This window comes from Allobosea sp. P5_A5, from assembly GCF_056400625.1.
In genome coordinates this window covers 1-56,298 of sequence record NZ_JBFUKY010000013.1, presented here as the reverse complement: position 1 = coordinate 56,298, position 56,298 = coordinate 1, and the positions used below count along the sequence as shown (strand labels likewise).

Sequence of the window (56,298 nt, the reverse complement as noted above, 5' to 3'; positions counted from 1 at the left end):
CAGGAGGCTGGGCGCATCGGCTACCCCGTCCTGATCAAGGCTGTCGCCGGCGGTGGCGGCAAGGGCATGAAGAAGGTCGAGAAGCCCGAGGAGTTCGTGGATGCGCTCACCAGCGCCCAGCGCGAGGCCTCGAGCGCATTTGGCGATGCCCGCGTGCTGGTCGAGAAATACGTGCTCAGCCCCCGCCATGTCGAAATCCAGGTCTTCGGCGACAGCCACGGCAACGTCGTCCATCTCTACGAGCGCGACTGTTCGCTGCAGCGTCGCCACCAAAAGGTGATCGAAGAGGCGCCGGCGCCCGGCATGACGGACGAGGTGCGCGCCGCCATGGGCAAGGCCGCGACGGAAGCGGCGAGGGCGGTGGGCTATGTCGGTGCCGGCACGGTCGAATTCATCGCGGACGGACGCGAAGGACTGCGGGCCGACCGCTTCTACTTCATGGAGATGAACACGCGGCTGCAGGTCGAGCATCCGGTGACGGAAGCGATCACGGGGCTCGATCTCGTGGAGCTGCAGTTGCGGGTGGCGGCCGGCGAGCCGCTGGGCTTCTCGCAGGCGGATGTGCAAGCCAAGGGCCACGCCGTCGAGGCGCGGCTTTATGCGGAAGACCCCGAGAAGGGCTTCCTGCCCTCCACCGGCAAGCTCTGGGCGCTGCAGTTTCCCGCGGGCGAGGGCATCCGGATCGATACCGGCGTCGAGGCCGGCGATACCGTGACGCCGTTCTACGATCCGATGATCGCCAAGGTCATCGCCCATGGCGCGACGCGCGACGAAGCGCTGGACCGGCTCGGCGCAGCGCTGGGGGCGACAGTGGTGGCCGGGCCTCGCACCAACCTCGCCTTCCTGAAGAAGCTGACCGAGGCCGAAGGCTTTCGGACGGGGCCGTTCGACACCGGGTTCATCGAGCGCAACATGAGCGCGCTCGGAGCCGAGCCGCAGCCGCTCGATGCAGCATCGGTCGCTGCCGCAGCCTTGCAGTTGGAAGAGGAACGACAGGCCGCTGGAATGATCGCTGCCGCCGAGCGGGCCGGTGGCGAGGCACGCTCGCCCTGGCTGGAGCCGGATGCCTTTTCGCTGATGCCGCGCCTGCCTCTGGGCCTGCCTCTGCTTGTCGATGGCGAGCGGGTCGAGGCCGGCATCGAGTGGCATGGCGAGAGTGCTCGCGTCACCGTGCGGGGCCACGAGATCGGCGAGGGCGAGCACGAGGTCGCGCTGGCGGAAGGCGAGGCCGGGACCTGGTATGCGTTGCATCGCAACCGTCAGACGACAGTTTCGCTGTTCGATCCGTTCTCCGTCGATCTCGACGCCGCGGCCGGCTCCGGCGGCGTGGTCAAGGCCCCGATGCACGGCAAGCTCGTCGCGCTTTTCGTGAAAGACGGCGATGCGGTGGTGAAGGGGCAGAGGCTCGCCATTGTCGAGGCGATGAAGATGGAGCATGTGCTGACGGCGCCGCGCGACGGGACTGTGAGCGAGGTCGCGGGCGAGCCGGGAGCGCAGGTGGCCGAGGGGGCGAAGGTGGTGGTGATCGGGGATTAAGCTCGTCGCTGGAGTCGGTTGCGGGCCATCGCTCAGAATCCGATTCAAGCTGCATCGGCCCACTCATGCTTGGTCGTGCCCGCGCACGTCATTGCGAGGAGCGTAGCGACGAAGCAATCCAGGGGGACGGGGTGAACGGTGCGAGCCAGTCCCCTGGATTGCTTCGCTTCGCTCGCAATGACGATGCGTAGCGAACTCGGGTCAGCTCCGCCCGATCATCGGGAACTGCTCAGCCTCATAGATCTGGCCGGAGACCGGGGCGCTGTCATCGGAGAGCCAGAATGCCGTATGGGCGGCGATCTCCTCCGGCTGCATGATCCGGCCGGTCGGGGCGTTGCGCTTCGGGACATCCTTCTCCCAGCCGGGCGGCTTGCCTTCCTTCTGCTGGGTGGCGTCCTCGTTGGCGGTCCAGGTCCAGCCGACATTGAGCTGGTTCGCGCGGATGCGCTCGGGGCCGACGGCATCGGCGATGTTGCGCGTCATCGTCATCAACGCGCCCTTCGACATCGAATAGATCGTCAGGGTCGATAGCCCGCACCAGGCGTTGATCGAGCCGACGGTGACGATGGCGCCGCCCGAGCCTTGCGCCCGAAAGGCGCGGATCGCGGCCTCGGCGCAGAGCAGCGGGGCACGCGTGTTGATGGCGAAGACGTGGTCGAAGAAGGCAGCGGTCGTTTCGCCGAGCACGCCGCGCGGGTAGATGCCGGCATTGTTGACGAGACCGTCGATGCGGCCGAAGGCGGCAATGGTGGCGTCGGCCAGTTCCTGCGCCGTTGCGGGTTCGGCGAGGTCGGCGGTGAAGCCCGCCGTGGAGCTGCCGAGCCGTGCGACCGCGGCCTCCACGTCTGCCTCTTCGCGGCCATGAACCAGCACACGCGCGCCTTCCGCCACGAGGCGTTCCGCCATCGCATAGCCGATGCCACTGGACGAGCCGGTGACGAGGATGGCCTTGCCTGCAAGTCCGCGCATGATCGGTGTCCGTCGTTGGCGTCAGGAAGCGAAGGCCATCGCCGTCGCACAAAGGATGGTATCGGCGATCGCGCGGGCGGCGAAGCCGTTTCAGGCTCGCAACCTTGCGGCCGAGCCCGGCAATCGTGACGCGGCCTGCGCTAAACTGAAAAGGCCGGCACGAGGCCGGCCTTTTGCAGTGGTGTCGGGATGAAACCGTCAGGCGGAGCGTGGCGCGTCGCGGAAATCGGCCTCGGTGATCTCGCTTGGCCGCCCCTTGAAGACGAAGGATAGGACGAGCGCCACGACGACGTTCGCCACCAGGGCGATAATGCCGTTATAGGCGCCGTAGCCCCCGACCACGGAGGTCGGCACCCAGGCCGTCGCGCCCCAGGAAAGCCAGGTCCCCATGCCGAAGCCGACCACCCAGCCGATCAGGAGCGCCTCACCGCTGAAGAAGGTCGTGTAGAGCCCGAAGACGATCGCCGGGAAGATCTGGATCATCCAGACGCCGCCCAGCAGCTGCAGGTCGAGCGCGAACTTCGTCGGCATGAACACGATCACCACGAGCGCGCCCACCTTGACGATCAGCGACATCAGCTTGGCGAGCGTCGCCTCGCGCTTGGGGGACATGTTCGGTTCGACGAAGGGGCGCCAGACATTGCGGGTGAAAGTGTTCGCCGCGCCGATCGACATCACCGCCGCCGGCACCAGCGCGCCGATGGCGATGGCCGCGAAGCAGAAGCCCGTGAACCAGTCCGGGAACATCTTCAGGAAGAGCTGCGGCACAGCGTCCTGCGGATTGGCGACCTTGATGCCTGCCGCATGGGCCATGAAGCCCATCAGCGCGATCAGGGCCAGCACCAGCGAATAGGCCGGCAGGGTCATCGCGTTGCGGCGCAGCGCTCGCGGACCGGACGCCGAAAGCACGCCGGTCATCGAATGCGGGTACATGAACAGCGCCATCGCCGAGCCGATCGCCAGCGTGATGAAGGGCGCCATCTGCGCGGCCGAGAGCGTCAGGCCCTGATTGGGCTTGCCCTCATAGACCTTGGCGGCCGCATCGAACACGGCGCCGTAGCCGCCGAGCTTGGCCGGGATGATCACCACCGCCGCGATGACGAAGATGTAGATCATGATGTCCTTGACGAAGGCGATCATGGCCGGTGCCCGCAGGCCGCTCTTGTAGGTGTAGAGCGCGAGGATAACGAAGGCGATCGTCAGCGGCAGATGCGACCAGAGGCCCTCGCCCTGGAAGCCGAGCGCCTGGATGACCTTCTCCATGCCCACGAGCTGGAGCGCGATATAGGGCATGGTGGCGAGGATGCCGGTGAAGGCGACCGCCAGTTCCAGACCCTTGTTGCCGTAGCGTCCGTAGATGAAGTCCGAACCGGTGATGTAGTTCTTCCGGTGCGCCACGTTCCAGAGCCGCGGCATCGTCAGGAAGATGAAGGGGTAGATCAGGATCGTGTACGGCACAGCGAAGAAGCCATAGGCGCCGATGGCGTAGACCACGGCCGGCACCGCGATCACGGTGTAGGCGGTGTAGAGGTCGCCGCCGAGCAGGAACCAGGTGATCCAGGCGCCGAAGCGCCGGCCGCCGAGGCCCCATTCATGCAGTTCGTCCAGGTTTCCGGACTTCCAGTTCGCGGCGAAGAAGCCGATCACCGTGACGAGCACGAAGAACAGCACGAAGACGATAGTCGCCGTCCAGTTGAGATGGTCGATCACAGGTCGCTTCCCTCTGCCTTGGCGGCGAGCCAGATGAACAGCGAGGAAACGGGGATCATCACCATCAGGAACCAGTAGAAGAGGGGGATCCCGGCGAGGCGCGGTTCCACCGAGTTATAAAGCGGGACCCAGACCGCGAGGAGGCATGGGATCAACAGCAGAATGTATTTCATGGGACGGCTCGCCGGAGGAAAACAGCCGGACATTCTGCCTCTCGCAAGCCGCGTTCAACTTCGATTGTCGTCGTTGCCGGGTTCCAGGCTCATCCTTTCGGCTAATATTTTGCGCGCGCGGTTTCCTCAGGGTTGAACCACGGTCGCTGCGGCACGCTGGCGGAGAGGTTTTGGACGCTCATTGCGCTCGCCGTTGTGGAGAATCGCCGCCGGCTCTGGCCCGCCACCGTGAGCGGCGCTAGTTTCCGGCGATGCCCCTTCACATGCTCAAGCTTTGCGTCGGCGCCGAATCGATCGGCGATCTCGAAGGCTGGATCGACGAGCGTATGGCGCTTCGCCGGGCGCGGGGCGAACCGATCGAGCAGTTCCACACCACCCGCATGGTGCCGAAGCGCGTCGAGGAGATTGTGGGAGGCGGGTCGCTCTATTGGGTGATCAAGGGTCAGATCGCCGCCCGGCAACGGCTGACCGACATCCGCCCCTTCAAGGACACCGACGGCATCGGCCGCTGCCATCTGGTGCTCGAGCCGGTCGTGGTGCCGGTGACGCCAAGACCGTTCCGGCCCTTCCAGGGCTGGCGTTACCTGCTGGAGGCGGACGCGCCGCGCGACCTGTCCGAAGGGGGCACCGATCTCGGCGAAATGCCCGAGGCGTTGCGCCGTGAACTGGCGGTGCTTGGACTGCTCTGACTCAGGCCGTGACCGCCAGCCTCACACCGCGATATTGTCGATAAGCCGCGTGCTGCCGATGCGGGCCGCGAGGAGCAGCCGCATCGGGCCATCCGCCGCCGAGGTGACAGTCGCCAGCGTTTCGGCATGGCGGGCTTCCAGATATTCGAGCTCGAAGCCGGCGGCGATGATCGCGCTTTGTGCTTCGGTCGTCGCCGCGAACAGGTCATCGCGGTTGCGAATGCGCGCCGCAAGCTCCTGCAAGGTCCGATGGAGCATCGGCGCCAGGGCGCGGTGCTCGGCTGAGAGGTAGCGGTTGCGCGAGGACATCGCGAGGCCGTCCGTCTCGCGCAATGTTTCTAGCGGCACAATGCGGATGCCGAGATCGAGGTCCCCCGCCATGCGGGTGACGACCTTGAGCTGCTGATAGTCCTTTTCGCCGAAGATCGCGTAGTCGGCGCCGGACTGGGTGACCAGTTTACAGCAGACCGTGGCGACCCCTTCGAAATGCGTCGGGCGAAAGCGATCCTCGAGCCCGACGGCGGCCGGCCCCAGCAACAGCACGCGCGTGGCGAAGCCGGCAGGGTACATCTCCGCGACGGACGGAAAGAACACCGCATCAGTGCCGGCCGCCGTCAGCTTGGCGCAGTCATCCTCGAAAGTGCGCGGATATTTCTGGAAATCCTCATGCGGCGCGAACTGCGTTGGATTGACGAAGATCGAGACAATGACGCGCCGGGCATGGCGCTGCCCCTCCTTCACCAGGGCGATATGGCCCTCGTGAAGAGCACCCATGGTCGGAACCAGCGCGACTTTTTCGCCTGCGGCATGCCAGTCCGCCACGGCGGCTCGCATGGCCGCGACGGTCTCGAAGATCGTGATGTCCGGCATGCGCGCCCTCGCTGTCTAGCGGACGGGTAGCAAATGTACGGGCGATGGCCAATATCTCCGTCATGATGCGATTCAGACAGGTCCAGTCAGGGTGATGGGCGACAAAGCGGGGCGTGTGCCCCAAAAGCCCGCCGCAACCGCCCCGGATGCGCGCTCTCGGCCGGGCGAACTCGACCGCTTCCTGAATGCCGCGCAGAGGCTGGCGCCGCTTGCGACCGGGCAGGCCGGCCGGCTCGTCTTCGCGCTCGACGCGACCATGAGCCGACAGCCGAGCTGGGACCTCGCCTGCTCCTTGCAGGGCCGGATGTTCGAGGTCGCCGCCGAGAGCGGCGGCCTCGCGGTGCAGCTCGTCTATTTCCGCGGGATCGGCGAATGCCGCGCGTCCGGTTGGGTGGGGGAGCCCGAACGGCTGACATCGCTGATGGGGCGCATCGCCTGCGAAGGCGGGCAGACGCAGATCGCTCGCGTGCTGCGCCATGTCCGCGACGAGGCCAAGGCCGTACCGGTGCGCGCTTTCGTGTTCGTCGGCGATGCGATGGAAGAGGGGGTAGATGCCGTTGCCGCGCTGGCGGGCGAACTCGGCCTGCGCGGCATTCGCGGCTTCCTGTTCCAGGAAGGGCATGATCCGGCGGCGAGCGCGGCCTTCGCGACGATCGCGCGGCTGACGGGCGGCGCCCATGCCCGGTTCGACGTCACGGCGCCGGATTCGCTGCTGGAGTTGCTGCGCGGCGCGGCGGCCTATGCCGCTGGCGGGCGCAACGCCATGCTGAAGCTCGCGGAGGGCAGCGGTGCTGTCAAAGCGCTGATCGCCTCCATGGAGGGAGGGCGCTGATGGGCCTGCTCTACGGCGTTGCCGTCCTGATCCTGATCTGGTGGGTGCTGAAGTTCTTCGCCGGAACCAATCCGAGAGTGCTCGCGAAGGTGGCCAAGACGGGTGGCGGCGTGGCGGCGCTCGGGGTTGCGGCCCTGCTCATGCTCCGCGGCCGCCTCGACATGGCCGTCTTTCTCGGCGGCGTCGGCGCCTGGCTTCTGGGCTGGAGCGCGACGGGGCCGGGCGGCCTGCGCTTTCCGTGGGCCGATCGCGCCAAGTCCGCTCCGGGCGCGACCTCCAAAGTCGAGTCGATCCTGCTCGCGATGGAACTCGACCATGACAGCGGCGCCATGCGCGGCAAGGTGAAAAACGGCGGTTTTGCCGGCCGGGATCTGGATAGCCTCAGCGCAACGGAGCTGCCTGCCCTGATGCGGGAATGCCTGTCGCAGGACCCCGACGGCGCGCGCCTGCTAGAGGCATATCTCGACCGCCGATCGCCCGGCTGGCGTGAAGACGGACAAGGTCACCGTGACGCGGGGCAAGGCGGCGCGGCGCGCCCGGGCTCGATGGCGCAGCAGGAGGCTTACGAGATCCTGGGGCTTCAGCCGGGGGCGGGCCAGGAGGCGGTCCGCGAGGCTCACCGGGCCCTGATGAAGCGCATCCACCCGGATGCGGGGGGCACGAGCGGCCTTGCCGCTCGCGTCAACGAGGCCAAGGATATCCTGCTGAAGGGGCGATAGCGTGGGGTTTCCGGAGTGCGTCTGCGACATGGCGTAAACTCCTCTCCCTGTCCGTGCTCGGGTCAGCTCTTGGTGGCGAAGCAGGAGAAGCCGCCTCGTTTCAGCTTGGCGCAGGCGCTCTGCGCGTCCTTCGAGTCATCGAAGCCGGCGAAGCGGGCGCGGAACAGGGTGGAGCCACCCTTGGCGACCTTCTCGGTGAAGCCGGCGACGCCGCTGAGGGAAGCCGTTGCCTTGGCGCGGGCCAGGATTTCCTTGGCCTTCGCCTCGTCGTCGGTTGCGCCGAGCTGGATCACCCACTTCCCGGAGGCGACGATCGCGGCCTGATGCGAGACGGCCTGAGCCGGCTCGGGCGTGGCGGTCTTCACTGAGGCGGCGTCGTTCTTGCGAACGATGCTGGACGTGGTTTCAGGCTTCTCGGGAGCCGGCTTGGCCTCCGCCACCTGGACCGGCTGCGGCGCGGGCTCGGCCACCTTGGCGATCGAGGAGGTGGTGTCGACATTCGCCGGCGGGCGCAGGATCTTGGCATCGGCCGGCTGGGCGCCGATCGACCAGCGCATCGCGGAAGGGGTAGTCGTTGCGGTCACCGGGCGCATGCCGGACAGCTGGAGCGGCTGGCCGACAGCCGCGACGGGGCGCGGCGGCGCCATCGGGGTCTGAGTCGGCATCGGTGCGTAGGAGCGGGCGGCGGCCGGGATCGGCTGCGACACCGGTTCGGGCCGCGGGACGGGGATCGGGGCGGGCTCGGCGGCGGCGACACGAGGGCGCTCGATCGGCTTGACCCGCTCCTCGGGCGCTTCACGCTCGGAGGCCTCGGCCACCATCGCACGGCCGGATGTCGCGGCGCGGGGCAGGCTGGCGAGGACGAGATCCGTCATGATCTTGTCGCGCGAGGCGCCGGAACGCCCCCCGAGCACGACGGAGACGATGTGGCGGCCTTCGGACTTCGCCGAGGTCATCAGGTTGAAGCCGGAGGCGCGGGTGTAGCCGGTCTTGATGCCATCGACGCCCGCGACCTTGCCGAGCAGGCGGTTATGGCCGCGGATCGTGCGGCTGCCGTATTGGAAAGCCCGGATCGAGAACAGCGGGTAATATTTCGGGAAGCGCTCCTGGATCGCGCGGGCCAGCACCGTGAGATCGCGCGCCGTGGTGATGTTCGGCGGCGAGGCCGGCAGGCCGTTGGCGTTGGAGAAGCGGGTCGCGCTCATGCCGAGCGAGCGGGCTTTGCGCGTCATCTGTTCGGCGAAGGCGTCCTCCGAGCCGGCGATGTTTTCCGCGACGACAACCGAAGCGTCGTTGGCCGAGAGCGTGACCATGCTCTTGATGGCATCGCTGACGGCGATGGTCGAGCCGGGACGCAGGCCGATCTTGGTCGGTGGCTGCGAGGCGGCATAGGAGGAAACCTTGAGCTCCGAATCCATATCGAAGCGGCCGCGCTCCATCTGCTCGAAGAGCATGTAGAGCGTCATCACTTTGGTGAGCGACGCCGGGATGCGGGGCGCGTCCTCGTTGACGGCATGGAGCGTGCGCCCCGTGCGGGCATCGACGACCATCGCCGCGTAAGGAGGCGTGTAGCCGCCGCCGCCGGCATGGTGCCGGCGCTTGCGCGCCTCGGCGGGGGAGGTCGCTATCGTTGCCGCGATGGCGACTAGACCAATCAACCCAACGGCGACCCGCAGACGCGGCCTCCGCGACACAACGCAACCCAACACCATGATACGCCCCGAACTCACGCTCTCACGTCCGACCTTCCGCCGTGGTGGCGTGGCGGGAAGGACACAGTTGAGGAGGTTAGGGCGGTGCGGTTACGGAGCCGTTAAAACTTGAACCGTTGCGGTCGGAACGATCTGCGTTTGGTGCAATGCGGCACATACTTGACTTTTATGTTGCGCTGCACAATATCGCGACTGTCCCCCAGTGGTGAACGTGATCCGGCTTGGGGCAACAGGGTTCGGCGAAATGGCCGCGGCCCGGTTCAACGACGACCCGAACGTTCCAAGGAGACGATCATGATCCAGCAGTTCGAGACCATCCAGAAGGCCTCCAAAGACAATGTCGACGCCGCTCTGAAGGCTTTCGGCGTCACCTCCAAGGGTGTGCAGACGATGGCCGTCGAGGCTTCCGACTATGCTAAGAAGTCCTTCGAGGCGTCCACCGCGACCATCGAGAAGCTTGCCGGCGTGAAGACCTTCGACAAGGTCCTCGAGATCCAGGCCGACTACGTCAAGACCGCTTTCGAGGGCGCCATCGCCCAGATGACCAAGATGGGCGAGCTCTATCAGAGCCTGGCCAAGGATGCCTACAAGCCGTTCGAGGGCATCGTCGCCAAGGCCGTCCCGGCCGCGTCGAAGGTCTGATTTGGGCCGGCGGCCGAGGCCGCAGGCTCGAGAGTTCAGTTGCGTATCGAAGCCCCGGCCCCAAGGCCGGGGCTTTTCTCGTTATGGTCGTTGCCACTATGCCCTTCGGCTCAGATCTCACCGCCGCCCTGCAGTGCGATCGGAAGGCGGTTGCGCTGTTCGAACCGCCCGTGCCTTCCATCCTGTGGTCCAGATGAGGCGCGGCCGGCATCGCTGCGAGCGCTGGTGGCGTTCAGGCGGTCGCATCGTTTCGCCTCCTATCGATCCGCCCTTTTCGGTCGCGGACATGGCCGCTGCCCTCTTTGAACCGATTGAAAATGGTGCCGGATAGGCGCATCTCTAGGGATGCGCGCCGCCGTCAGGCGCATGAAGGTTCGTTTCCATGCTCGACAAGTCCGTTCCGCCTCGCACGCTCAGGCTCAACGCCGCCGACAATGTCGTCGTCGCGGTCGATCCGGTCGATCTCGGCGTCACGGCCGCCGGCGTCGAGGCGCTGAAGCGCATCCCTCGCGGGCACAAGATGGCGATCCTGCCGATCGCCAAGGACCAGCCGATCCGCAAGTTCGGCCAGATCATCGGCTTCGCCACCCTCGACATCCTGCCCGGCGATTGGGTCCACGAACACAATACCGGCTTCCACGCGTTCGAGCGCGATTATGCCTATGCCGCCGAGGCCAAGCCGGAATTTGTGCTTCCCGTCGAGCAGCAGGCGACGTTCGAGGGCTTCCGCCGTGCGAACGGCAAGGCCGGCACACGCAACTATGTCGGCATCCTGACCTCGGTGAACTGCTCGGCATCGGCCGCGCGATTCATGGCCGAGGAGGTCAAGCGTTCAGGCCTGCTTGCCGATTATCCCAATGTCGATGGGGTCATCGCGCTGACGCACGGCACGGGCTGTGGCATCGACTACAATGGCGAGAGCTTCGAGGTTCTGAAGCGCACGACCTGGGGTTACGCCTGCAACCCGAACATGGCTGCCGTGCTGGTCGTCGGGCTCGGATGCGAAGGTTTCCAGATCAGCCGGATGAAGGAAGCCTATGGCGTTACGGAAACCGACGTCTTCCGCACGCTGACCATCCAGGAGACGGGCGGCACGCGCAAGGCCGTCGCCGCCGGGATCGAGGCGCTGAAGGTGATGCTGCCGATCGCCAACCGCGCGGTGCGCGAGACGGTGCCGGCTTCTGAACTGATGCTGGCGCTGCAATGCGGCGGCTCTGACGGTTATTCCGGCATCACCGCCAATCCCGCGCTGGGCGCGGCCGTCGACATTCTCGTCGAGCAGGGCGGCACCGCGATCCTTTCCGAAACGCCCGAGATTTACGGCGCCGAGCATCTGCTGACGCGCCGGGCTGCAACACGGGAGGTCGGCGAAAAGCTCGTCGGCATCATCAAGTGGTGGGAGGATTATACCGCCCGCGCCCGGATGGACATGAACAACAATCCGTCGCCCGGCAACAAGGCTGGCGGGTTGACGACCATTCTCGAGAAATCGCTCGGCGCGGCCGCCAAGGGCGGCACCAAGACGCTTGCGGCGGTCTACCACTATGCCGAGCCGGTGAAGTCGAAGGGCTTCGTCTATATGGACACCCCCGGCTACGACCCGGTCGCGGCGACCGGGCAGGTAGCGGGTGGCGCCAACATCCTGGCCTTCACCACCGGCCGCGGCTCCGCCTATGGCTGCAAGCCGACACCGTCGGTGAAGCTCGCGACCAACACGCCGATCTATGAGCGCATGATCGACGACATGGACATCAATTGCGGCGACGTGCTCGACGGCGTGTCGCTGGAGCAGAAGGGCCGCGAGATTTTCGACAAGCTGCTGAAAGTCGCCTCGGGCGAACGCAGCAAGTCCGAGCAGCTTGGCTATGGCGACGCGGAATACGTGCCCTGGCAGATCGGCGCGACGATGTGAGGTCGGCTCGAGCGGTTTCGCCCGATCGGATGCCTGACGTTGCTTTGGCGGTCCGGCCGAGCGGTCAGAGTGAGAAGCCGTCGAGTCTTTCGCCGAGCAGGCCGATCTTGTCTGCGGTGACATTGGCGATGGCGATACGGAGATGGCCTTCCTGCCCAGGCCCGAAATAAGGGCCCGGCAAAGCCAGAACGCCACAGCGCCGGGCCAGAGCGCGCGACACGTCGGCAGCGTCCGTTCCCGCGAAAGGATGGGCGACATAGGCGAAATAGGCGCCCGCCGAGAGCACGCGCCAGCCCTCCAGCGGCGCCATCGTCTGCCGGAACAGAACGGCGCGCGCATTGATCTCCGCGCGGTTGTGCTCGCGCCAGCCGCGAATACCCTCCACCCCCCATGCGATCGCGGCTTGCCCGGCGCGCACCGGGCTGATCTGCACGCAGTCCAGGACTTTGCCGATCTGCGCCAGAACGGCCTCGCCGGCCGTAATCGCACCGAGCCGCCAGCCCGGCACGGCATAGGCTTTGGAGAAGCTGTAAAGCCCGATCACGGAATCCTGCCAGCCGCTTGTCGAAAAGACTTGATGGGGCGTGGCAACGCCCGGCGGCAAGAAATCGCGATAAGTTTCATCCAGCACCAGCCAGAGGCCGCGCCGAGCGCAGAGTTCGGCGAAGGCTGCGATCGTCGCAGGCGGATAGACGGCGCCGGTGGGATTGTTCGGCGTCACCAGGACGATCGCGCGTGTCCGCGCGTCGATCAGCGCCTCTGCCGTGGCGACATCGGGAACGAAGCCGCTCGCCGGTGCACAGGGCAACGGGCGCGCCTCGATGCCGAGCATCGTCAACGTCATCTCGTGGTTGAAATACCAGGGGGTGGGCAGCAGCACATTGTCACCGGCACGGGCCAGCGCCATCATCGTCACGACATAAGCTTGGTTGCAGCCGGAGGTGATGGCCACCTCGGCGGAGCTGAAGGCAGCCCCATAAACCCGGCCGATTTCTTCGGCATAGGTCTCGCGAAGGGTCTGGTCGCCGACGATCGCGCCGTAGCGCGTGCTCGCGGCGTCCGCGGCGGCATCCGCCAGTTTCCGCAGAAGTTCGTCGGGGGGCGGCGTGCCGGGCACGGCCTGCGAGAGATCGATCAGAGCCCCACGACTGCCGTCATACGCTCTCGCCCAGCTTTGCGCCTCCGGGATCGGCGGCGTGCCGGTATCGAGCAGGTCAGGGTTCAGGCGGGGAGGCGAGGCGCTCTGCATGGCGCTCTGGTTTGCGGCGGGGCCGGCCTGGCGTCAATCGCGTTGCACGTCGGCTGCTCCAGCTTCCTTGGAAGCCTTCGCGCTTGGAAGCCTTGGCGCCGGCCCCCATATCTCGAAAGCTTCCAGTCAAACGCTTGGACGGGCCGATGCAGGACGAGACAGAGGATGCCATCGCCGAGCTGCACGCGCTGCTCGGCAGGGCGGAGCGGATCGTCAGCTTCACCGGAGCTGGCATTTCGACCGAATCGGGCGTGCCCGACTTCCGCACTCCTGGGTCGCCCTGGATGGTCAATAAGCCGGTCCCGTTCGACGCTTTCGTGAGAAGTCGCGAGGCGCGGGTCGAAGCGTGGCGCCGTAAGTTCACGATGGACGATCATTACCGGGACGCTCGGCCCAATGTCGGGCATCGGGCGCTGGCGAGACTGGTCGCGGAAGGCCGTTCGCCCGCGATCGTGACGCAGAACATCGACGGATTGCATCAGGCATCGGGTGTCCCGGATGACAAGATCATCGAGCTGCACGGCAACGGCACCTATGCGACGTGCCTCCAATGTGGCTGGCGGCACGAACTGGCGGCGATCAGGCCGGACTTCGAAGCCAGCGGGGAGCCGCCATCCTGCGTGATGTGCACGGGCCCGGTGAAATCGGCGACGATTTCGTTTGGGCAGGCGATGCCTCAGCAAGCCATGATGCAGGCTCAGGCGTTGGCGCTGGAGTGCGATCTCTTCCTCGTCGTCGGCTCCTCGCTCGTGGTGTTTCCGGCGGCGACCTTGCCGGTGATCGCGCGGCGGCAGGGGGCCAAGCTCGTGATCCTGAACCGCGAGCCGACCGAACTCGACGCGATCGCCGATCTCGTCATTCGGGCCGAGATCGGACCGGCCTTGGCCCCACTGCTGAATTGAGTTCCAGATAGAGTAGCCGGCGTTGCAAAAGCGCCACGCTGCCACGAATTGCCTGTCCGAATGACGTCGGGGCGGGGTTTGGCCCTGCGATGATGTGGACGGGGAGGTCGGGGCTGTATCACCCGATCGTGCTGATGATATCGTTGGGTGACGAATCAGCATGTCTGCGTTGGGGGTGAGGGGCGCATGTCCGACGAGTTCGGTGAGAGCGGGCGGCCACCGATGGGTCCCATCCAGTCACTCAATCGCGTGCTGCGTCTCGTCGCACCCGGAGATTTTGCGTCCGAGGTGGTGGTCGAGGTCACCGGATACGTCAAATGGTTCGACGTCTCGAAAGGCTACGGCTTTGTCGTGCCGGAGACCGGCGGGGCCGATGTATTGGTCCATGTCACGACCCTGAAGCGCGATGGATTCAACGCGATAGCCGAAGGCGCTCGCATCGTGCTCGAAGCTGTCGAGAAGCCGCGCGGCCGGCAGGCGGTGCGGGTTCTCTCGATCGATACGTCGGTCGGGCGGCATCCGGCGGAAATGCCGATGGCACGGACCAATGTCGCGGTCACGCCGACAAGCGGCCTCGAGCGAATGGTCGTGAAGTGGTTCAACCGCCTTCGCGGCTTCGGCTTCGTGTCCAAGGGCGAAGGCGCGCCGGACATCTTCGTGCATATGGAGACGATGCGCCGTTACGGGCTCGTCGAGCTGGTGCCGGGGCAAACGGTTCTGGTTCGCTACGGACCTGGCCCCAAGGGGCTGATGGCGGCCGAGATCCATATCGAGCAGGGCGGGGCGACGGTCGCCCACTAGCAGGCTCAGGGTTGTTTCAGCACGCCGGCCGGCGTTCAGCATCGGCCGGCATTTTTGCGCCCTCTGCACCGTTTTGTCGCAGCCGCCGCGCTGGGCTTTTTACTCTTCGTCAATCCGGCTGCGTCTGAACTGACGTGTCTTGCCGGAGCTCGAAGTCCCATCGTCGTCCTTGTCAGCGATCATGATCAGCATCGCCGGTCGTTGCAGCGCACGCTGTCGGTCTGGGGGACGTGCCAAGCCTTCGAGCCGGCCGAGACAGATGCGATCGGCGCGGCCGCCGGTTCTCTTCTGATCGCCGATCTCGATCTTTCGAACCGCAAGACGATCGTCGCGGCCCATCTGGCACTCGCGCCGCACCGTCGCTCTGGCCGTCCTTGCCTGTTCCTGCTGAGGGATATGTCCCCCCGGGCGCAGGTCCAGGCCAATGCGCTTGGCGCACAGCTTATCATGCCCTTCGACACGCCGCAGCCGCTGCTGCTCGAAAAGGTCGGCGCCCTGTTGGGCCGACTGACGATCGGCGAGCCTGGTGCTACCCTCCAGCGCCGCTTCATCGCTGCCTCGGCGGCCACAGCCGAGCTTCTCGAAGCGGCAAGTGCCGGTGCGCCGCTGCCTCGGAGCGCCATCAACCGCAGTGTCGAAGCGATCAACCGCGCCGCCGATGGCGGTGACCTCGCGGCTTGGCTGGACATGGTCTGGCAACACGACGACGCCACCTACCAGCATTGCCTGCTGGTGTCCGGGCTGGCGGCGGCCTTCGCGCGGCATCTCGGGTTCCGCGCGGCCGACCGCGAGCAATTGACGGGCGCGGCGGTCCTGCACGATGTCGGCAAGGCGTTGATACCGCTCGACATCCTGCGCAAGGAAGGGCCTCTCGCCGCCGAAGAGCAGGCGGTGATGCGTCGGCACCCCGAGATCGGCCATGGCATGCTGGCAAGGCAGGGCGGCTTCTCAGCACTGACGTTGGAAGCCGTGCTGTCGCACCATGAGTATCTAGATGGCTCGGGCTATCCGGCAGGCCTCGGTGCGGACCATCTGCCGGATGTGGTCCGGATGATCACGATCTGCGACATCTACGCGGCGCTGATCGAGCGCCGGCCTTACAAGCCGGCGCTGCCGCCGGAGCAGGCTTTCGGGATGCTTGCCGACATGGGCGGCAAGCTGGACGCCGACCTGCTGCGGGCCTTCCGCGAGCTCGTGCTCGGAACCGAGTCGGCACGGCCCAATTCGGGCCGCCGTTCCGGCAAGGCGGCCTAGATCGCGAAGGACGTCCCGCAGCCGCAGGAACTCGAGGCGTTCGGATTGGTGATGCGGAAGGACTGACCGATCAGATCATCGACGAAGTCGATGATGCAGCCTTCCAGCAGATCGAGGGAGGTTTCGTCGATCAGGACCGTCGCGCCATCGCGCTCGATGACGAGATCGTCCGGTGTTTTCTCGCGATCAATGTCGAAGATATATTGAAAGCCGGAGCAACCGCCTCCGGCGACGCTGACACGCAGCATCGAGCCGGACGGCTCGCTCGCCATGACGGACACGATGCGTTTCGCCGCGTTGTCGGTCACTGCGATGCCGCGCGGATTGATCGCGAGATCGGTCGACATTCTCTGCTCCTCGCTCGGATGCTCCTTGCACCCGGGTCAAGCTCGAAGGTAATGCCGCGTCAGCGCCGCCACAAGCAGGGGGGCATGACGGGGCTGCCATGTCGCATTCTCAGAGCCAGCCTCTATCCGATGGCCCCTTACCGCCGCCCGGCCTCGAGCCCGGAGAACGCTGGCGCGCGCCCTATGCGTGCCGCTCCAGCCAAAGCCGCGGGCGACTGATCGGTGAGCCGGCCTCCGCCACGCGCGGTGAGTTTCAGCGCGACCGGGACCGCATCATCCACTCCACTGCTTTCAGGCGCCTGAAGCACAAGACGCAGGTTTTCGTCTCGCATGAGGGGGATCACTACCGCACGCGGCTGACGCACACGATCGAGGTGGCGCAGATCGCGCGGGCGCTGGCCCGCGCGCTCGGCCTCGACGAGGATCTGGCGGAGGCGCTGGCCCTGGCTCACGATCTCGGCCACACGCCCTTCGGCCACACCGGCGAGGACGCGCTGGACGAATGCATGGCCGGGTTCGGCGGCTTCGATCACAACGCCCAGACGCTTCGGATCGTGACGCGGCTGGAGCGACGCTATGCCGATTTCGATGGGCTGAATCTGAGCTGGGAAACACTGGAAGGCCTCGTCAAGCATAATGGCCCGCTGCTGGACGACCAGGGCAGACCGACGGCGCGCTATGCAAAGGCCGGCATTGCGGCTGCGATCGTCGAGTATCAGCAACGACAGGATCTCTGGCTCGACAGCTACGCCTCGGCCGAGGCGCAGGTCGCGGCGCTGGCCGACGATATCGCCTACAATGCCCATGACATTGACGACGGGCTGCGGGCTGGTCTGTTCGGCCATGGCGAACTGCGCGCGGTTCCGTTTCTGCGCGACCTGCTGGATGAGATCGAGCGGCTTCATCCCGCGCTTGAGAAGCCACGTCTGACCAACGAGCTGGTCCGCCGGGTGATCACGCGCTTCGTCGAGGACGTCATCGGCGAGGCCCAAGCCCGGCTGGCGGCGCTGGCGCCTGCCGACGCTGATGCGATCCGGCGGGCGGGCGGGCCGGTGGTTGCCTTTTCGCCGGCGATCGATGCGGCCGATCGCGACATCAAGGGCTTTCTTTATCCCAACATGTACAGACACCCGCAGATCGTGCCGATCCGCGAACGTGCGTCGCAGGTGGTGCGCGACCTCTTCGGGCGCTTCGCTGCCGATCCGTCCACGATGCCGGCCGAATGGGCGGCGGGCTGCGACGGGCTCGACGAACCCCGCCGGATGCGGCGGATTGCCGACTATATCGCCGGCATGACCGACTGGTACGCGCTCGACGAGCACCGGCGCTTGTTTGACGCCACTCCCGCGCTGCGATAGGGCCGGGCGCCTCCCAAAAGCGATCCAAACCATGAATCTGTTCGAAACCTATTCCGCCCGCATCCATGCAGCGCTCGCTGCGCTGGCCCGGCGAGGCTCGCTTCCCGCGGGCTTGAATGTGGCGCGCGTGGTGGTCGAGCCGACCAAGGACGCCGCCCATGGCGACCTCGCGACCAATGCCGCGATGGTGCTCGCCAAAGAGGCTGGCACCAATCCGCGCGCGTTGGCGGGCCTGCTGATCGAGGAACTTCTAAGGGATCCGGAGATCGTCAAGGCGGAGATCGCAGGACCCGGCTTCATCAATCTGACACTGCAGCCGACGGTGTTCACGGCCATCCTGAAGTCGGCGATCGAGGCCGGCACGGAGTACGGGCGCGGCAGCGCCAAACCGCAGCCCAGGATCAATGTCGAATACGTTTCCGCCAACCCGACGGGGCCGATGCATGTCGGGCATGGACGCGGCGCCGTTTTCGGCGATGCGCTGGCCCGGCTGCTCGCCTTCGCGGGCCATGACGTCACTCGCGAATATTACATTAACGACGCCGGTGCGCAGGTCGATGTCCTCGCCCGGTCGGCTTTCCTGCGCTATCGCGAGGCGCTGGGCGAGGATATCGGGTCGATCCCCGAAGGGCTCTATCCGGGCGACTATCTGAAGTCGGTGGGCGAGGCGCTGGCAGCGGCGCATGGCCCGGCGCTGAAAGACAAGGCGGAGGCCGAGTGGCTGCCGCTTGTGCGCCAAGTGGCCATCGACGGCATGATGGCGATGATCCGCGACGATCTCGCCGCGCTGGGTGTCGTCCACGACGTGTTTTTCTCGGAGCGCTCGCTGCAGGCCGTCGACGGTAACAAGGACGCGGTCGGTGAGACGATCGCGGATCTGCGCGCGCGCGACCTCGTCTATGAGGGCCGGTTGGCGCCGCCCAAGGGGCAGAAGGACGAGGACTGGGAAGACCGCGAGCAGACTTTGTTTCGCGCGACTCAGTTCGGGGACGATGTCGACCGGCCGCTGCTGAAGTCGGACGGCAGCTACACCTATTTCGCCAACGACATCGCCTATCACCGCTCGAAATTCACACGCGGCTATGCCGAGATGATCGACGTCTGGGGCGCGGACCATGGCGGCTACGTCAAGCGGATGCAGGCGGCCGTGGAGGCCGTCACCGGCGGGCAAGGCTCCCTCGATGTGAAGCTGTGCCAGCTCGTCCGGCTGCTGCGCAACGGCGAGCCGGTGAAGATGTCGAAGCGCTCCGGCGATTTCGTCACGCTGCGCGAAGTGATCGACGAGGTCGGCCGCGACGCGGTGCGCTTCATGATGATTTTCCGCAAGAACGACGCGACGTTGGACTTCGACCTTGCCAAGGTGGTCGAGCAGTCGAAGGACAATCCGGTGTTCTACGTGCAGTATGCGCATGCGCGCTGCGCTTCGATCTTCCGGCAGGCCCGCGAGACGTTTCCCGATCTCGACGTGTCGCCCGAAGCGCTGGCGCAGGCGGATTTGTCGATCCTCACCGACGAGGCGGAGGTCGGTATCGTGAAGCTGATCGCGTCCTATCCGAGGGCTATCGAAGGTGCAGCGGCCGCGCATGAGCCGCATCGGCTCGCCTTTTTCGTGCATGAGCTGGCCGCGGCATTCCACTCGCTTTGGAACAAGGGCAAAGACTCGCCGCAATTACGGTTCGTTAATCAAACTGATCGAAAGTCAACTTTGGCGAGGTTGGCGTTCGTGCATGCAGTGCGCAGCGTTCTCGCTTCCGGTCTGGCTGTCGCCGGAGTTGCGGCGCCGGAAGAGATGCGCTGACGGGCGGTTCCCGCTGGCGCGCACAAGGTCGGGTTGACCGCGCGGGTTTCGCTTTTCTCATCAGGAGAGGCGGCCGGTGCTGGAGTGGATCGTGCCATGAGTGAGCCAGCAAGAAACCGTTTCGCGCTCGACCTTGAGGATCTGGAGCGTCAGCTCCGCTCCGCGGGTCAGGCGCCACGCCCCGGCCAGCAGAGCGATCCGCTCGCTGAGCTGACGCGCATCGTTGGGCAGGACGATCCCTTGAAAGACATTTTTTCAGAACGGCGGGCCGCCCCGCAGCCGGCTCGTCAGGAGCCGAACTTCTCCGTGGTTCCACAGCAGGCGGCGCCGATGCCTGCCTCTGCGGCCATGCCGCCGGCGGAAATGCGCGGCGCCCTCGATGAATTCGAGGCGCTGCTGCGCCGCAACGAGCCCCAGCGGCAGCCCGCGGTTCAGCAGCAGACTTATGATCAGGCGGCTTACGAGCAGGCCGGTCGCCACGACGATCACGCGCAGGTGCAGGATGAGGCCTACGATTATCCCGAGCCGCAGCCGGCCGCCTACGCAAGCCCCCAGCAGCCGTCGGGCTACCAGCCCCAAGATTTGGACCAGGGTCAGGATCTGGACCAGGGTCAGGGCTTCTACCGCTCGCCGCAGCAGCAGCAAGAGTCGGAGCATGACGACTACCAGCATGCCGGCCAGGCCGCTTATGCCGACGATGAACTGCCGGAACTCGAGCCGCGTCGCTCCCGCAAGGGGCTTTGGGCTGCTGCGGCGCTCATTGCGGTCGGTGTCATCGGCGTCGGTGGCTGGATGACGATGCGCGGCGGGTCCGCGACCCGGGATGGCGCTCCGCCTGTCATTGCTGCGGACAAGAGCCCTGTGAAGGTCGAGCCGGTCAATCCGGGCGGCACCGAAATTCCGAATCAGAACAAGCAGATCTACGAGCGCAACGTCGAGCAGCCGCAGGGCCAGACCAAGCTCGTTACCAATGAGGAGCAGCCGGTCGACGTGCAGCAGGCGGCGCGTTCGCTGCCGCCGCGCGTGGTGATGCCGGGACCGGGGACGGGCGGCAGCGCTCTCGCCGCGGCGCCGGCTACGCCCGAGCGCAGCATCGTCCAGCCGGAGCCCGCATTGACCCCGATGCCGCCGGTGCCTGGTCTGGGTGAGCCGCGCAAGGTTCGCACGGTCGCGATCCGACCGGACGGCACCCCAGCACTCGCATCGGGCGCAGGCCAGCCGCTTGCGACAGGCTCGACTGGCCAGCGCAACCTCCCAACGCTGCCCAATACCGCTGCCACGGCTCCTGCGCCGAGGCCTGAGCGGGCGACCACGCCGGCAGCCGCCACCACGCCGGCCGCGCCCGCTTCGACCGCCCCCTTGCGCCTCGCCAGTGCGCCGCCGGCACAGGCTCCGGCCAGCGCGACGCCTGCGACTGCCGCCGTCCGTACCGGGACGGGCGACTTCGTCGTCCAACTCGCGGCGCCGGGCAGCGAATCAGAAGCGCGCGCCACCTTTGCCGCGCTGCAGCGCAAGTATGGCAGCGTGCTGAACGGCGCCTCGCCGATCGTACGCAAGACTGACCTCGCCGGCGGCAAGACCGTCTATCGCCTGCGCATCGGCCCGTATTCGCGCGACGATGCGACCTCGATGTGCACGCAGCTCCAGGCCGCCGGCGGGCAGTGCTTCATCGCCAAGAACTGACCGGTTTCGCCGGAATTGAAAAAGGCGGCGCTCCGGAGCCGCCTTTTTCTTTGGTTGCTTGCGATCGGTGGGGCGGGGCCTGCGACCACGAATAAGCCACCTCTTGCCGCGTCGACCGCGCCCATGCGACGGTTCGGCAACAGCGCTGCCACAACCAGAGCGCGCGCCATTCGGAGGAAGCCATGGATCGCCGCACATTCGTCAAGGTCACCGGGGCAGGGGCTGCCGGCAGCGCGGCTATTGCCGCCCCCGCCATCGCGCAGACGCAACCCAAGGTGACATGGCGCCTGACCTCGAGCTATCCCAAGAGCCTCGACACGCTCTACGGCATCTCGACCCATGTCGCGAAGCGCGTCGCCGAGGCGACGGACAACCAGTTCCAGATCCAGGTCTTTGCGCCCGGCGAAATCGTGCCTGCCCTGCAGGCGCTCGACGCGGTGCAGAACGGCACGGTCGAATGCAGCCATACGCTGGCGAGCTTCTACATTGGCAAGGATACCGCCTTCGCCTTCGAGACCTCGCTGCCCTTCGGCTTCAACACGCGTCAGCAGAATGCCTGGCTCTATCAGGGCGGCGGGCTGGAGCTGTGCCGGGCCTTCATGAAGACCTACAACTGCTACACCATCCCGTCGGGCAACACCGGCGCGCAGATGGGCGGCTGGTTCCGCAAGGAAATCAAGACGCTCGAGGATCTGAAGGGCCTGAAATTCCGCATCGCGGGCCTTGGCGGGCGCATCATGGCGCGGCTCGGCGTCGTGCCGCAGACGATCGGCGGCGGCGACATCTATCCCGCGCTGGAGCGCGGTACGCTCGATGCCGTCGAGTTCTCCGGCCCCTATGATGACGAGAAGCTCGGCTTCGTGCGGGTGGCGAAATATTATTACTACCCCGGCTTCTGGGAGGGGAACGCCAACGTCAGCTTCATCGTCAACATGGACAAGTGGAACGCGCTTCCCCCGACCTACAAGGCGATCGTCGAGATGGCCTGTGCCGAGGCCAATGCGATCTGCGTCGCGAAATACGACCATAACAATCCGGACGGCCTGCTGCGGCTGGTCGGCGCCGGAGCGGAGCTGCGGCCCTTCCCGCAGGAGGTGATGGCCTCAGCCTTCAAGGAAGCCTTCGCGATGTATGCCGAACTCGCCGCGAGCAATCCGAACTTCAAGCGCTTCTACGATTCCTTCCTGCCGTACTGGAAAAAGGAGCAGGTCTGGTTCCGCATCGCAGAGCTGCCCTTCGACGCCTTCAACGCGCAGAACTATTCGCAGGTGAAGTGAGCCTCCGTCATTGCGAGCGAAGCGAAGCAATCCAGAGGTCTGGGTCGAGCCCTTGCCCTGCCTCTCCTGGATTGCTTCGTCGCTTCGCTCCTCGCAATGACGGTGTCGCTTGACCGCGTCCGCATCCGTTTCTAACCCGGTGGAATGACCTCGCGCGCCTTCATCGCCGGCTGCCTCGGCACGAGCCTCACCGACGACGAGCGCGCGTTTTTTCGCGATGCTCGGCCCTGGGGCTTCATCCTGTTCCGGCGCAATACGCAGACGCCTGAGCAGGTCGCTGCGCTCACCGCCGAGATGCGCGAGACTGTCGGGTGGCACGCGCCGATCCTGATCGACCAGGAGGGCGGTCGCGTGCAGCGCATGGGGCCGCCGCACTGGCCGAAATATCCGCCGGCGCGCGCTTTTCTCGGCATCAACGATCCCGTTCAGCGGCGCGAACTCGTCAGGTTGTCGGCGCGGCTGATGGCGCATGACCTCAGAAACGTCGGGATCGATGTCGATTGCCTGCCTGTGCTCGACGTACCAGTGGCCGGCAGCCACGACATCGTCGGTGATCGGGCCTACGCCTATGAACCGGATGAGGTGGCGCGGCTCGGCCGGGCAGCCGCCGAGGGCCTGATCGCGGGGGGCGTTCTGCCGGTGATCAAGCACATGCCCGGTCACGGGCGGGCACGGGCCGATAGTCACCACGATCTGCCGGTTGTCGATGCCACGCTGGAGGAGCTGCGCGCGCAGGATTTCCGGCCGTTCCGGCATCTTGCCGACATGCCGCTCGCCATGACGGCACATGTTGTCTTCAGCGCGCTGGACCCTAAGAATCCGGCCACGGTGTCGAAGAGGATCGTGCGCGACATCATGCGCTCCGAGATCGGCTTCGACGGGTTGATCATGACCGACGACATCTCGATGAAGGCGCTGTCTGGCTCGTTCGAGGCGAAGGCGCGCGCCGCCATCCGGGCCGGCGTCGATGTCGTGCTGCATTGCCACGGCATCATGGAGGAGATGGTCGCCGTCGCCGGTGCGGTGCCGGAGATGTCCCGCGCGCGCGGGCGCCGTGCCACAGCCGCGCTCGGGCGGATCCGCCATGAGCCGGAACCGGTTGATCTCGGCGAGGCGCGAGACATCATATCCCGCGCGCTTGCATCGGTGGCCTGAACCGCCGAACCTGCCGACGAGGCAAGGACGAAAGCCGGCATGAAGCGCGAGCTGCCATTCGAGGAGGATCGCGCTCGCCACGAGGGCGAGCCGGCGTTGTTCGTCGATGTCGATGGCTATGAAGGCCCGCTCGACCTGCTGCTCGATCTGGCCCGACGGCAGAAGGTCGACCTGCAGCGCATTTCGATCCTGGCGCTTGCCGAACAATACCTCGTCTTTGTCGAGGAGGCGCGGGCTCTCAGGCTCGAACTCGCAGCCGACTATCTGGTGATGGCGGCCTGGCTCGCCTATCTGAAATCACGCCTGCTCCTGCCCGAGCCGCCGAAGCCCGACGAGCCGAGCGCGGCCGATCTCGCGACCGCGCTGGCGCTCCGGTTGCAGCGGCTTGGAGCGATCCGGGCGGCGGCGAACAAGCTCTCGGCCCGCGAGCGCCTGGGGCAGGACGTGTTCGCACGCGGTGCGCCGGAGGACATCGTCGCCGGGGCGCGCCCGGTCTGGCAAGCCGAGCTCTACGATCTGCTGGCGGCTTATGCCCAGCAGCGGACGAAGCGGGCCCAGGCCCATATTTCAGTCGGGCACCGCGTGGTGTGGTCGCTGGTCGAGGCGCGCGAGGCGTTGCAACGGCTTGTCGGGGAAGCCGGGGAGTGGACCGAAATCGATCCCTATCTGGTACGGTATATGGACCGTCACGGCCTTTCGACAGACGAGATGGCACCGACGGTTCGCGCCTCGGCGCTGTCGGCCATGCTGGAGATGGTGCGGGAGGGCGTTCTCGATCTTAGGCAGGAGCGCGAATTCGCACCGCTCCAGATCCGGCGACGCTCAGCGCGGCCGCCGCATCTTCCCTTTTCTTCCAGCGGGGCGGCATGAGCGGTCCTGCGGCCGAGCCGCTGGCGCCGCCCGACCAAACGGATGAAGAGATCTTCGGGCGCGCGTCGCGCATTGTCGAAGCCCTGCTTTTCGCGTCGGCCACGCCGATCTCAGCCGATCAGCTGATGCGCTCGGTGCCAGGCGGCATCGCGATCGAATCGGTGCTGCACCATCTCGTCGCGCTTTACGAGCCCCGCGGCGTCAACCTGCGGCAGGTCGCGGGCGGGTGGGCCTTCCGCACTGCGCCCGACCTCGGCTATCTGCTCGCTGCGGATGCCGAGCCGCCGCGCAAATTGTCGCGGGCCGCGCTCGAGGTGCTCTCCATCATCGCCTATCACCAGCCGGTGACGCGCGCGGAAATCGAGGACATTCGTGGCGTCGCAACCGCCAAGGGCACGCTCGACAGCCTGCTGGAGGCCGGATGGGTGCGCCTGCGTGGCCGGCGGCGCTCGCCCGGCCGGCCGGTGACCTATGGCACGACGCCGGGCTTCCTCGACCATTTCGATCTCGATCGTATCGAGGACCTACCGGGGCTCGAGGAGCTCAAGGGCGCCGGGCTGGTCGAAGGCCGCCTGACCCGCGATCTCGGCATGCCGGTCCCAGACGACGATCCGCATCTGCGAGACGACGAGGACCCGCTCGGCGACCTGTTCTCGCCACTCGATGACGGGGAGGGCGGTTCGCCGCAGGAGCCTTGATCGTCCCGGAGGCGAAACGCTGCCCTTTTCAGGTCCAGGTATCTTCGCGCCGCCGACAGGGCCGGAAAGCATGTCTGGCAGGGACGCGGTCTGTGTCCCGATTATGCCCGCGGAAGCCCTTGTGTTTCCCGCGGCGCATCAATAGGTTCCGCCGCCGAACGATCGACCGAGGGCGGTGATCGGATTGCCAGCAGCCCTCGTGAGCGCAATTTCGGAGGAGTCCCCCATGGGTGGCGTTAGCATTTGGCACTGGATCGTCGTCGGCGTCATCGTGATGCTGCTGTTTGGTCGCGGCAAGGTTTCCGAGCTCATGGGCGACGTCGCCAAGGGCATCAAATCCTTCAAGAAGGGCATGGCCGAGGATGACGAGCCGACGCCGACCGCCGGCACGGTCGATCCCAAGGTGATCGACAACGTCAAGGCCAGCAATGCGACGGCCGAGGCCCAGGCCAAGGCCGAGCACAAGGCTTGACGCCGACGCGGCCATTGCAGGCCGCGATTTTGGGTGATGCGCAACTGCTGACCGTCCGGCCAAGAAAGGCCGGAGGGCCAGCGCGCCGATAGGAAAAACCGTCGATGTTCGACATCGCCTGGAGCGAAATGGTCCTGATCGGCGGCGTCGCGCTCGTCGTGATCGGCCCCAAGGACCTGCCGAAAGTGCTGCGGACCGTCGGTCAGACGATCGGCAAGGTGCGCCGCATGGCGACCGAGTTTCAGGGCCAGTTCAACGAAGCGATGCGCGAGGCCGAACTCGCCGATCTGAAGAAACAGGTCGAGGATGTCGGAGGGTCGGTCTCCAACCATTTCAACAGCGATTACAAGCCGATCGAGCAGCCCAAGGAGTTCGCTGCGCCGAGCACCGCCGAGACGGCGACGCCGGACGAGGCGGCGCTGAAGCAGGCCGAAGCGAAGCTAGCCGATCTGCCGATGCCGGAGCTGCCGCCGCTGGATATCGCGGCGGACACACCGACGCCGGAGGCCGAGGCCGTGCCGGCCGCCAGGCCAAAGCGCGTGCGCAAGCCCAGGACCGGCGAGGCCACCCTGGAGGCCGTCGCCGAATCCGCGGCGCCGCCATCGACCAGCGACACCCTCGCGAAACCTGCCCGCCAGCGCCGGGTCAAGGTTATCGCCGATGCGCCCGAGGAGGCGGATACGCCGTTTCCGGAGATGACCGCCGTGGCTCAGCCTGTCGCCGATACGCCGGCGCAGCCCGCTGCCCGGAAGCGCAAGCCGAAACCCGCTGACGCCAAAAGGCCGCAGGGCTCGGACGAGGAGAACTCGGCATGAGCGTCGCCAATCCCCGCGACGGCGAGGACGATATCGAGGCCTCCCGCGCACCTTTGCTGGAGCATCTGATCGAGCTGCGCTCGCGGCTGATCAAGTCGCTGATCGCATTCCTGATCATGTTCTTCATCTGCTTCGCGTTCTCGACGCAGATCTACAACATCCTGGTGTGGCCCTATGTCCGGGCCGCGGGCAGCGCGGCCAACGCGCAACTGATCTACACCGGGCCGCTGGAACTGCTCTTCACGCACATCAAGGTCGCGGCCTTCGGCGCCGGCTTTTTTGCTTTTCCAGTGATCGCGACGCAGATCTACAGATTCGTGGCGCCCGGCCTTTACAAGAACGAGAAATCGGCTTTCGCGCCCTATCTCGTTGCGACGCCGGTGTTTTTCACGGCCGGCGCGATGCTGGTGTTCTTCTTCGCCATGCCGGTGCTGATGAAGTTCTCGCTCGGCATGCAGCAGGCCGCGACCGAGACGCAGGCCGGCATCGCCTTGCTGCCGCGCGTCAGCGAATATCTCTCGCTGATCATGACGTTGATCTTCGCCTTCGGCGTGGCCTTCCAGCTACCCGTCATCCTGACGCTGCTTGGACAGGCCGGCATCATCGACGCGGCCTTTCTGAAGGATAAGCGCCGCTACGCCATCGTCTTCGTTTTCGTCATCGCGGCGGTTCTGACGCCGCCGGACGTGATCTCGCAGCTGATGCTCGCGGTGCCGATGCTGCTGCTCTACGAGCTGTCGATCTTCTCGGTGCGCCGCGTGCAGAAGAAGCGGGTGAAGGACGAGACGACGACGGAGTAAGCGCTTCGCTGCGCTTTCCCGTCATTGCGAGCGCAGCGAAGCAATCCAGGGAGACTGGGTGAGCGCTCGGCCACAGGCCCTGGATTGCTTCGCTACGCTCGCAATGACGAAGTCGCGCAACGCGTGAACCCTGTTCCCTCCCGCGCGCTCCCGGTCTAGAGCATCTGCGCTGCATTCCGCAGCGCTGCATGGCCTGAGACGATGTACGACATTCGCTGGATTCGCGAGAACGCCGAGGCGTTCGACAAAGGGCTCGAACGTCGGGGGCTTGAGCCGCTGTCGTCGTCGCTGCTCTCGCTCGATGACGAGCGGCGCGGGGCCATCGCGAAGGCCCAGGCCACACAGGAACGCCGCAACGCCCTCTCCAAGGAGATCGGCAAGGCGATGGGCGCCAAGGATGTCGCGCTCGCCGAAAAGCTCAAGGCCGAGGTCGCGGCGCTGAAGGAGGCGCAGCCGGCGCTGGAAGCCGCCGAGAAGTCCGCCAAGGACAAGCTCGACGAAACGCTGGCGGCGATCCCGAACGTCCCCTTCGACGACGTGCCGGATGGGGCCGACGAGCACGACAATGTCGTGCTGCATGCCCATGGGGTGAAGCCGGAGGAGCGCGGGCTGCTCAGGGGCGTCAACGACCCCAAGCAGCATTTCGAGCTGGGCGAAGCACTCGGCCAGATGGATTTCGAGACGGCGGCCAAGCTCTCCGGCTCGCGCTTTGTCGTGCTGCAAAGCCAAATCGCGCGGCTTTCCCGGGCGATCGGGCAGTTCATGCTCGATACGCACACCGAGGATCACGGCTATACCGAGGTCAATCCGCCGCTGCTGGTGCGCGACGATGCGATGTTCGGGACGGCGCAGTTGCCGAAGTTTCGCGATGATCAATTCCGGGCCGGCGAGGAGCATTGGCTGATCCCGACCGCCGAGGTCCCGCTGACGAATTTAGCAAGGGAATCGATCCTCTCCGAGGAAGAACTCCCGCGCCGCTATACCGCCCTGACGCCTTGCTTCCGGTCGGAAGCCGGCTCCGCCGGCCGCGACACGCGCGGCATGTTGCGGCAGCATCAGTTCGAGAAGGTCGAGCTGGTTTCGATCACGACGCCAGAGAAGTCCCGCGAGGAGCATGAGCGCATGCTCGCCTGCGCCGAGGCGGTGCTGAAGAAGCTCGACCTGCATTATCGCGTGATGACCCTCTGCACCGGCGATATGGGCTTCGCCTCGCAGAAGACCTGGGACATCGAGGCCTGGCTGCCCGGTCAGAAGACCTATCGCGAGATTTCGTCCTGCTCCGTCTGCGGCGATTTCCAGGCTCGGCGCATGAACGCGCGCTACAAGACGAAGGAGGGCAAGGGACCGTTCTTCGTGCACACCCTCAACGGCTCGGGCACGGCGGTCGGCCGGGCTCTGATCGCGGTGATGGAGAATTACCAGAACGCCGACGGCTCGATCACGGTGCCGGACGTGCTGGTGCCCTATATGCGTGGCGTGACGCGGATCGAGAAGGCGGCCTGAGATGCGTATCCTCGTCACCAACGATGACGGCATCCACGCCGAAGGGTTGGCGGTGCTGGAGCGCATCGCGCGCCAGCTCTCCGACGATGTCTGGGTTTTCGCGCCGGAGACCGACCAGTCCGGCGTCGCGCATTCACTGTCGCTGTCGAACCCGCTCCGGCTGCGGCGGATCGCCGAGAAGCGCTATGCCGTCGCCGGCACGCCGACCGATTGCGTGATCATGGCGGTGCGTTCGGTGATGGCCGACGCGAAGCCCGATCTCGTGCTGTCGGGTGTCAACAGCGGTTCGAACGTCGCGGAGGACGTGACCTATTCCGGCACCATCGCGGCCGCGATGGAAGGGACCCTGCTCGGTATCCCCTCGGTCGCGATCAGCCAGGCCTATGCGCCGGGCGACCGATCCAACATTCGGTGGGACTGCGCCGAGCAGCATGCGCCAGGCATCCTGCGCAAGCTCCTCGCGGAGGGTATCCCCGAGGATATCCTGTTCAACCTGAACTTTCCCAACGTCTCGCCCGAAGCGGTGCAGGGCGTCGCGGTGACGGTGCAAGGCCGGCGTGACCAGCAGCTCGTCAAGCTGGAACCCCGGCAGGACGGGCGCGGCAACCCGTATTACTGGATCGCCTTCCAGCGCAGCCGCAAGGAGCCTGGCAACGGCACCGATCTGCGCGCCCTGTCGGAGAACCGGATCTCGATCACGCCGCTCGAACTCGACCTGACGCATGAGCCGACGCTGACGCGATTCGCGCGCGTTTTCGGGTGATGCGAGTTTCAGCAGCCTCAGCCCTCATCCTGAGGAGCGCCACAGGCGCGTTTCGAAGGATGTTCCAGTGCCCTCTGGAGCATCCTTCGAGACGCCGCTTCGCGGCTCCTCAGGATGAGGACTGAGGAAGCGGCTGGATATGACCGAGGACCTGCCGGCGAGCGAGGGCGAACGCACTGTCGCCTTCCTGCTGTCGCTGCGAGCGCGCGGCGTTCGCGATCTGCCATTGCTGCGCGCGATGGAACGGGTGCCGCGCGACCGATTCGCGCCGTCGCGCTTTGCCGATCTGGCGCGGCAGGATGTTTCGGTGCCGCTGCCCTGCGGCCAGACGATGACCGCGCCTTTCACCGTCGCCAACCTGCTGGTCGCGCTCGATATGCAGCAGGGCGCGCGCGTGCTCGAGGTCGGGACCGGCTCGGGATATGTTTCGGCGCTGCTGGCAGCGCTGGGCGGGGAGGTGGTTTCGCTGGAGCGCTATCGCTCGCTGGCGCTGGCGGCGCATGAACGGGTGTCTGGCAGCGGCCTTGGCGGTGCGATCGACCTGCGCCATGCCGATGGTTTCCAGCCGGACCGAGCGCTTGGCCGTTTCGACCGCATTCTCGTCAACGGCGTCACAAATTCGCTGCCGGATGCGTTGCTGGCGCGACTCGCCGTGGGCGGGCGGCTGGTCGGCGCCTTGCGCGTCGAGGGCGCGGCGCGACAGGTGATGGTGACCCGGCCCGATGACGATTCCTTCGACCACGCCATGGGCCCGCCGGTCCGCCTGCCGCCGCTGATCCCGGGCCGCGCGCAGGCGCTTTGAGGTGTTCCGGGCGTGGCCGGGCAGGCCGGGTGGCCGATCGAAAATATCCGAAAAAGTGAATCGCTCTTCCCGGTCGGAAACCCTTTCGTAACCTCAACGAGGCTTTAATCACGGTCATCGAGTTGCGTCGTTCGCGAGTACTCTGCCCATGCTCAACCAAGCCGGATCGGTCGATCTCCGTATCCTCAGCCGTCTTTCCACGGTGTGCCTGCTTGCAATCGGCGTCAGCGCCTGCTCGTCGGATGCTGTGCGCTTTACCGATACCCCTTTTGATAACCCCTATCGCTCGGCGCAGGTCTCCCAGCCTGTCCGCGACCCGGTGACGACGGGCTCCATCGGCTCCGCGCCGATCCAGGGTGTGCCGTCCTCGCCCGTCGTGCGGTCGCAGTCCTTGCCTCCGCCGCAAGCCGTGGCCAGCGCCCCGATCTCGGCGCCGATCGCCGCGCCAATGTCCGCGCCGCAGCCTTCCGGCGGCAGCGCCGCCGGCTGGAGCGCGCAGGGTGGCACGCCGGTCGTGATCGCCCAGGGCGAGACGGCCGACATGATCGCCTCGCGTTACGGCGTGCCCCGCGCCGCGCTGCTTTCGGCCAACGGCCTGTCCAGCGGCAATGTCACGCCCGGCACCCGCCTGATCATCCCGGTCTATAACGCAAGCGGTTCCAGTGCTGCGGCGTCGGCCCCGGCCGAGCCGCGCCGTATCGCCAACGCGCCGGCAGCGGCCGAGCCTCGCGGATTCGTACGCGGTCCGGCTCCGGCAGAGCGGCCGGCGATCGCCGACCGCGCCGCCCAGATGCGCGCCGCGAAGGAAGCCAAGGCCGCTGCCGAGGCGAGGGTCGCTGCCGAAGCTGTGCCGAAGAAGGAAGCGCTCAGCGACGCCCAGGCGATGAAGGAGTCGCGGGCCCGCTTCGCAGCCGAAGGCAAGGCCAAGGCCGAAGCGAAAAAGGCTGCTGCCGCCGCTACGCCGGAGGCCAAGCCGGCCAAGGTTGCCTCGCTGCCCGTGGAAAAGCCTGCCCGGCCTGTCGCTGTGGCCCCGGTCGTTGAGCCGAAGCCGGTTGCGACCGCGCCGAAGGTCGAGGCCGCGGCTCCGGCTGCCGAGCCGAAGACCACCGCCAGCCTGCCCAAGCAGGAGGAGGCGGCTGCATCGAGCGGCGATAAGGCCGATTTCCGCTGGCCGGTGCGTGGCCGCGTCATTACCGGATTCGCCGGCAAGGGCGGCAATGAGGGCCTGAACATCGCGGTGCCGGACGGCACGCCGGTGAAGGCCGCCGAGGCCGGAACCGTTGCCTATGCCGGCAGCGAATTGAAGGGCTACGGCAACCTCGTGCTGATCCGGCACCCGAACGGTTACGTCTCGGCTTACGCCCATAACGGCGACCTCAAGGTCAAGCGCGGCGATACCGTCAAGCGCGGACAGGTCGTCGCCAGCTCCGGCCAGACCGGCAACGTGTCTTCGCCGCAGCTGCACTTCGAACTGCGCAAGGGCTCGACCCCGGTCGATCCGACGCCGTACCTCAACAACTGAGGCCGGCGGAGCCACCAGAGAATCAGAGCTTCGATCGGTATCGCGAGACCCTCCCGATCGAATCGAAACGGGGCGAGCCAAGGATGGCTCGCCCCGTTTTGCTTTTGCGTCCAGCCGTCATTGCGAGAAGCGAAGCGACGAAGCAATCCAGGGGACGTGGCGCCTTGCCGCTCCTGGGTTGCTTCGCTTCGCCGCAACGGCGGGAGTCTTACCCCTCAAGCCGCTTGCCCAGGCGGCCCGCCAGGTCCTGAATGTACTGCCAGGCTGTGCGACCCGAGCGGGAGCCGCGGGTCGTCGCCCATTCCAGCGCGTCGCGGCGCAGCTGCTCACGGTCGACAGCCAGCCCGAAATGGGCGGCGTAGCCGTCGATCATCGCCAGATAATCGTCCTGGCTGCATTTGTGGAAGCCGAGCCAGAGGCCGAAGCGGTCGGAGAGCGAGACCTTCTCCTCGATCGCCTCGCCGGGATTGATCGAGGTGGCGCGCTCGTTGTCCATCATGTCGCGCGGCAGCAGATGGCGCCGATTCGAGGTGGCGTAGAACACGACGTTTTCCGGGCGCCCCTCGACGCCGCCGTCGAGCGCCGCCTTCAGCGACTTGTAGGAGGTGTCGTCGCCGTCGAAGGACAGATCGTCGCAGAAGACGATGGCGCGGTGCGGATCGCTGCGAAGCTGCCCCATCAGCGCCGGCAGGCTCTCGATGTCCTCGCGATGGATTTCGATCAGCTTGAGAGGCCGTTCACCAGCGGCGAGATGCTGGTTGGTGTCGGCGTGGACGGCCTTGACCAACGAGGATTTACCCATGCCGCGCGCGCCCCAGAGCAGGACGTTGTTGGCTGGCAAGCCTCTCGCGAAGCGCTCCGTGTTTTCGGCGAGCGTGTCGCGCACGCGGTCGACGCCGCGCAGCAGCGACAGCTCAACGCGGTTGACCTTCGGCACCGGGACGAGTTCGGCCGCAGCGGCATGCCAGACGAAGGCGTCTGCGGCATCGAGGTCGAGCGGCTTGCGCGACGGTGGTGCCAGACGCTCCAGCGCGGAAGCGATGCGGAGCAGGGCGGCGAGCGTCGGGTCGGTCTCGATCGCGAGGGTCTGAGTCATGACAGCCGTCCGGGTTCATGCAAAGCCGTACCGTAACGTCCGGTACGGCTACAACGCAGATAATCTGCGTGGGGTGCGGGTTGCAAGAGGATTGCGCGGATGGGGACGAGGCCATAGGTGAGAGGCCGTGCCCGTTCCGGGCATGTCCGATTGATTTCACGGCGTTGCTGGCTATAGTCCGCGCGATTTTGCGGCCGAAGCCGGCTTGTGCTCCGCGCTTCACCGATTTGACGACATCGTGGCCGGTGGTTTCTACCGCCGCACCCTTAAGGAGCCTTTTGTGATCACTCCCGCTTTTGCTCAGGTTCCCGGTTTCGGTGGCGGCACCGACATGCTGGTCCAGCTGGTGCCGTTCCTGCTGATCTTCGTCATCATGTGGTTCCTGATCATCCGTCCGCAGCAGCGTCGGGCCAAGTCGCATCAGGAGCTGATCAAGAACGTGCGTCGCGGCGACACGATCGTGACCTCCGGCGGTCTGATCGCGAAGGTTTCGAAGGTCATCGACGATGCCGAGATCGAGGCCGAGATCGCCGACAATGTGCGCGTGCGCATCGTTCGCGGGATGATCCAGGACGTCCGCTCCAAGACCGAGCCGGTCAAGAGCTGAGCCGACCGCCAGAGACGACTGCCGGCTCCCTGACGAGCCGGCCTCCCAACAAGGCTAAATCCGCAGATGCTTCGTCTTCAGGCCCGCAAGGTCATCCTCGTCCTGCTCGTGCTGATCTTCGGCTGCGGCCTTGCCTTGCCGAATCTGTTCTCGCCGGAAACGCGCAAGTCGATCGAGGAGAACGCTCCGTCCTGGATCCCGCGCTTCCTGCTGCCGGTTCATGCGGTGGTGCTGGGTCTCGACCTGCAGGGCGGCTCGCACGTCCTGCTTGAGATCGACCGCGCCGACCTCGTCCGCGGCCAAGTGACCCAGCTGCGCGACGACACACGTCGCATCCTGCGCGAAGAGCGCGTCAGCATTCCCGGCGGCATCCAGATCACGACGCGGGGCGTGCAGGTTCGCATTCCAGATGCGACCGAGCGGGCCCGCGTGCTGCCGAAGCTGCGCGAGCTGACACAGCCGGTCGGGACGCTCGGTGCCTTCGGCCCCTCGGGCAACCAGACGATCGCGATCACCGAGCAGCCCGATGGCCTCGTGCAGCTTGCAGTGACGGAAGCCGGTTCGAACGAGCGCATCCGCCGCGCCGTCGAGCAGGCGATGGAGGTTCTGCGCCGCCGCGTCGACGCGCTCGGCACCACCGAGCCGAATATCCAGCGCCAGGGCCTCGACCGCATTCTCGTCCAGGTGCCGGGCCTGCAGGATTCGCAGCGCCTGAAGGAAATCCTGGGCGATACCGCCAAGCTTGAGTTCCGCCTCGTCGGCGACGCGAACAGCACCGATGTCGACATGCTGCCCTCGCAGGATGCCGGCGGCCAGCCCGTGCCGGTGCTGCGCCAGCCTGTGGTGGACGGCGCCGACCTCGTCGATGCGCAGCCCTCCTTCGATTCGCGCAGCGGCCAGCCGATCGTGAATTTCCGCTTCAATATTCGCGGCGCCCAGCGCTTCGGCCAGATCACGACAGAAAACCTCGGCCGCCCGCTCGCCATCGTGCTCGACAACAAGGTGATCTCGTCGCCGGTCATCCAGTCGCCGATCACCGGCGGCTCGGGCCAGATCTCGGGCAATTTCACCGTTCAGCAGGTCAACAACCTGTCGATCCTCCTGCGCGCCGGCGCACTGCCGGCCAAGATGACCATCGTCGAGGAGCGTACCGTCGGTCCGGGCCTCGGCGCCGACTCGATCCATGCGGGCAAGCTCGCCACCCTGATCGCGACCGTGCTGGTGGTGATCTATATGCTGGCGACCTATGGCGTGTTCGGGATGATCGCCAGCATCGCGCTGCTGGTTCATGTCTGTCTGATCTTCGGGCTGATGTCGCTGCTGGGCGCCACGATGACGCTGCCCGGCATCGCCGGTATCGTGCTGACGATCGGCACGGCGGTGGACTCCAACGTGCTGATCTACGAGCGCATGCGCGAGGAAGAGCACGCCGGCCGCAGCCTCGTCTCGGCGCTTGAGGCGGGCTTCCAGCGCGCCTTCGCGACCATCATCGACTCGAACGTCACCATGCTGATCGCGGCGGTGGCGCTGTTCTCGCTTGGCTCCGGCCCGGTGCGCGGCTTCGCGGTTGTCTTCATCCTCGGCATCCTGACCACCGTCATCACGGCGGTGACGCTGACGCGGATGCTGATCGCGCTCTGGTATCGCTGGGCCAAGCCCAAGCACCTGCCGTTCTGACGCTGGCGCTCGAGAGGAAAACACATCATGCGCCTGCTTCGTATCGTTCCCGACAATACCCGCTTCAAATTCGTCTGGTTCCGCCGCTTCAGCTATCCGCTCTCGGCTGCCTATTCGATCCTCGTCCTTGTGCTTTTCCTGACCGTCGGCCTGAATTTCGGCATCGATTTCAAGGGCGGCACGCTGATCGAGATGCAGGCCAAGACCGGTGCGGTCGACATCGCCAAGGTGCGCCAGACCGCCAACGGTCTCGGCTTCGGCGAGAGCGAGGTCCAGGAATTCGGTGGAGGCAACGAGCTTTCGATGCGCTTCGCGCTGCAGCCGGGCGGTGAAACTGCGCAGCAGACGGTCGTGCAGAAGGCGCGCGATGCGTTTTCGGCGGATTACGACTTCCGCCGCGTCGAGACGGTGGGACCGCGCGTCTCGGGTGAGCTGGTTCAGGCGGGCGCGCTCGGCGTCGTGCTCGCGATCATGGGCGTGCTGATCTATCTCTGGTTCCGGTTCGAGATGCCGCTGGCGATCGGCGCGATCCTCGGCACGCTGCACGATATCGTTCTGACCATCGGCTTCTTCCTGATCACACGGCTCGAGTTCAACCTGACCTCGATTGCGGCGATTTTGACCATCGTCGGCTATTCGCTCAACGAGACCGTCGTGGTGTTCGACCGGACGCGCGAATTGCTGCGGCGCTACAAGACAATGCCGATCCCGGAATTGCTCGACCTCTCCGTGAACTCGACGCTGTCGCGGACTGCGATGACGGCGACCACGACCTTCTTGTCGCTGCTGGCGCTCGTGATCTTCGGCGGGACGGCGATCGAGGGCTTCGCGCTCGTCATGCTGTTCGGCGTCGTCGTCTGTACCTATTCGGCGATGTTCGTCTCGACGCCCGTGCTGCTCTATATGGATGTTCGCAGCCAGGGGCACCGCGAGGAGGCTCGCGAACGCTCGCTTTCCAGCGCCAAGCCCAAGACCAGTTGAGGCGCCGCCGGCATGGCGCGCTTCGAAGGGTTCGTACCCGGCCGCTGGCCTCTCGACGGGATCGGCGGGGGCGGCTTTCGCTTCGCGGAAATGAGCCATTGCGGCTCGATCCTCGTCACGCCTGGCGGCATCCGGATCTGGCCGGTGATGCAGTTCTCCGAGATCACGCTGGAGAGCCTCCAGCCGGTTCTGGATGAGGCCGGTACGATCGATTTCCTGATCATCGGCACGGGGGCGGACATCGCCTTCATCCCGCCGCGGTTGCGGGAGCCGCTCAAGGAGGCCGGCATCACGGTCGAGGGCATGGCGACGGGTGCGGCGGCACGGACCTACAATGTTCTTGTGGCCGAGGATCGCCGTGTCGCGGCGGCGCTCATCGCCGTCGCTTGAGGCCGATGGCCTTGCCGCGACGTTTTGCCTGCCATCCATCCCGGCTGTAGCGGCCGGGGAGGCGTTGTCCTAGACTGGGACCATGAAAGCGAGGCCGATATGACGGGCCCTGGCGAGACCACACCCCGGATCCAGGCGGACCAGCGCCAGCAGACGGCGCCTGCGCGGTTGCCCGATGCCTACGCGCACTGCGCGGCGCTTGTGCGCGAGCACGACCACGACCGGTACATCGCCTGTCTCTATGCGCCCGAGGCGCGACGCCACGGTCTGTTCGCGCTCTACGCCTTCAGCCTCGAAATCGCGCGGGTGAGAGCCCTCGTCAGCGAGCCGTTACCGGGCGAGGTGCGACTGCAATGGTGGCGCGACCTGCTGGAAGGGCAGCCGGCGGGCGAAGCGCAGGGCCACCCTGTCGCGGCGGCGCTGCTCGACACGGTGAAGCGCTATCGCCTTCCGATCGCGCCGCTCACGAGCCTGATCGATGCCCGCACGTTCGATCTATACGATGATCCGATGCCCTCGCTGCGCGATCTCGAAGGCTATGCCGGTGAGACGGCCGGAGCCTTGATCCGGCTCGCCTGCATCGTGCTGGCCGGCGGACGCGACCCCGGCGGCGCGACCGCCTGCGGGCATGCCGGCGTCGCCTATGCGCTGGCCGGGCTGATGCGGGCCTTTCCCTGGCATGCGGCGGAAGGCCAGGTTTATCTCCCCGCCGACATCCTCTCGCGCAACGGGGTAACGCGCGACGACATCGTGCGCGGGCGGGGAGGGCCGGGTGTCCTCTATACGCTGAAGGAGCTGCGCGAGATCGCGCGCAGCCATCTCAAGCGGCTGGTGAGCCTCACCGATACCGTCCCGCCGGCTGTGCGGCCGGCCTTTCTGCCGGTGGCCTTGGTCGAGCCCTATCTCCGGCAGATGGAGCGGGCGGGATACGATCCGTACCGGACGATCATCGCCTTGCCGGCCTGGCGGCGGCAGTGGGTAATCTGGCGGGCGGCAAGGCGGGGGTAGCGCCGGCCGAGGCCGTCATTGCGAGCGAAGCGAAGCAATCCAGGGAGACCGGGCGGGACGCTCCACCCAGTCCTCCTGGATTGCTTCGCTTCGCTCGCGATGACGGAAAAGCCGCTTACTCCGCCGCCTCCGCCTTTACGCCTCCGGCCCACGCCTCCATCACCAACTTCGCCCGCGCGGTCAGGGCCTGCTTGCGCGCGGCGCTCTTCGCCGGGCCTTTCAAGCGTTTCCCGTCCGGTCCTGTCTTGGCGACGCCCTCGATCGGCGGGAACAGGCCGAAATTGATGTTCATCGGCTGGAAGGAGCGGGGGCCCTCGTCGATCGTCTCGATATGGCCGCCGGTGATATGATTGACCAGCGCGCCGAGCGCCGTCGTCTCGGGGGGCAGAGGCTGCTCCCGGCCAAGCCGTTCTGCTGCCGCCATACGTCCCGCCAGAAGCCCGATGGCAGCGCTTTCGACATAGCCCTCGCAGCCGGTGATCTGGCCGGCGAAGCGCAGCCGTGGATCGGCTTTGAGCCTGAGGCGTTCGTCGAGCAATTTCGGCGAGTTCAGATAGGTGTTGCGGTGAATGCCGCCGAGCCTTGCGAATTCGGCATTCTGCAGACCGGGGATCATCCGGAAGATGGCGGCCTGCTCGCCGTATTTAAGCTTGGTCTGAAAACCGCTCATGTTGAACAGCGTGCCCAGCGCATTGTCCTGCCGCAGCTGCACCACGGCATAGGCCTTTACGGTCGGGTTATGCTTGTTGGTCAGGCCCACCGGCTTCATCGGGCCCCAGCGCAGGGTCTCGCGGCCGCGCTCGGCCATGACCTCGATCGGCAGGCAACCGTCGAAATAGGGCGTGCCCTCCCATTCCTTGAACTCGGTCTTCTCGGCGGCGAGTAGCGCGTCGATGAAGCCCTCGTACTGTTCCTTGTCGAGCGGGCAGTTGATGTAGTCCGCACCGGTGCCGCCCGGCCCCGCCTTGTCGTAGCGCGACTGGAACCAGGCCTGGTCCATATCGACCGACTCGAAATGGACGATCGGCGCGATCGCATCGAAGAAAGCGAGAGCGTCCTCGCCGGTCAGCGATAGCAGGCCCTGCGCCAAGGCCGGCGAGGTCAGCGGCCCGGTGGCGACGATGACATTGTCCCATTCCGACGGCGGCAGTCCGGCGATCTCGCCTCGTTCGACGGTTACCAGCGGATGCGCCTCGAGGGCGGCGGTCACGGCTTGCGAGAACCCGTCGCGGTCGACGGCGAGCGCCCCGCCCGCCGGCACCTGATGCGCGTCGGCCTGCGCCATGATCAGGGAATCCAGGCGACGCATTTCCCAATGCAACTGCCCGACCGCATTGCTCTGCGCATCGTCCGATCGAAACGAGTTGGAGCAGACCAGCTCTGCGAGGTCTTCCGTCTTGTGAGCGTCCGTGCCGCGATCGGGCCGCATCTCGTGGAGAATGACGGGCACGCCGGCCGAGGCGATCTGCCAGGCGGCCTCCGAACCGGCGAGGCCACCGCCGACGACATGGATAGGCTTGAAAGTCTGGGCTGTCATGGCCGGGGTGTGTCCGCAGCCAGCCGTCAGGTCAAGTGAAAGCCACCCCGGAATGCAAAATGCCCGCCGGGGGGCGGGCATTCGCTCTTCGACCGAAGCTCGAGGGGAGGGGAATCACGAGCCTCAGGAGAAACTATTCGGAGCTGCTACACTGCGCAGCCGTCCGGATATGGTTCAGGCCGCAGCGTGGTTGCGGGCGATGAAGTTGATCTCCGAACGCGACAGGCCGAGATCGTCCAGCTCGCGGTCGGTCAGGCGGGAAAGCTCGCGAACGGTCTCGCGATAGCGCAGGTAAGAGCGGATCTTGGCGGCAATCATGGTGACGAACATGGTGATATTCCTTGCGAATTCCGGACCGGGGCGGCGCCCACAGCGATAATTTCGTTGTGCACTGCATATAACCCGGGCGAACTGCCTGAAACAGAGGCTTCTCCTCAATTCCGTTATGCGTTCTAAGCATGGCAAATTAAGAAATCAGTGAGAAATTTGATCTGGTCACGCGCTGAGCGCTTAGCTCGTTTCAAAAGCGACTAATTTTATGCCTTTTATTTAATCATAGAAGGGATTTCGCGAGGATCATCGACATTGCGTGCCCGTTAATTCATCACGCGAAACCGCTTGATGATGCATGGCCGCAACGTCTTTGTTTTTGCGATGCACAATGGGCCCGGTGTCATTCCGCCGCCGTAATCGCTTTGCTCGACGGATACGATCCGGCGCTGAAGGATCGACGAGGATTCGGCCGGAAGATTCAACGAAAGCATGGCCTGCCAAGCATGAGCCAAGATAAGCCATATCCGCTCAGCGCTCTGACCCGCCATGACCAGAAACGGAATTAGGCAAGTCCGACGCGAAGGCCAAGGTCGATTTTGAACGCGAAGCGTGATGAGGCCTGCGCTGGGACGAGCGCAGCCGCCGAGGCGAGTCGGCGGCTGACATTGCGGTCTGGTCGAGAGACGACGCGGCAGCGCAGCCCTTATCAGCCGTAGCGGGCCTCGATACGGCGGTCGAGCCAGAGCGCCACCAGGGTGCAGATCGTGCCCGACAGCAGGTAAAGGCCGACCCAGGCGAGCCCGAATTCGCTCGACAGCGTCAGCGCGACCAGCGGCGCGAAACCGGCGCCGATCAGCCAGGCGAAGTCATGCGTCAGCGCGGCGCCGGTGTAGCGGTATTGAACGCCGAAGCTGGACGCCACGGCGCCGGCTGTCTGTCCATACGACAGGCCCAGCAGGCCGAACCCGATGATGACGTAAACGGTTTGCCCGGCGAGGCTGTCGCCAAACAGCAGCGGGGCGATGATGCTGCTCACGCTGAACAGGCCGACGAGGGCGGCTGATAGGATGAGCTGCCTGCGGCGCCCGATCTGGTCGGCGATCAGGCCGGAGGTGATGATCGCGCCGGCGCAGATGACGGCGCCCGCCATCTGCACGATCATGAACTCCGAGACCGAGCGGTTCGTGTAGAGATTGATCCAGCTGACCGGGAAGATCGTGACGAGGTGGAAGAGCGCGAAGCTCGCCAATGGCACGAAGGCGCCGAGAACGAGCGCGCTGCCGCGCTTTCGCACCAGTTCCAGCACCGGGCTCGGCACCAGCTCGCGGGTCTGCATCAGCTGCGCGAACTCATGGGTGGTCACCATGCGCAGGCGGGCGAAGAGCGCCACGACGTTGATGGTCAGCGCTACGAAAAACGGATAGCGCCAGCCCCAGCCCAGAAAATCTTCGGTCGAAAGCGTGCCCTCGAAGAAGGCGAAGAGCCCCGCCGCGAGAATGAACCCGATCGGTGCGCCGAGCTGCGGCAGCATGGCATACCAGCCGCGCCGGTCCGGCGGCGCATTGAGCGCGAGCAAAGACGACATGCCGTCCCACGCGCCGCCGAGAGCGATGCCCTGCAGCAGGCGGAAGGCGGCGAGAACGATCGCCGACCAGCTGCCGATGGTCTCGTAGCCCGGCAGGAACGCGACGGCGGCAGTGGAGCCGCCCAGCAGGAACAGCGCCGTCGTCAGCTTCGTCGCGCGGCCATAGCGACGGTCCATCGCCATGAACAGCACCGAGCCGATCGGGCGGGTGAGGAAGGCGAGCGCGAAGATGCCGAAGGAGTAGAGCGTTCCGGTCAGCCGGTCTTCCATCGGAAAGACGAGCTGCGGGAATACCAGCACGCAGCCGAGCCCGAAGACGAAGAAGTCGAAATATTCGGATGTCCGGCCGATGATCACGCCGATCGCGATCTCGCCCGGGGAGACGTGGTCGCGCCCCTGCTCGTCGGTATTATGGGTCGCCAAGGGACTCGCTGCCTGCGCGCTCATCAGGGGGCTTCCTCGTTCGCGCCGAAACCGGCTGGAGCCGGATGAATTCGAATGACATCACACTGCGATGCTATTCGATCTCTGAATCCGTCTCTCGTCAAAATGGTAGAGCAGGATCTATGCGAAAAACCGGTTCCCACTTTTTCGCATCCTGCTCTAGTCTCCGGCTCACCGGCTCTATGGATACGGCGCATATGCCCGGAGCGTCAAACGCTGCCAATGGGACATTCTGTCCACTGTGCAGTGCGGAAGAATGAGATAGAACGACCGGAATTGTTCTGAACGCGGGGGACTGCCCTCTTGAGAACCCGTCGCATACTCGCCGTTTTGCCGCTTTTCGCCCTGTTAGGCGGCTGCCAGGCCGTGCTGCTCGCGCCATCCGGCGATGTTGCGTTGCAGCAAAGAAACATCATGCTGATCTCGACGGCGCTGATGCTGTCGATCATCATCCCGGTCATGGCGCTGACGGTTTACTTCGCCTGGCGTTATCGCGCCGCAGCCGAAGCCGACTATGATCCAGACTGGCATCACTCGCTGCCGCTCGAGGTGGTGATCTGGGCGATCCCGTTGCTGATCGTCATCGTGCTCGGCGCGGTCACCTGGATGGGCACGCATCTTCTCGACCCCTATCGGCCGCTGAACCGCATCAGCGCCAGCCAGCCGATCACCAGTTCGCAACAGGCGGCGCAGGGCCAGGCCCGCAAGCCGCTGGTGATCCAGGTCGTCGCGCTCGATTGGAAGTGGCTCTTCATCTATCCGGAGCAGGGCATCGCTTCGGTCAACGAGGTGGTTGCGCCGGTCAACCAGCCGATCGAGTTCCGGATCACCGCGTCTTCGGTCATGAACTCGCTGTTCATTCCGGCGCTGGCCGGCCAGATTTACGCGATGCCTGGGATGCAGACCAAGCTCAATGCGGTGATCAACCATCCCGGTGATTTCGACGGCTTCTCCGCCAATTACAGCGGCGAAGGCTTTTCGGGCATGCGTTTCCGCTTCAAGGGCCTGGAAGGCAGTGCCTTCGACGAGTGGGTAAAGCAGGCGCGCGGCAAGAGCGACAAGCTCAACCGCGAGGATTATCTCGTGCTGGAGCGCCCGAGCGAGCGTGAACCGGCGCGCCAGTTCGGCACGGTCGCGCCCGACCTGTTCGATGCTGTCCTGAACATGTGCGTCGACCGCACCAAGATGTGCATGCGTGACATGATGGCGTTGGACGCCAAGGGCGGCGGCGGCAAGGAAGGCATTCATACCGTCATGGCGCTCGAATACGACAAATCGACGCGCCGGGGCGGCGAGCCGCTGGCACCGCGCCCCTTCGTGACCGCGATCTGCACCCCGACCGATGTCTACGGCAAAGACGGCGTCACCGCCCGTCTGGCGAACTGACGAACCGGCAACCGAGAGGCGGGCCGGCCTTAGCCTGGCGACCCGAGGACAGCATGAATTCCTATCCCGACTGGTGGCCTCTGGTATTTGGGCGCTTCACTTTCGAGGCGATCCCGTATCATGAGCCGATCCTGATCGCGACGTTCGGTGCCGTGGTGCTCGGCGGACTCGGGTTGGTCGCCCTCATTACAAAGCTGGGCGCCTGGGGCTATCTCTGGCGCGAGTGGTTCAGCAGTGTCGATCACAAGAAGATCGGCATCATGTACATGATACTCGGCATCGTCATGCTGCTGCGGGGTTTCGCCGACGCGCTGATGATGCGGGGCCAGCAGGCGATCGCCTTCGGTGCCAATGAGGGCTATCTGCCGCCGCACCATTACGACCAGGTCTTCACCGCCCATGGCGTGATCATGATCTTCTTCGTGGCGATGCCGCTCGTCACGGGGCTGATGAACTATGTCGTGCCGCTGCAAATCGGCGCGCGGGACGTGGCCTTCCCCTTCCTGAACAATTTCTCGTTCTGGATGACCGTCGGCGGCGTGGTCCTCGTCATGGCATCGCTCTTCGTCGGCGAGTTCGCCAAGGTCGGCTGGCTGGCCTATCCGCCGCTATCGGGCAAGGCCTACTCGCCCGGGGTGGGCATGGATTACTATCTGTGGGCTCTCCAGATCGCCGGTGTCGGCACGACGCTGTCGGGCATCAACTTGATCGCGACGATCGTGAAGATGCGCGCCCCCGGCATGGACCTGATGAAGATGCCGATCTTCACCTGGACGGCGCTGTGCACCAACGTGCTGATCGTGGCGAGCTTCCCGGTGCTCGCCGGCACGGTCGCGCTGCTGACTCTGGACCGCTATGTCGGGACCAACTTCTTCACGAACGATCTCGGCGGAAACCCGATGATGTACGTGAACCTGATCTGGATCTGGGGTCACCCCGAGGTCTACATCCTGATCCTGCCGGCCTTTGGCGTCTATTCGGAAATCGCCTCGACCTTCTGCGGCAAGCGCCTCTTCGGCTACGCCTCGATGGTTTACGCGACGATCGTCATCACGATCCTGTCCTACCTCGTCTGGCTGCACCATTTCTTCACGATGGGGTCGGGCGCGAGCGTGAACTCGTTCTTCGGCATCACCACGATGATCATCTCGATCCCGACGGGAGCGAAGATCTTCAACTGGCTGTTCACGATGTATCGCGGGCGCATCCGGTTCGAACTGCCGATGATGTGGCTGCTCGCCTTCATGATCACCTTCGTGATCGGCGGCATGACAGGCGTGATGCTCGCCGTACCGCCGGCGGACTTCATCCTCCACAACAGCCTGTTCCTGATCGCGCATTTCCATAACGTCATCATCGGCGGCGTGGTGTTCGGCGCCTTTGCAGGCATCAACTACTGGTTCCCGAAGGCCTTCGGCTTCAAGCTCGATGATTTCTGGGGCAAGATGTCGTTCTGGTTCTGGGTCGTCGGCTTCTACGTCGCCTTCATGCCGCTCTATGTGCTCGGCCTGATGGGCGTGACCCGCCGGATGAACCATTTCGACGATTCCTCGCTGCAGATCTGGTTCGTTATCGCGGCCTTCGGTGCGGTGCTGATCGCGCTTGGCATCCTGTGTTTCCTGATCCAGATCGCCGTCAGCATCATGCGCCGCGAGCAGCTCCGCGACGTGACCGGCGACCCCTGGAACGGGCGTACCCTGGAATGGGCGACCTCATCGCCGCCGCCGGCCTACAATTTCGCCTTCACGCCGATGGTGCACGACCATGACAGCTGGGCGGACATGAAGAAGCGCGGCTATGAGCGTCCGCTGACCGGCTTCAGGCCGATCCACATGCCGAAGAACACCGGTACGGGCGTCATCATCTCCGCCTTCGCGACGGTCTTCGGCCTGGCGATGGTCTGGTATGTCTGGTGGCTGGCGGCGCTGAGCTTCCTGGCGATCATCGTCACGGCCATCGCCCACAGCTTCAACTACGACCGGGACTACAACATTCCTGCCGAAGAGGTGGTGCGCGAGGAAGAACTGCGCTCCCACGCGCTGGCCGCTGTGCGGGTCTGAGGGGTTGACGATGAGCAACGCGACGACCCAGCAGGCCGACGGCGGCGTCCCGGTCTTCCACGTCTTCGAGGACAAGGAGGCGCACCACCCCGGCGACTCGACGATGCTCGGGTTCTGGATGTACCTGATGAGCGACTGCCTGATTTTCGCAGTCCTCTTTGCGACCTACGGCGTGCTCGGCCGCAACTATGCGGCCGGCCCCTCCGGCGCCGATCTCTTCGATCTCAAGCTCGTGGCGATCAACACCGCGATGCTGCTGTTTTCCTCCATCACCTATGGCTTCGCCATGCTGGCGATGGAGAAGGGGCGGCAGGTGGCGGTCCAGGGTTGGCTCGTGGTGACGGCGCTGTTCGGCCTCGCCTTCCTCGGCATCGAACTCTACGAATTCGCGCACCTCATCCATGAAGGCGCGACGCCGATGCGCAGCGCCTTCCTGTCCTCGTTCTTCACACTGGTCGGGACGCACGGCCTGCACGTGACCTTCGGCCTGATCTGGCTGACCGTCCTGATGGTGCAGGTCGGCCAGCGCGGGCTGATCCCGGAAAACCGACGCCGGCTGATGTGCCTGTCGATGTTCTGGCATTTTCTCGACGTCATCTGGATCGGCGTCTTCACCTTCGTCTACCTGATGGGCGTGCTGAAATGAGCGGATCCCACAACGACGTCGGCACGACCCAGAGCCATCACGACCTCGACGCCCATGCCGATCATGGTCACGACGCGCATGGCGGCGCCTCTCACGGCACGATGCGCAGCTATGTGACCGGCTTCCTGCTTTCGGTGGTCCTGACCGCCATCCCGTTCTGGCTGGTGATGGGCGACGTGCTCGGCAATGCGACGATGACGGCCGTCGTCATCATGATCTTTGCCGCGGTGCAGATCGTCGTGCACATGATCTACTTCCTGCACATGAATACGCGCTCGGAAGGTGGCTGGTCGATGATGGCGCTGATCTTCACCATCGTCATCGTGGCGATCGCGCTCTCCGGTTCGCTCTGGGTCATGTACCACCTCAACGCCAACATGATGCCGATGGCGCCGGGCGACCATCCGATGTGAGGCGGATGGTGGCCGATCAGGCGGCCACGCGGCCGGGGCTGAAGGGCAGGGGGCGAGGAGCACTGCTCGCCCTGCTCTCGGTTCTGGTGCTCGTTTTCGCCGGGCTCGGCATCTGGCAGGTCGAACGACGGGCCTGGAAGCTGGATCTGATCGCCCGTGTCGATGCGAGGGTCCATGCCGCAGCTGTACCGGCGCCCAAGCCCGCGGAGTGGAACAGCGAGGACGCGGCGGGTCAGGAGTATCTCCGGGTTTCCCTGCAAGGCCGCTACCATGAGGGGGCCGCGACCTTGACGAAGGCCGTCACCGAGCGGGGGCCGGGCTTCTGGATGCTGACGCCGTTCCGCGACGATCGAGGCTTCGTCGTGCTGGTCAACCGGGGCTTCGTGCGGGAAGGGAGCGCGTCGGAGTCGCGTGGCGGCAGGGCCGCCGGCGAGACGCGTCTCACGGGCCTTCTGCGCATCAGCGAACCCGGCGGCGGCTTCCTGCGCAGCAACGATCCGCCCAACGATCGGTGGTATTCCCGGGACGTGGTCGCGATCGCACAGGCGCGGGGCCTGGGGGAGGTGGCGCCCTATTTCGTCGATGCCGATGCTGCGTCCGAGCCCGGCCCGGTTCCGCTGGGCGGGCTTACGGTCGTGGCATTCCGCAACAGCCATCTGGTCTACGCGCTGACCTGGTTTTCGCTCGCGGCGATGAGCCTTTGGGCGGCGGTTTTCGTCTGGCGGGGCAAGGCTTAGTCGGCTAGGCGGGCATGGATATCGTCAGAGCGCGCCTTCGACCACGACATAGGTCGCGTCGTGCTGCCCTTCGATCCGCGCGCTGACCCGGTAGACGTCGGCGAGAAGCGCTGCCGTCACCACATCGCGCGGCGTGCCGATGGCCTTCATCGTCGAATCGGCGAGCACCATGACGCGGTCGGCATAGCGCAGAGCCTGGTTGATATCGTGGATCGAGACCAGGGTCAGGATGCCGCGCTCGCGGGTCAGCCGCGACATCAGCGTCAGCACGTCGAATTGCCGGTGCAGGTCGAGCGCGCTGGTCGGTTCGTCGAGCAAGACGATGTCGGGCTCCCGCGCCAATGTCTGGGCGATGGAGACGAGCTGCCGCTGCCCACCCGATAATTCACCCAGGCCGCGAAAGGCGAGATGCTCGATATCGAGCGCCTGCAGGACGTTGTCGATGCGCGCGAGTTCCTCGTCGCTGACGGACCATGATCCGCCCTGCTTGAAGGCGAGCAGGATCGATTCGTAGACGCTGAGCACCGCGTTCACCGCCGTGTCCTGCGGCAGGTAGCAGATACGCGGCTTCGCCCGGCCGGCGATCCGGCTTTCGCCGGTGACGGCGACCGTGCCGGGGCCGGAAGCGAGGCCTGCGATGCGCCGGAACAGGCTCGACTTGCCCGCGGCGTTGGGGCCGATGACGGCGACGATCTCGCCACCCTTCAGCGGCTCAGGCGTGGTGATGTCGCGAAGGACGGTATTGCGGCCGTAGGCGACACCGACGCTGTCGAGGGAGAGCGTTACCATGAGCGTTTGCGACTGGTCATGATGAGGCTGAAGAAGAAGGGCACGCCGATCAGCGCCGTGACGATGCTGATCGGGAAGATCAGGCCTGGAATCAGCGACTTCGAAACGACGGAGGACGCCGAGAGGATCGCGGCCCCCGCCAATGCCGAAGCCGGCAGGAAGAAGCGCTGGTCCTCGCCGATCACCATGCGGGCGATATGCGGCCCGACCAGACCGATGAAGCCGATCGTACCGACGAAGGAGACCGGCACGGCGGCCAGCAGGCTGACGAGCAGCATGATCTCGAGGCGCAGCCGCCGGACATTGATGCCGAAACTCGCCGCCTTGTCGTCGCCCAGCCGCAGCGTCGTCATGGCCCAGGCGCGGCTGACGAAGAAGGGCAGGGTGGCGAACAGGACCGTGGAGGTGATGGCGAGTTTCTGCCAGCTCGCTTTGGTCAGCGAACCCATCATCCAGAAGACGACGGCGCCGAGAGCCTGTTCGCTGGCGAAGAACTGAAGGAACGAAAGCAGCGCGTTGAAGGTGAAGACGAGCGCGATGCCGAGCAGCACCACCGTCTCGGTGGTAACGCCGCGCCGTTGGCTCAGCAGATGGATCAGCAGCGCCGCGCCCATCGCCATGACGAAGGCGTTCAAAGGCACGATGTAGTCGATCGCGATGGGCAGGATGCCGACGCCGAACACCAGCGCCAGCGCAGCGCCGAAGCTTGCCGCCGCCGAAATGCCGAGCGTGAACGGGCTGGCGAGCGGATTGTTGAGGATGGTCTGCATCTGCGCGCCGGCGATCGCCAGCGAGGCGCCAGCGACAACCGCCATCAGCGCGACCGGCAGGCGGATATCCCAGATGACCACCCGAAGTGCCGGTGCGACGCCGGAGGGATCGAACAGTGCCTCCAGAACCTGGCTTGCGGTGTAGCGGGCCGGGCCGAGCATCATGTCGACGACGAAGCTCGCCACCAGCAGCAAGGCAAGCCCGGCGAGGATCAGCCGGCGCCGCCATGACAGGGCGCGGTAGGCCGTTCGTGCGCCGAGGCCCGGCGCTTGCGAAGCGATGCTCACGGCAGCCTCACTTGCGCTCGAGCGAGACCCAGTAGCCGGGCTCGTAGGGCAGAGGCAGGAAGCGCTCGTGGAGCGCCTTTAGCGTGGCATCGGCGTCAAGGTCCTTGAACAGCTCGGGATGAATCCACTTCGCCATCTCCTGGATCGCGACGAACTGATAGGGGCTGTTGTAGAACTGGTGCCAGATCGCATGGACGCGGCCCTCTTTGACAGCCTTGGTCTGGGCGAAGGCGGGGCGCTGGGCGAGGCCTACAAGCTTACGCCGGGCTTCCGTCAGGCTGCTGCCCGGACCCAGCCCGACCCACGCTCCGCCGGGGACATAGGCGCCCCAGTTGCCGCCGGTGATGATCACGACATCGGGATTCGACGCGACGACCGCCTCGGGATTGACCGTGCCGAAGGTACCGGGGATGAGGTCGCTGGCGAAATTCTTGCCGCCCGCGATATCGACCATCTTGCCGAAATTCTCGTTGCCGAAGGACATGCAGCAATCGTCGGAATAGCCGCCGGCGCGCTCCATCATCACGAGCGGGCGCTTGAGGTCCTTCACCTGCGCTAGCTTGTCGGCGACGCGGGCGATTTCGGCGGCGCGGAAGGCAATGAAGTCTTCGGCGAGCTTTTCCTTGCCGAACAGCTTGCCGAAGAGCCGCATTGACGGCTCGGTGTTCTGGAAGGGCTTCTCGCGGAAGTCGACATATACCACCGGGATGCCGAGAGAGGCCAGCTTATCGACGAGCTGTGCCTCGTCGCTGGCGACCTTGGACTCGATGTTCATCAGCAGAACGTCGGGCTTGAGCGCGATGGCCTGCTCGACGTCGAACGCGCCATCCTTGATGCCCCCGAAAGTCGGAATCCTGGCGATCTGCGGGTAGCGGGCGAGGTAGTTCTTGTAGGTATCGGGATCAGCCTTGGAGAGGTCGTCGCGCCAGCCGACGATGCGCTTGAACGGGTCCTCGCGGTCGAGCGCGGCGACGATGTACATCTGCCGGCCTTCGCCCAGGATCACGCGCTGCACCGGTGCCTCGACCTCGACGGTGCGTCCCAGCACATCGGTGACCTTCACCTTTTCGGCCAACGCGCTTGTGCTGGCGAAGACGGAAAAGCCGAGCGCAAGAGCTGTGACGAAGGCGCGCAGGGACATGATTCCTGACCTTTCAGGGAAAGTCGGCGAAGCGACCCAGTCAAAACAAGAGATCAAAAGCGCAGCATGATGGCCGCTCGTCCCGGCTCTAGGTCGCGGCGTGGGAACCGGCAACAACTATCTTTTAGAAGTATTGTAAGCAGCAAGGTCGTTGTTTTTGAATTCTTCTAAAGCGAGTTCTTGCTTGCCGCATAGCTGGATCTTGCTTATCCGGACGCGACAGTGCTCGTTACGGGCGCTAAGCCAAGCGGACCTGCACGACGATGTCGACGCTACGCCATAACAGCAGTTTGAAAGACGAGATCCGGGACTACTGGTCCTCGCGGTCCGAGACCTTCGACACCATGCCCGGTCACGAGATTTTTTCCGACGACGAGCGGAGGGGCTGGCTTTCGCTGTTGCGGCGCCATCTCGGCGATGCCGCAGGCGGTCGGGCGCTCGATCTGGCCAGCGGCACCGGTGTGATCTCCCTGCTGCTCGCGGAGCTCGGCTACAGCGTGACAGGCCTCGACCTGTCGGATGCCATGCTGGCGCGGGCTCGCGCCAAGACTGTCGGCAAGCCGATCCGCCTCTATGCGGGGGACGCCGAGGACACTCTGGAGCCTTCCGACACCTACGATGCGGTCGCGACCCGCCATCTGGTCTGGACGCTGCCGGACCCGCCGGCGGCGTTGCGCGAGTGGTTCCGGGTGCTGAAGCCCGGCGGGCGCGTCGCGATCATCGATGTCGACATGGTCAACCCTCGGCCCGGCAACGGCGCCCTGCTGCGGGTCGCGGCAAAGCTGGCGAAGCGTTTCGCCAGGCTGCCGCCGCCGGCGGCGCATCTCGCGGTGCACAACGACATCGTCTCGCGGGTGTATTTTTCCAAGGGTTGCCGGCCGGAGGAGATCGTCAGGCTCCTGGGGGAGGCAGGCTTCACCGATGCGCGCATCGACCGCGACCTCGCGGCGATCCATCGGGCGCAAGGGCGGTTCATGCCGCTCCATCAGCGGCTCGATCGAGCGAGTCAGGACCGGTTCATCGTCTCGGCCCGCAAGCCCGGCTGAGGCGAGGCAAACCGCGCCGGATGCCCGCCAGAGGCGCAACGGGGGCGCAAAATTCGAGCTTGGACGGCCGGAAGGCGCGTGGTTACCTCGTGGGAGCGTCGGGCATAGCCCGACCTTTCGCACCAGCCATGTCTCGCCGTCCGGAGCCGCCATGCCCACCCTGTCGCAGATCGAGGCCTTCAAGGACGAACTGACCGCGATCCGCCGCGATCTTCATGCTCATCCCGAAATCGGCTTCGAGGAGGTTCGCACAGCCGGCATCGTTGCCGACAAGCTCGGCGAATGGGGAATAGAGGTTCATCGCGGCATCGGCACGACCGGAGTCGTCGGCGTGCTGCACGGAACAGGCGGGCCTGGAAAGCGGATCGGCCTGCGTGCCGACATGGACGCGCTGCCGATCCATGAGACCACGAACCTGCCCTGGCGCTCGACCGTTGCGGGCAAGATGCATGCCTGCGGCCATGACGGGCATACGACGATGCTGCTGGGCGCGGCCCGCTACCTTTCCGAGAATCGCGACTTCAAGGGTACGGCGATCTTCATCTTCCAGCCGGCGGAGGAGGGACTCGGCGGCGCGCGCCGGATGATCGCGGAGAAGCTGTTCGAGCGCTTCCCGTGCGACGAGATTTACGGGCTGCACAATGCGCCCCAGCTCAAATCCGGCCAGATTTCGGTGTTTCCCGGGCCGGCCATGGCGGGTGCCGACTTCTTCGACATCAAGATCACCGGCAAGGGCAGCCACGGCGCCATGCCCCATATGGGGCGCGACCCGATCGTGGTGGCGATGAGCCTTGCCGCCGCGCTCCAGACGATCGTCAGCCGCAATGCCGATCCGCGCGAGGCCGCAGTGCTCTCGATCACGCAGATCCATGCGGGCTCGGCCTACAACGTTATCCCGGAAGAGGCGGTGCTCGCCGGGACCATCCGGACCTTCAAGGAGGAGACCGGCGAATTGATCCGCAGCCGCATGCGCGAGATCGCGGCCGGCACGGCGGCAACCTTCGGGGTGACGATCGATGTCGACATCCGCAACATCTTCAACGTGCTGGTGAACCATGATGCGCCGGCGCAGGCCGTGGCTGCGGTCGCCGGCGAGATCGTCGGCGCTTCCAACGTGTTGACCGAGCCGAGGGCGATGATGGGTAGCGAGGACTTCGCCGACATGCTGCGCATTGTGCCGGGCGCCTATGCCTGGGTCGGCCATGCCGGCGACGTGCCGGTACACAATCCAGCTTACGTGCTGGACGACGGCATTCTGCCGATCGGCGCGAGCCTGCTGGCGCGCCTCGTCGAGACGCGCGCGGCAGCGTGAGGACGAGCCGATGACCTTGGCGATGAGCTGGGAGGAGTGGACCTCCCATGACGCAGTCGGCCTGGCCGGGCGTGTGCGCAAGGGGGAGGTCACGCCTGCCGAGCTGGCTGCGCAGGCAGCAGCCGGCATCGCCAGGACGAATCCCACGCTGAGCGCTGTCGTCGAAGTGTTCGAGGACGTCGTCGCCGATCCGCTGAAGGACGGGCTCGACCCTTCCGGCCCGCTCGCAGGCGTACCCTTCCTGATGAAGGATCTCGGCCCGACGCTGGCGGGCCGGCTGCAGGAGCAGGGCTCGCTGTTCATGCGCGGCAACCGGCCCGCCGCCGACGCCTTCCTGACCCAACAGATGCGCGGAGCCGGCCTCAACCTGATCGGCCGCACGACGACGCCGGAATTCGGCGTGTGCAGCTCGGCCGAGAACCCGGCGGTCTATGTCACCCGCAACCCCTGGAACACCGACTACACCACCTGCGGCTCCTCGGCCGGCACGGCCGCGATCGTGGCCGCCGGCGTGGTCCCGATGTCCCACGCCACGGATGGCGGCGGCTCCATTCGGATTCCGGCCGGGTTCAACGGCAATATCGGCCTGAAGCCATCGCGTGGTGTTTTCTCGATCGCGCCGAACCTGTCCGACATCGCCGGCTTCGTCTCGACGCAGGGCTGCCAGAGCCGCAGCGTGCGCGACACGGCCGCCTTCGTCGATTCTTGCCGGGGCGGTGCGCCGGGCGAGTTCATGCCGTATTGGAACGCGCCTGAGCCTTATGCGCAGATGATCGAGCGGGATCCCGGCCGGTTGCGTATCGCGCTCTCGCACGAATGGGGCGATTATCGCGCGACGCCCGCCATTGTCTCCCAGCTTGAAAAGGCCGGGCGCTTTCTCGAAAGCCTCGGCCATCATGTCGAATGGGTCCTGCCGGCTGTCGATATGCGCGCTGCCTTTGCCGCACAGACGACCTGTTACATCAGCAATTTCGCGCAGGTCATCGCGGGCTTGCTGGAGGCGCGCGGGCTTTCAAGCCCCCCGGCCGATCTGATCGAACCGATGAACATCCGCATCTGGGAGGCGGGCAAGGACATCGCCTATGCTGAACGCCACAAGATGCAAGGCGTGTTCAACGCGACGGCGCGCGGTTTCGGCGCTTTCTTCCAGCACTGGGACATCATCCTGACGCCGATCACCGCGCTGCCGACGCCGAAGATCGGCACCACGGAATACCTGACGACGAGCGACAATCCTGATGTTCTCGACTGGTTCGCGCATCTCTGGAAATTCTTCGCCTATACGCCCTTGTCCAATCTCTGCGGCATCCCGGCGATCTCGCTGCCGATGGGGCGGCAGGAGAACGGCCTGCCCTTCGGCATCCAGGCGCAAGCGGCCCAGGCACAGGACGGGCTTTTGCTCCAGCTTGCGGCGCAGATCGAACGGGCGCTTGGTAGCCAGTGGAATGAAGGGCGCCGTCCCCGGGTGCATGTGACGGCTGGTCGAGGGTAACTGGCATCGTTCGTGCTACCCTCCTCCCGTCATTGCGAGCGGAGCGAAGCAATCCAGGGGACCGGGCTTCACCGTTCGACCCGGTCCCCCTGGATTGCTTCGTCGCTTCGCTTCTCGCAATGACGGTTCAACCAAACTGCGTTCGGTTCTAGCATCGCCGACACGAAGGCACGGATACCCTAATGGCCTACCGCACCGCCATCGGGCAGCAGAGCTGGCACTTCGCCGATCTCAAGGAGGTGATGGCGAAGGCGACGCCGCCGCGCTCCGGCGATATGCTGGCGGGCGTCGCGGCCGGCTCGGCCCAGGAGCATGTCGCGGCCAAGATCTGTCTTGCCGATGTTCCGCTCAAGGCTTTCCTGAGCGCGACCTTCGTGCCTTACGAAGACGACGAAGTCAGCCGGCTCATCATCGACGGGCATGATGCCCAGGCCTTCGCCCCGATCGCGCATCTGACGGTCGGCGATTTCCGCGATTACCTGCTTTCGGACGCGGTGGATGCGGCCGTGCTGACGCGGGTGGCACGTGGCATCACGCCGGAGATGGCGGCCGCCGTCTCCAAGCTGATGCGCAATCAGGATCTTATTCTCGCCGCGCGCAAGGCGCGGGTGGTGACGCGATTTCGCAATACGATAGGGCTCGCCGGGCGGCTTTCGGTGCGGCTCCAGCCCAACCATCCCACCGACGACCGGGCCGGCATTGCCGCCTCCGTGGTCGACGGGCTGATGTATGGCTGCGGGGATGCGGTAATCGGCGTCAATCCGGCTTCCGACTCCGTCGATGTCATGGCTGATCTGGCGCGTCTCTTCGACGGTATGATCGCCAAGCTCGAGATGCCGACGCAATCCTGCATCCTGACCCATGTCACGACGACGATCGGGCTGATCGAGCAGGGGCTGCCGATCGACCTCGTCTTCCAGTCGATCGCGGGAACGGAAGGCGCCAACCGATCCTTCGGCATCGATCTCGCCGTGTTGAAGGAAGGTTATGAGGCGGGACTTTCGTTGAAGCGCGGCACGGTCGGGAACAACGTAATGTATTTCGAGACCGGGCAGGGCTCGGCGCTCTCGGCCGGCGCCCATCACGGTGTCGACCAGCAGACGCTGGAGGCGCGCGCCTATGGCGTGGCGCGGGAATTCGCGCCGCTGCTGGTCAACACGGTGGTCGGCTTCATCGGCCCTGAATATCTCTACGACGGCAAGCAGATCATCCGGGCCGGGCTGGAGGATCATTTCTGCGGCAAGCTCCTCGGCCTGCCGATGGGCTGTGACATCTGCTATACCAACCACGCCGAGGCCGACCAGGACGATATGGACACGCTGCTGACCCTGTTGGGAACGGCCGGCGTCAGCTTCATCATGGGCGTGCCGGGCGCGGACGACGTGATGCTCAACTACCAGTCTACCTCCTTCCATGATCAGCTCTACATCCGCGAACTGCTGGGCCTGCGGCGGGCGCCGGAGTTTGAGGCCTGGCTCGAACGGGTTGGGATCATCGATCCCGACGGAAAGCTGCGGGCTGGGGCCGCAGCGCTACCGCAACTGACACGCACATTGGGTCTGGCTGCGTGAGCGCGCCGGATCGCCGTTCTGGCACGGTAGAGGCGCTCTGGCTCGAGCTTGCCGACCTGACCCCGGCTCGGATCGGGCTCGGGCGGGTCGGCGCGAGCCAGCCGACGCGGGAGGTTCTCCGTTTCCAGCTCGCCCATGCGGCGGCGCGAGATGCGATCCATGTCCCGCTCGACCTCGCCAGCCTCGAGGCAGAGGTCGCGGCGGTGGGTTGCCGCAGCGTGCCCGTCCGCTCCGACGCGACCGAGCGCTCGGTTTACCTGCGCCGGCCAGATCTGGGGCGGCGGCTGTCACCAGCGAGCGCGGCGTCGCTCGATGCCGCTGGCGGGCGGGGCTGCGACATCGTCGTCGTCATCGGAGATGGGCTGTCGTCACGGGCCGTCGCCGGCCAAGCCGTGCCGCTGCTTGCACATCTCAGGGCTTATGCGGCGCATGGGGGCTTGAGCCTCGCTCCGGTGGTGCTGGCCGAGGGCGCTCGCGTCGCGCTCGGCGACGAGATCGGCGAGCGGCTCGGGGCCAGGCTCTGCATCATGCTGATCGGCGAGCGGCCGGGCCTGTCGGCGCCCGACAGTCTCGGCGCCTACATCACCTTCGCTCCGCGCATCGGCACGAGCGATGCGAACCGCAACTGCGTCTCCAACATCCGGGCGGGCGGGCTCGATACCGTGGCGGCCGCCTATAAGATCTCCTGGCTGATGCGACAGGCTTTTGCGCTGAAGCTCAGCGGCACGCGGTTGAAGGATGAGAGCGATCAAGAGGCCGATCCGGAGATCCTGCGGGTAGGGGGAATGGCCTGAAGGGAGCCCAAAGCCTCTCCGTCGTCCCGGGCTTGACCCGGGACCCATTCCGGAGCGTTGCCGAGCGGGGTTCTGGAATGGATCCCGGATCTCCGCTGCGCTGCGTCCGGGATGACTCGCGATAGAAAATTGCGTTGATGAGGGTAAGGCCGCGGCGCAGTCTTCCTCCCGTCACTTCTCGACAAACGCCTTTTCGATGACGTAGTCGCCGGGCTCGCCGTGATTGCCTTCGGTCAGGCCGCGCTCGACGAAGATCGTCTTGAGGTCGGCCAGCATCTGCGGCGAGCCGCAGAGCATGAAGCGGTCTTGCGCGGGGTCGAAGCCCTGTTGGCCGATATCAGTGAAGAGCTGGCCCGAGGTGATGAGATCGGTGATGCGGCCGCGATTGCGGAAGGGCTCGCGCGTCACCGTCGGGTAATAGG

51 protein-coding genes and 2 pseudogenes (1 of these 53 only partly in view) are annotated in these 56,298 nt (G+C 65.7%); 38 read left to right on the top strand and 15 right to left on the bottom strand.

The features are described from left to right. Positions 1-1,536 carry the 3' portion of an acetyl/propionyl/methylcrotonyl-CoA carboxylase subunit alpha gene (locus tag AC1DR6_RS20335; RefSeq protein ID WP_476831090.1) on the top strand. Its footprint begins 450 nt before the window's first position, so only the last 1,536 of its 1,986 coding nucleotides appear in the window; its start codon lies off the left edge, out of view; its stop codon occupies positions 1,534-1,536. A 201-nt stretch (positions 1,537-1,737) separates the two neighbouring features. Here AC1DR6_RS20335 and AC1DR6_RS20330 read toward each other — a convergent pair whose 3' ends face one another. The 3 genes from AC1DR6_RS20330 to AC1DR6_RS20320 form a co-directional block, all read right to left on the bottom strand. Continuing rightward, a complete protein-coding gene (locus AC1DR6_RS20330) occupies positions 1,738-2,505 on the bottom strand; it encodes an SDR family NAD(P)-dependent oxidoreductase (protein ID WP_476831089.1) in 768 nt (255 codons plus the stop codon). Between the two features lie 198 nt (positions 2,506-2,703). Continuing rightward, positions 2,704-4,215: a monocarboxylate uptake permease MctP gene (mctP, locus tag AC1DR6_RS20325; protein ID WP_476831088.1), complete on the bottom strand. Its 1,512-nt coding sequence runs from the start codon at positions 4,213-4,215 to the stop codon at positions 2,704-2,706. Beyond that, the gene (locus AC1DR6_RS20320; RefSeq protein WP_476831087.1) at positions 4,212-4,388 is read right to left on the bottom strand and encodes a DUF3311 domain-containing protein; all 177 of its coding nucleotides are present in this window, start codon (positions 4,386-4,388) and stop codon (positions 4,212-4,214) included. The genes mctP and AC1DR6_RS20320 overlap by 4 nt, the downstream gene beginning before the upstream one ends. Before the next feature lie 251 nt (positions 4,389-4,639). Here AC1DR6_RS20320 and AC1DR6_RS20315 point away from each other — a divergent pair, with 251 nt between their 5' ends. After that, entirely contained in the window at positions 4,640-5,077 is a 438-nt protein-coding gene (locus AC1DR6_RS20315) for a DUF1489 family protein (RefSeq protein WP_476831086.1), read from the top strand. A gap of 21 nt (positions 5,078-5,098) precedes the next feature. Here the strand turns inward: AC1DR6_RS20315 and panC are convergent, their stop codons facing one another. Then, positions 5,099-5,947, bottom strand: coding sequence for a pantoate--beta-alanine ligase (gene panC, locus AC1DR6_RS20310; protein WP_476831085.1), 849 nt, complete (start codon positions 5,945-5,947; stop codon positions 5,099-5,101). 94 nt (positions 5,948-6,041) lie between these two features. Here panC and AC1DR6_RS20305 point away from each other — a divergent pair, with 94 nt between their 5' ends. Together AC1DR6_RS20305 and AC1DR6_RS20300 are read left to right on the top strand one after the other, a co-directional pair. Beyond that, positions 6,042-6,779, top strand: a complete 738-nt coding sequence (locus AC1DR6_RS20305) for a VWA domain-containing protein (protein ID WP_476831084.1) — start codon at positions 6,042-6,044, stop codon at positions 6,777-6,779. Further along, entirely contained in the window at positions 6,779-7,498 is a 720-nt protein-coding gene (locus AC1DR6_RS20300) for a DnaJ domain-containing protein (protein ID WP_476831083.1), read from the top strand. Before AC1DR6_RS20305 ends, AC1DR6_RS20300 begins: the two co-directional genes overlap by 1 nt. A 62-nt stretch (positions 7,499-7,560) precedes the next feature. Here AC1DR6_RS20300 and AC1DR6_RS20295 read toward each other — a convergent pair whose 3' ends face one another. After that, on the bottom strand, positions 7,561-9,156 hold the full coding sequence (locus AC1DR6_RS20295) for a serine hydrolase (RefSeq protein ID WP_476831082.1): 1,596 nt from the start codon (positions 9,154-9,156) through the stop codon (positions 7,561-7,563). 348 nt (positions 9,157-9,504) lie between these two features. Here AC1DR6_RS20295 and AC1DR6_RS20290 point away from each other — a divergent pair, with 348 nt between their 5' ends. Together AC1DR6_RS20290 and AC1DR6_RS20285 are read left to right on the top strand one after the other, a co-directional pair. Next, on the top strand, positions 9,505-9,852 hold the full coding sequence (locus AC1DR6_RS20290; protein ID WP_476831081.1) for a phasin family protein: 348 nt from the start codon (positions 9,505-9,507) through the stop codon (positions 9,850-9,852). Between the two features lie 382 nt (positions 9,853-10,234). After that, positions 10,235-11,764 carry a UxaA family hydrolase gene (locus AC1DR6_RS20285; RefSeq protein WP_476831080.1) on the top strand — a complete coding sequence of 510 codons (1,530 nt, stop codon included), beginning with the start codon at positions 10,235-10,237 and terminating at the stop codon, positions 11,762-11,764. Positions 11,765-11,828: 64 nt separating this feature from the next. Here AC1DR6_RS20285 and AC1DR6_RS20280 read toward each other — a convergent pair whose 3' ends face one another. Beyond that, positions 11,829-13,013, bottom strand: a complete 1,185-nt coding sequence (locus tag AC1DR6_RS20280) for an aminotransferase (RefSeq protein WP_476831079.1) — start codon at positions 13,011-13,013, stop codon at positions 11,829-11,831. A gap of 146 nt (positions 13,014-13,159) precedes the next feature. Between AC1DR6_RS20280 and AC1DR6_RS20275 the strand changes: the two genes are divergently transcribed. From AC1DR6_RS20275 to AC1DR6_RS20265, 3 genes are all read left to right on the top strand, one after another. Then, entirely contained in the window at positions 13,160-13,915 is a 756-nt protein-coding gene (locus AC1DR6_RS20275; RefSeq protein ID WP_476831078.1) for an SIR2 family NAD-dependent protein deacylase, read from the top strand. A 186-nt stretch (positions 13,916-14,101) separates the two neighbouring features. Further along, a complete protein-coding gene (locus AC1DR6_RS20270; RefSeq protein WP_476831077.1) occupies positions 14,102-14,716 on the top strand; it encodes a cold-shock protein in 615 nt (204 codons plus the stop codon). A gap of 201 nt (positions 14,717-14,917) precedes the next feature. Continuing rightward, the gene (locus AC1DR6_RS20265; protein ID WP_476831076.1) at positions 14,918-15,970 is read left to right on the top strand and encodes an HD-GYP domain-containing protein; all 1,053 of its coding nucleotides are present in this window, start codon (positions 14,918-14,920) and stop codon (positions 15,968-15,970) included. Here AC1DR6_RS20265 and AC1DR6_RS20260 read toward each other — a convergent pair. Continuing rightward, positions 15,967-16,317: a HesB/IscA family protein gene (locus tag AC1DR6_RS20260; protein ID WP_476831075.1), complete on the bottom strand. Its 351-nt coding sequence runs from the start codon at positions 16,315-16,317 to the stop codon at positions 15,967-15,969. The genes AC1DR6_RS20265 and AC1DR6_RS20260 overlap by 4 nt on opposite strands. Positions 16,318-16,415: 98 nt before the next feature. Here AC1DR6_RS20260 and AC1DR6_RS20255 point away from each other — a divergent pair, with 98 nt between their 5' ends. The 14 genes from AC1DR6_RS20255 (at position 16,416) to AC1DR6_RS20190 (ending at position 31,833) form a co-directional block, all read left to right on the top strand. Then, positions 16,416-17,675 (top strand): deoxyguanosinetriphosphate triphosphohydrolase, encoded by a 1,260-nt coding sequence (locus AC1DR6_RS20255; protein WP_476831074.1) that lies wholly within the window; start codon positions 16,416-16,418, stop codon positions 17,673-17,675. Positions 17,676-17,706: 31 nt separating this feature from the next. Further along, positions 17,707-19,473, top strand: a complete 1,767-nt coding sequence (gene argS / locus AC1DR6_RS20250) for an arginine--tRNA ligase (RefSeq protein ID WP_476831073.1) — start codon at positions 17,707-17,709, stop codon at positions 19,471-19,473. 96 nt (positions 19,474-19,569) lie between these two features. After that, positions 19,570-21,156 (top strand): SPOR domain-containing protein, encoded by a 1,587-nt coding sequence (locus AC1DR6_RS20245; RefSeq protein WP_476831072.1) that lies wholly within the window; start codon positions 19,570-19,572, stop codon positions 21,154-21,156. A gap of 182 nt (positions 21,157-21,338) precedes the next feature. Continuing rightward, positions 21,339-22,433, top strand: coding sequence for a TRAP transporter substrate-binding protein (locus AC1DR6_RS20240; protein WP_476831071.1), 1,095 nt, complete (start codon positions 21,339-21,341; stop codon positions 22,431-22,433). Positions 22,434-22,577: 144 nt separating this feature from the next. Further along, positions 22,578-23,588, top strand: coding sequence for a beta-N-acetylhexosaminidase (gene nagZ / locus AC1DR6_RS20235; protein ID WP_476831070.1), 1,011 nt, complete (start codon positions 22,578-22,580; stop codon positions 23,586-23,588). Positions 23,589-23,627: 39 nt separating this feature from the next. Then, positions 23,628-24,458, top strand: coding sequence for a segregation and condensation protein A (locus AC1DR6_RS20230; protein ID WP_476831069.1), 831 nt, complete (start codon positions 23,628-23,630; stop codon positions 24,456-24,458). Next, a complete protein-coding gene (gene scpB / locus AC1DR6_RS20225; RefSeq protein WP_476831068.1) occupies positions 24,455-25,156 on the top strand; it encodes an SMC-Scp complex subunit ScpB in 702 nt (233 codons plus the stop codon). The genes AC1DR6_RS20230 and scpB overlap by 4 nt, the downstream gene beginning before the upstream one ends. 226 nt (positions 25,157-25,382) lie before the next feature. Next, complete coding sequence (locus tag AC1DR6_RS20220) at positions 25,383-25,628, top strand: twin-arginine translocase TatA/TatE family subunit (RefSeq protein ID WP_476831067.1); 246 nt, start codon at positions 25,383-25,385, stop codon at positions 25,626-25,628. A gap of 104 nt (positions 25,629-25,732) precedes the next feature. Then, on the top strand, positions 25,733-26,443 hold the full coding sequence (gene tatB / locus AC1DR6_RS20215; protein WP_476831066.1) for a Sec-independent protein translocase protein TatB: 711 nt from the start codon (positions 25,733-25,735) through the stop codon (positions 26,441-26,443). Next, on the top strand, positions 26,440-27,243 hold the full coding sequence (tatC, locus tag AC1DR6_RS20210; protein WP_476831065.1) for a twin-arginine translocase subunit TatC: 804 nt from the start codon (positions 26,440-26,442) through the stop codon (positions 27,241-27,243). The genes tatB and tatC overlap by 4 nt, the downstream gene beginning before the upstream one ends. Positions 27,244-27,444: 201 nt before the next feature. Continuing rightward, the gene (serS, locus tag AC1DR6_RS20205; protein WP_476831064.1) at positions 27,445-28,746 is read left to right on the top strand and encodes a serine--tRNA ligase; all 1,302 of its coding nucleotides are present in this window, start codon (positions 27,445-27,447) and stop codon (positions 28,744-28,746) included. Between the two features lies 1 nt (position 28,747). After that, positions 28,748-29,509 carry a 5'/3'-nucleotidase SurE gene (gene surE, locus AC1DR6_RS20200; RefSeq protein ID WP_476831063.1) on the top strand — a complete coding sequence of 254 codons (762 nt, stop codon included), beginning with the start codon at positions 28,748-28,750 and terminating at the stop codon, positions 29,507-29,509. A 139-nt stretch (positions 29,510-29,648) separates the two neighbouring features. Further along, positions 29,649-30,311, top strand: a complete 663-nt coding sequence (locus AC1DR6_RS20195; RefSeq protein WP_476831062.1) for a protein-L-isoaspartate O-methyltransferase family protein — start codon at positions 29,649-29,651, stop codon at positions 30,309-30,311. 148 nt (positions 30,312-30,459) lie between these two features. Continuing rightward, positions 30,460-31,833 (top strand): peptidoglycan DD-metalloendopeptidase family protein, encoded by a 1,374-nt coding sequence (locus AC1DR6_RS20190; protein ID WP_476831061.1) that lies wholly within the window; start codon positions 30,460-30,462, stop codon positions 31,831-31,833. A 208-nt stretch (positions 31,834-32,041) separates the two neighbouring features. Here the strand turns inward: AC1DR6_RS20190 and AC1DR6_RS20185 are convergent, their stop codons facing one another. Continuing rightward, a complete protein-coding gene (locus AC1DR6_RS20185) occupies positions 32,042-32,929 on the bottom strand; it encodes an ATP-binding protein (protein WP_476831060.1) in 888 nt (295 codons plus the stop codon). A gap of 280 nt (positions 32,930-33,209) precedes the next feature. Between AC1DR6_RS20185 and yajC the strand changes: the two genes are divergently transcribed. From yajC to AC1DR6_RS20160, 5 genes are all read left to right on the top strand, one after another. Further along, positions 33,210-33,536, top strand: a complete 327-nt coding sequence (yajC, locus tag AC1DR6_RS20180; protein WP_476831059.1) for a preprotein translocase subunit YajC — start codon at positions 33,210-33,212, stop codon at positions 33,534-33,536. A gap of 66 nt (positions 33,537-33,602) precedes the next feature. After that, positions 33,603-35,213, top strand: coding sequence for a protein translocase subunit SecD (secD, locus tag AC1DR6_RS20175; protein ID WP_476831058.1), 1,611 nt, complete (start codon positions 33,603-33,605; stop codon positions 35,211-35,213). 27 nt (positions 35,214-35,240) lie between these two features. Further along, entirely contained in the window at positions 35,241-36,194 is a 954-nt protein-coding gene (gene secF, locus AC1DR6_RS20170; protein WP_476831057.1) for a protein translocase subunit SecF, read from the top strand. A 12-nt stretch (positions 36,195-36,206) separates the two neighbouring features. Further along, complete coding sequence (locus tag AC1DR6_RS20165) at positions 36,207-36,584, top strand: Mth938-like domain-containing protein (RefSeq protein WP_476831056.1); 378 nt, start codon at positions 36,207-36,209, stop codon at positions 36,582-36,584. A gap of 99 nt (positions 36,585-36,683) precedes the next feature. After that, the gene (locus AC1DR6_RS20160; RefSeq protein ID WP_476831055.1) at positions 36,684-37,592 is read left to right on the top strand and encodes a phytoene/squalene synthase family protein; all 909 of its coding nucleotides are present in this window, start codon (positions 36,684-36,686) and stop codon (positions 37,590-37,592) included. A gap of 115 nt (positions 37,593-37,707) precedes the next feature. Here the strand turns inward: AC1DR6_RS20160 and trmFO are convergent, their stop codons facing one another. The 3 genes and pseudogenes from trmFO to AC1DR6_RS20145 form a co-directional block, all read right to left on the bottom strand. Beyond that, entirely contained in the window at positions 37,708-39,129 is a 1,422-nt protein-coding gene (gene trmFO / locus AC1DR6_RS20155; RefSeq protein ID WP_476831054.1) for a methylenetetrahydrofolate--tRNA-(uracil(54)-C(5))-methyltransferase (FADH(2)-oxidizing) TrmFO, read from the bottom strand. A 174-nt stretch (positions 39,130-39,303) separates the two neighbouring features. Beyond that, on the bottom strand, positions 39,304-39,459 hold the full coding sequence (locus AC1DR6_RS20150) for a DUF1127 domain-containing protein (protein ID WP_476831053.1): 156 nt from the start codon (positions 39,457-39,459) through the stop codon (positions 39,304-39,306). Positions 39,460-40,108: 649 nt separating this feature from the next. Then, a pseudogene (locus tag AC1DR6_RS20145) lies at positions 40,109-41,371 on the bottom strand (MFS transporter); the annotation flags it as partial. A gap of 363 nt (positions 41,372-41,734) precedes the next feature. On the opposite strand from AC1DR6_RS20145, the gene cyoA reads away from it, so the two are divergent. The 5 genes from cyoA to AC1DR6_RS20120 are packed head-to-tail and all read left to right on the top strand — an operon-like array spanning position 41,735 to position 46,673. Continuing rightward, complete coding sequence (cyoA, locus tag AC1DR6_RS20140) at positions 41,735-42,817, top strand: ubiquinol oxidase subunit II (protein ID WP_476831052.1); 1,083 nt, start codon at positions 41,735-41,737, stop codon at positions 42,815-42,817. Between the two features lie 53 nt (positions 42,818-42,870). Continuing rightward, entirely contained in the window at positions 42,871-44,877 is a 2,007-nt protein-coding gene (gene cyoB / locus AC1DR6_RS20135; protein ID WP_476831051.1) for a cytochrome o ubiquinol oxidase subunit I, read from the top strand. Between the two features lie 10 nt (positions 44,878-44,887). Next, the gene (cyoC, locus tag AC1DR6_RS20130; RefSeq protein ID WP_476831050.1) at positions 44,888-45,523 is read left to right on the top strand and encodes a cytochrome o ubiquinol oxidase subunit III; all 636 of its coding nucleotides are present in this window, start codon (positions 44,888-44,890) and stop codon (positions 45,521-45,523) included. Then, complete coding sequence (gene cyoD, locus AC1DR6_RS20125) at positions 45,520-45,936, top strand: cytochrome o ubiquinol oxidase subunit IV (protein ID WP_476831049.1); 417 nt, start codon at positions 45,520-45,522, stop codon at positions 45,934-45,936. Before cyoC ends, cyoD begins: the two co-directional genes overlap by 4 nt. 5 nt (positions 45,937-45,941) lie before the next feature. Further along, positions 45,942-46,673, top strand: coding sequence for an SURF1 family protein (locus AC1DR6_RS20120; RefSeq protein WP_476831048.1), 732 nt, complete (start codon positions 45,942-45,944; stop codon positions 46,671-46,673). A gap of 24 nt (positions 46,674-46,697) precedes the next feature. Here AC1DR6_RS20120 and AC1DR6_RS20115 read toward each other — a convergent pair whose 3' ends face one another. The 3 genes from AC1DR6_RS20115 to AC1DR6_RS20105 are packed head-to-tail and all read right to left on the bottom strand — an operon-like array spanning position 46,698 to position 49,661. Continuing rightward, the gene (locus tag AC1DR6_RS20115; protein WP_476831047.1) at positions 46,698-47,462 is read right to left on the bottom strand and encodes an ABC transporter ATP-binding protein; all 765 of its coding nucleotides are present in this window, start codon (positions 47,460-47,462) and stop codon (positions 46,698-46,700) included. Next, positions 47,456-48,520 carry a FecCD family ABC transporter permease gene (locus AC1DR6_RS20110; RefSeq protein ID WP_476831046.1) on the bottom strand — a complete coding sequence of 355 codons (1,065 nt, stop codon included), beginning with the start codon at positions 48,518-48,520 and terminating at the stop codon, positions 47,456-47,458. Before AC1DR6_RS20110 ends, AC1DR6_RS20115 begins: the two co-directional genes overlap by 7 nt. A gap of 7 nt (positions 48,521-48,527) precedes the next feature. After that, entirely contained in the window at positions 48,528-49,661 is a 1,134-nt protein-coding gene (locus AC1DR6_RS20105) for an ABC transporter substrate-binding protein (RefSeq protein ID WP_476831045.1), read from the bottom strand. 263 nt (positions 49,662-49,924) lie between these two features. Between AC1DR6_RS20105 and AC1DR6_RS20100 the strand changes: the two genes are divergently transcribed. The 5 genes from AC1DR6_RS20100 to eutC all read left to right on the top strand — a co-directional run bounded on the left by AC1DR6_RS20100 (position 49,925) and on the right by eutC (position 55,876). Next, the gene (locus AC1DR6_RS20100) at positions 49,925-50,707 is read left to right on the top strand and encodes a class I SAM-dependent methyltransferase (protein WP_476831044.1); all 783 of its coding nucleotides are present in this window, start codon (positions 49,925-49,927) and stop codon (positions 50,705-50,707) included. 151 nt (positions 50,708-50,858) lie between these two features. Further along, positions 50,859-52,019: a M20 aminoacylase family protein gene (locus tag AC1DR6_RS20095; protein WP_476831043.1), complete on the top strand. Its 1,161-nt coding sequence runs from the start codon at positions 50,859-50,861 to the stop codon at positions 52,017-52,019. 10 nt (positions 52,020-52,029) lie between these two features. Then, the gene (locus tag AC1DR6_RS20090) at positions 52,030-53,511 is read left to right on the top strand and encodes an amidase (protein WP_476831042.1); all 1,482 of its coding nucleotides are present in this window, start codon (positions 52,030-52,032) and stop codon (positions 53,509-53,511) included. 182 nt (positions 53,512-53,693) lie between these two features. Beyond that, positions 53,694-55,082 (top strand): ethanolamine ammonia-lyase subunit EutB, encoded by a 1,389-nt coding sequence (locus AC1DR6_RS20085; RefSeq protein ID WP_476831041.1) that lies wholly within the window; start codon positions 53,694-53,696, stop codon positions 55,080-55,082. Beyond that, positions 55,079-55,876, top strand: a complete 798-nt coding sequence (gene eutC / locus AC1DR6_RS20080) for an ethanolamine ammonia-lyase subunit EutC (protein ID WP_476831040.1) — start codon at positions 55,079-55,081, stop codon at positions 55,874-55,876. Before AC1DR6_RS20085 ends, eutC begins: the two co-directional genes overlap by 4 nt. 171 nt (positions 55,877-56,047) lie before the next feature. Here the strand turns inward: eutC and AC1DR6_RS20075 are convergent. Further along, positions 56,048-56,298, bottom strand: a pseudogene (locus AC1DR6_RS20075) (ferredoxin--NADP reductase); the annotation flags it as partial.

Excerpts from the sequence above, each read along its gene's own strand:
- AC1DR6_RS20330 (WP_476831089.1), bottom strand. The coding sequence starts at position 2,505 with ATGCGCGGACTTGCAGGCAAGGCCATCCTCGTCACCGGCTCGTCCAGT.
- AC1DR6_RS20320 (WP_476831087.1), bottom strand. The coding sequence starts at position 4,388 with ATGAAATACATTCTGCTGTTGATCCCATGCCTCCTCGCGGTCTGGGTC.
- AC1DR6_RS20315 (WP_476831086.1), top strand. The coding sequence starts at position 4,640 with ATGCCCCTTCACATGCTCAAGCTTTGCGTCGGCGCCGAATCGATCGGC.
- panC (WP_476831085.1), bottom strand. The coding sequence starts at position 5,947 with ATGCCGGACATCACGATCTTCGAGACCGTCGCGGCCATGCGAGCCGCC.
- AC1DR6_RS20305 (WP_476831084.1), top strand. The coding sequence starts at position 6,042 with ATGGGCGACAAAGCGGGGCGTGTGCCCCAAAAGCCCGCCGCAACCGCC.
- AC1DR6_RS20300 (WP_476831083.1), top strand. The coding sequence starts at position 6,779 with ATGGGCCTGCTCTACGGCGTTGCCGTCCTGATCCTGATCTGGTGGGTG.
- AC1DR6_RS20290 (WP_476831081.1), top strand. The coding sequence starts at position 9,505 with ATGATCCAGCAGTTCGAGACCATCCAGAAGGCCTCCAAAGACAATGTC.
- AC1DR6_RS20285 (WP_476831080.1), top strand. The coding sequence starts at position 10,235 with ATGCTCGACAAGTCCGTTCCGCCTCGCACGCTCAGGCTCAACGCCGCC.
- AC1DR6_RS20280 (WP_476831079.1), bottom strand. The coding sequence starts at position 13,013 with ATGCAGAGCGCCTCGCCTCCCCGCCTGAACCCTGACCTGCTCGATACC.
- AC1DR6_RS20275 (WP_476831078.1), top strand. The coding sequence starts at position 13,160 with ATGCAGGACGAGACAGAGGATGCCATCGCCGAGCTGCACGCGCTGCTC.
- AC1DR6_RS20270 (WP_476831077.1), top strand. The coding sequence starts at position 14,102 with ATGTCCGACGAGTTCGGTGAGAGCGGGCGGCCACCGATGGGTCCCATC.
- AC1DR6_RS20260 (WP_476831075.1), bottom strand. The coding sequence starts at position 16,317 with ATGTCGACCGATCTCGCGATCAATCCGCGCGGCATCGCAGTGACCGAC.
- AC1DR6_RS20255 (WP_476831074.1), top strand. The coding sequence starts at position 16,416 with ATGTCGCATTCTCAGAGCCAGCCTCTATCCGATGGCCCCTTACCGCCG.
- argS (WP_476831073.1), top strand. The coding sequence starts at position 17,707 with ATGAATCTGTTCGAAACCTATTCCGCCCGCATCCATGCAGCGCTCGCT.
- AC1DR6_RS20245 (WP_476831072.1), top strand. The coding sequence starts at position 19,570 with ATGAGTGAGCCAGCAAGAAACCGTTTCGCGCTCGACCTTGAGGATCTG.
- AC1DR6_RS20240 (WP_476831071.1), top strand. The coding sequence starts at position 21,339 with ATGGATCGCCGCACATTCGTCAAGGTCACCGGGGCAGGGGCTGCCGGC.
- nagZ (WP_476831070.1), top strand. The coding sequence starts at position 22,578 with ATGACCTCGCGCGCCTTCATCGCCGGCTGCCTCGGCACGAGCCTCACC.
- AC1DR6_RS20230 (WP_476831069.1), top strand. The coding sequence starts at position 23,628 with ATGAAGCGCGAGCTGCCATTCGAGGAGGATCGCGCTCGCCACGAGGGC.
- scpB (WP_476831068.1), top strand. The coding sequence starts at position 24,455 with ATGAGCGGTCCTGCGGCCGAGCCGCTGGCGCCGCCCGACCAAACGGAT.
- AC1DR6_RS20220 (WP_476831067.1), top strand. The coding sequence starts at position 25,383 with ATGGGTGGCGTTAGCATTTGGCACTGGATCGTCGTCGGCGTCATCGTG.
- tatB (WP_476831066.1), top strand. The coding sequence starts at position 25,733 with ATGTTCGACATCGCCTGGAGCGAAATGGTCCTGATCGGCGGCGTCGCG.
- tatC (WP_476831065.1), top strand. The coding sequence starts at position 26,440 with ATGAGCGTCGCCAATCCCCGCGACGGCGAGGACGATATCGAGGCCTCC.
- serS (WP_476831064.1), top strand. The coding sequence starts at position 27,445 with ATGTACGACATTCGCTGGATTCGCGAGAACGCCGAGGCGTTCGACAAA.
- surE (WP_476831063.1), top strand. The coding sequence starts at position 28,748 with ATGCGTATCCTCGTCACCAACGATGACGGCATCCACGCCGAAGGGTTG.
- AC1DR6_RS20195 (WP_476831062.1), top strand. The coding sequence starts at position 29,649 with ATGACCGAGGACCTGCCGGCGAGCGAGGGCGAACGCACTGTCGCCTTC.
- AC1DR6_RS20190 (WP_476831061.1), top strand. The coding sequence starts at position 30,460 with ATGCTCAACCAAGCCGGATCGGTCGATCTCCGTATCCTCAGCCGTCTT.
- AC1DR6_RS20185 (WP_476831060.1), bottom strand. The coding sequence starts at position 32,929 with ATGACTCAGACCCTCGCGATCGAGACCGACCCGACGCTCGCCGCCCTG.
- secD (WP_476831058.1), top strand. The coding sequence starts at position 33,603 with ATGCTTCGTCTTCAGGCCCGCAAGGTCATCCTCGTCCTGCTCGTGCTG.
- secF (WP_476831057.1), top strand. The coding sequence starts at position 35,241 with ATGCGCCTGCTTCGTATCGTTCCCGACAATACCCGCTTCAAATTCGTC.
- AC1DR6_RS20165 (WP_476831056.1), top strand. The coding sequence starts at position 36,207 with ATGGCGCGCTTCGAAGGGTTCGTACCCGGCCGCTGGCCTCTCGACGGG.
- AC1DR6_RS20160 (WP_476831055.1), top strand. The coding sequence starts at position 36,684 with ATGACGGGCCCTGGCGAGACCACACCCCGGATCCAGGCGGACCAGCGC.
- trmFO (WP_476831054.1), bottom strand. The coding sequence starts at position 39,129 with ATGACAGCCCAGACTTTCAAGCCTATCCATGTCGTCGGCGGTGGCCTC.
- AC1DR6_RS20150 (WP_476831053.1), bottom strand. The coding sequence starts at position 39,459 with ATGTTCGTCACCATGATTGCCGCCAAGATCCGCTCTTACCTGCGCTAT.
- cyoB (WP_476831051.1), top strand. The coding sequence starts at position 42,871 with ATGAATTCCTATCCCGACTGGTGGCCTCTGGTATTTGGGCGCTTCACT.
- cyoC (WP_476831050.1), top strand. The coding sequence starts at position 44,888 with ATGAGCAACGCGACGACCCAGCAGGCCGACGGCGGCGTCCCGGTCTTC.
- cyoD (WP_476831049.1), top strand. The coding sequence starts at position 45,520 with ATGAGCGGATCCCACAACGACGTCGGCACGACCCAGAGCCATCACGAC.
- AC1DR6_RS20120 (WP_476831048.1), top strand. The coding sequence starts at position 45,942 with ATGGTGGCCGATCAGGCGGCCACGCGGCCGGGGCTGAAGGGCAGGGGG.
- AC1DR6_RS20115 (WP_476831047.1), bottom strand. The coding sequence starts at position 47,462 with ATGGTAACGCTCTCCCTCGACAGCGTCGGTGTCGCCTACGGCCGCAAT.
- AC1DR6_RS20105 (WP_476831045.1), bottom strand. The coding sequence starts at position 49,661 with ATGTCCCTGCGCGCCTTCGTCACAGCTCTTGCGCTCGGCTTTTCCGTC.
- AC1DR6_RS20100 (WP_476831044.1), top strand. The coding sequence starts at position 49,925 with ATGTCGACGCTACGCCATAACAGCAGTTTGAAAGACGAGATCCGGGAC.
- AC1DR6_RS20095 (WP_476831043.1), top strand. The coding sequence starts at position 50,859 with ATGCCCACCCTGTCGCAGATCGAGGCCTTCAAGGACGAACTGACCGCG.
- AC1DR6_RS20090 (WP_476831042.1), top strand. The coding sequence starts at position 52,030 with ATGACCTTGGCGATGAGCTGGGAGGAGTGGACCTCCCATGACGCAGTC.
- AC1DR6_RS20085 (WP_476831041.1), top strand. The coding sequence starts at position 53,694 with ATGGCCTACCGCACCGCCATCGGGCAGCAGAGCTGGCACTTCGCCGAT.